General features: G+C 70.8%; 53 protein-coding genes (2 of these 53 only partly in view). 17 read left to right on the top strand and 36 right to left on the bottom strand.

Annotated elements, in window-relative coordinates; genetic code table 11:
* Positions 1-177, top strand: partial view of a MarR family winged helix-turn-helix transcriptional regulator gene (locus ACH4RC_RS13045; protein WP_398199077.1) — the 3' end only. Its footprint begins 300 nt before the window's first position; 177 of the gene's 477 nt are visible here — the last part of the coding sequence; the start codon falls outside the window, past its left edge; the stop codon is at positions 175-177.
* A 129-nt stretch (positions 178-306) separates the two neighbouring features.
* Here the strand turns inward: ACH4RC_RS13045 and ACH4RC_RS13040 are convergent, their stop codons facing one another.
* Together ACH4RC_RS13040 and ACH4RC_RS13035 are read right to left on the bottom strand one after the other, a co-directional pair.
* Positions 307-1,728 (bottom strand): ATP-binding protein, encoded by a 1,422-nt coding sequence (locus tag ACH4RC_RS13040; RefSeq protein WP_398199075.1) that lies wholly within the window; start codon positions 1,726-1,728, stop codon positions 307-309.
* A complete protein-coding gene (locus ACH4RC_RS13035; RefSeq protein ID WP_398199073.1) occupies positions 1,725-2,396 on the bottom strand; it encodes a response regulator transcription factor in 672 nt (223 codons plus the stop codon). Before ACH4RC_RS13035 ends, ACH4RC_RS13040 begins: the two co-directional genes overlap by 4 nt.
* A 146-nt stretch (positions 2,397-2,542) precedes the next feature.
* Here ACH4RC_RS13035 and ACH4RC_RS13030 point away from each other — a divergent pair, with 146 nt between their 5' ends.
* Positions 2,543-3,163: a PepSY domain-containing protein gene (locus ACH4RC_RS13030; protein ID WP_398199071.1), complete on the top strand. Its 621-nt coding sequence runs from the start codon at positions 2,543-2,545 to the stop codon at positions 3,161-3,163.
* On the opposite strand, the gene ACH4RC_RS13025 is transcribed toward ACH4RC_RS13030, so the two are convergent.
* The 3 genes from ACH4RC_RS13025 to ACH4RC_RS13015 form a co-directional block, all read right to left on the bottom strand.
* A complete protein-coding gene (locus ACH4RC_RS13025; protein WP_398199069.1) occupies positions 3,130-4,380 on the bottom strand; it encodes an MFS transporter in 1,251 nt (416 codons plus the stop codon). The genes ACH4RC_RS13030 and ACH4RC_RS13025 overlap by 34 nt on opposite strands.
* Positions 4,381-4,853: 473 nt before the next feature.
* Positions 4,854-5,810: a methylmalonyl Co-A mutase-associated GTPase MeaB gene (gene meaB, locus ACH4RC_RS13020; RefSeq protein WP_398199067.1), complete on the bottom strand. Its 957-nt coding sequence runs from the start codon at positions 5,808-5,810 to the stop codon at positions 4,854-4,856.
* Between the two features lie 45 nt (positions 5,811-5,855).
* Positions 5,856-7,058 (bottom strand): acetyl-CoA C-acetyltransferase, encoded by a 1,203-nt coding sequence (locus ACH4RC_RS13015; RefSeq protein ID WP_398199064.1) that lies wholly within the window; start codon positions 7,056-7,058, stop codon positions 5,856-5,858.
* 137 nt (positions 7,059-7,195) lie between these two features.
* On the opposite strand from ACH4RC_RS13015, the gene mce reads away from it, so the two are divergent.
* The 7 genes from mce (at position 7,196) to ACH4RC_RS12980 (ending at position 17,054) form a co-directional block, all read left to right on the top strand.
* Positions 7,196-7,636 carry a methylmalonyl-CoA epimerase gene (mce, locus tag ACH4RC_RS13010; protein ID WP_398199061.1) on the top strand — a complete coding sequence of 147 codons (441 nt, stop codon included), beginning with the start codon at positions 7,196-7,198 and terminating at the stop codon, positions 7,634-7,636.
* Positions 7,637-7,878: 242 nt separating this feature from the next.
* Positions 7,879-11,865, top strand: coding sequence for a polarized growth protein Scy (gene scy / locus ACH4RC_RS13005; protein WP_398199058.1), 3,987 nt, complete (start codon positions 7,879-7,881; stop codon positions 11,863-11,865).
* A 184-nt stretch (positions 11,866-12,049) separates the two neighbouring features.
* Positions 12,050-12,985 carry a cellulose-binding protein gene (locus ACH4RC_RS13000; RefSeq protein ID WP_398199056.1) on the top strand — a complete coding sequence of 312 codons (936 nt, stop codon included), beginning with the start codon at positions 12,050-12,052 and terminating at the stop codon, positions 12,983-12,985.
* A 124-nt stretch (positions 12,986-13,109) separates the two neighbouring features.
* Complete coding sequence (locus ACH4RC_RS12995; protein WP_398199053.1) at positions 13,110-14,054, top strand: ABC transporter ATP-binding protein; 945 nt, start codon at positions 13,110-13,112, stop codon at positions 14,052-14,054.
* 1 nt (position 14,055) lies between these two features.
* Positions 14,056-14,826: an ABC transporter permease subunit gene (locus ACH4RC_RS12990; protein ID WP_398199051.1), complete on the top strand. Its 771-nt coding sequence runs from the start codon at positions 14,056-14,058 to the stop codon at positions 14,824-14,826.
* 144 nt (positions 14,827-14,970) lie between these two features.
* On the top strand, positions 14,971-16,188 hold the full coding sequence (locus ACH4RC_RS12985; RefSeq protein ID WP_398199048.1) for an ABC transporter ATP-binding protein: 1,218 nt from the start codon (positions 14,971-14,973) through the stop codon (positions 16,186-16,188).
* On the top strand, positions 16,185-17,054 hold the full coding sequence (locus ACH4RC_RS12980) for an ABC transporter permease (RefSeq protein ID WP_398199045.1): 870 nt from the start codon (positions 16,185-16,187) through the stop codon (positions 17,052-17,054). Before ACH4RC_RS12985 ends, ACH4RC_RS12980 begins: the two co-directional genes overlap by 4 nt.
* 21 nt (positions 17,055-17,075) lie before the next feature.
* Here the strand turns inward: ACH4RC_RS12980 and ACH4RC_RS12975 are convergent, their stop codons facing one another.
* A complete protein-coding gene (locus ACH4RC_RS12975; protein WP_398199043.1) occupies positions 17,076-17,405 on the bottom strand; it encodes an ATP/GTP-binding protein in 330 nt (109 codons plus the stop codon).
* Between the two features lie 212 nt (positions 17,406-17,617).
* Between ACH4RC_RS12975 and ACH4RC_RS12970 the strand changes: the two genes are divergently transcribed.
* Complete coding sequence (locus tag ACH4RC_RS12970) at positions 17,618-18,652, top strand: LLM class flavin-dependent oxidoreductase (protein WP_398199040.1); 1,035 nt, start codon at positions 17,618-17,620, stop codon at positions 18,650-18,652.
* Positions 18,653-18,735: 83 nt separating this feature from the next.
* On the opposite strand, the gene ACH4RC_RS12965 is transcribed toward ACH4RC_RS12970, so the two are convergent.
* The gene (locus tag ACH4RC_RS12965; RefSeq protein ID WP_394430356.1) at positions 18,736-19,128 is read right to left on the bottom strand and encodes an SCO5389 family protein; all 393 of its coding nucleotides are present in this window, start codon (positions 19,126-19,128) and stop codon (positions 18,736-18,738) included.
* A 292-nt stretch (positions 19,129-19,420) separates the two neighbouring features.
* Here ACH4RC_RS12965 and nucS point away from each other — a divergent pair, with 292 nt between their 5' ends.
* On the top strand, positions 19,421-20,092 hold the full coding sequence (gene nucS, locus ACH4RC_RS12960) for an endonuclease NucS (RefSeq protein WP_398199037.1): 672 nt from the start codon (positions 19,421-19,423) through the stop codon (positions 20,090-20,092).
* 88 nt (positions 20,093-20,180) lie between these two features.
* On the opposite strand, the gene ACH4RC_RS12955 is transcribed toward nucS, so the two are convergent.
* The 4 genes from ACH4RC_RS12955 to ACH4RC_RS12940 form a co-directional block, all read right to left on the bottom strand.
* Entirely contained in the window at positions 20,181-22,703 is a 2,523-nt protein-coding gene (locus ACH4RC_RS12955) for an ATP-binding protein (RefSeq protein ID WP_398199035.1), read from the bottom strand.
* A gap of 252 nt (positions 22,704-22,955) precedes the next feature.
* Complete coding sequence (locus tag ACH4RC_RS12950) at positions 22,956-23,279, bottom strand: STAS domain-containing protein (protein ID WP_363195919.1); 324 nt, start codon at positions 23,277-23,279, stop codon at positions 22,956-22,958.
* 220 nt (positions 23,280-23,499) lie between these two features.
* A complete protein-coding gene (locus ACH4RC_RS12945) occupies positions 23,500-24,351 on the bottom strand; it encodes a 3-hydroxyacyl-CoA dehydrogenase family protein (RefSeq protein ID WP_398199033.1) in 852 nt (283 codons plus the stop codon).
* Positions 24,352-24,509: 158 nt separating this feature from the next.
* The gene (locus ACH4RC_RS12940) at positions 24,510-25,148 is read right to left on the bottom strand and encodes a TetR/AcrR family transcriptional regulator (protein WP_398199030.1); all 639 of its coding nucleotides are present in this window, start codon (positions 25,146-25,148) and stop codon (positions 24,510-24,512) included.
* A gap of 83 nt (positions 25,149-25,231) precedes the next feature.
* Between ACH4RC_RS12940 and ACH4RC_RS12935 the strand changes: the two genes are divergently transcribed.
* From ACH4RC_RS12935 to ACH4RC_RS12925, 3 genes are read left to right on the top strand one after another with little or no spacing between them, the layout of a single operon-like run.
* Positions 25,232-26,014 (top strand): ABC transporter ATP-binding protein, encoded by a 783-nt coding sequence (locus tag ACH4RC_RS12935; RefSeq protein ID WP_398199027.1) that lies wholly within the window; start codon positions 25,232-25,234, stop codon positions 26,012-26,014.
* Positions 26,015-26,019: 5 nt separating this feature from the next.
* Positions 26,020-26,775, top strand: coding sequence for an ABC transporter permease (locus tag ACH4RC_RS12930; RefSeq protein WP_398199025.1), 756 nt, complete (start codon positions 26,020-26,022; stop codon positions 26,773-26,775).
* A gap of 13 nt (positions 26,776-26,788) precedes the next feature.
* Positions 26,789-27,361 (top strand): cob(I)yrinic acid a,c-diamide adenosyltransferase, encoded by a 573-nt coding sequence (locus ACH4RC_RS12925; RefSeq protein WP_398199023.1) that lies wholly within the window; start codon positions 26,789-26,791, stop codon positions 27,359-27,361.
* On the opposite strand, the gene ACH4RC_RS12920 is transcribed toward ACH4RC_RS12925, so the two are convergent.
* Entirely contained in the window at positions 27,358-27,900 is a 543-nt protein-coding gene (locus ACH4RC_RS12920; RefSeq protein ID WP_398199022.1) for a hypothetical protein, read from the bottom strand. The genes ACH4RC_RS12925 and ACH4RC_RS12920 overlap by 4 nt on opposite strands.
* Before the next feature lie 162 nt (positions 27,901-28,062).
* Here ACH4RC_RS12920 and ACH4RC_RS12915 point away from each other — a divergent pair, with 162 nt between their 5' ends.
* The 3 genes from ACH4RC_RS12915 to ACH4RC_RS12905 all read left to right on the top strand — a co-directional run bounded on the left by ACH4RC_RS12915 (position 28,063) and on the right by ACH4RC_RS12905 (position 31,943).
* A complete protein-coding gene (locus tag ACH4RC_RS12915) occupies positions 28,063-29,256 on the top strand; it encodes a sensor histidine kinase (RefSeq protein ID WP_398199019.1) in 1,194 nt (397 codons plus the stop codon).
* Positions 29,253-29,897, top strand: coding sequence for a response regulator (locus ACH4RC_RS12910; protein ID WP_398199016.1), 645 nt, complete (start codon positions 29,253-29,255; stop codon positions 29,895-29,897). Before ACH4RC_RS12915 ends, ACH4RC_RS12910 begins: the two co-directional genes overlap by 4 nt.
* A gap of 183 nt (positions 29,898-30,080) precedes the next feature.
* Positions 30,081-31,943, top strand: coding sequence for a glycosyl hydrolase family 18 protein (locus ACH4RC_RS12905; RefSeq protein WP_398199013.1), 1,863 nt, complete (start codon positions 30,081-30,083; stop codon positions 31,941-31,943).
* Positions 31,944-32,036: 93 nt separating this feature from the next.
* Here ACH4RC_RS12905 and ACH4RC_RS12900 read toward each other — a convergent pair whose 3' ends face one another.
* The 24 genes from ACH4RC_RS12900 to lysA all read right to left on the bottom strand — a co-directional run.
* Complete coding sequence (locus ACH4RC_RS12900) at positions 32,037-32,492, bottom strand: DUF2550 domain-containing protein (RefSeq protein WP_324766348.1); 456 nt, start codon at positions 32,490-32,492, stop codon at positions 32,037-32,039.
* A gap of 149 nt (positions 32,493-32,641) precedes the next feature.
* On the bottom strand, positions 32,642-33,016 hold the full coding sequence (locus tag ACH4RC_RS12895) for a F0F1 ATP synthase subunit epsilon (protein WP_398199010.1): 375 nt from the start codon (positions 33,014-33,016) through the stop codon (positions 32,642-32,644).
* A 109-nt stretch (positions 33,017-33,125) separates the two neighbouring features.
* Positions 33,126-34,562 (bottom strand): F0F1 ATP synthase subunit beta, encoded by a 1,437-nt coding sequence (atpD, locus tag ACH4RC_RS12890; RefSeq protein WP_398199007.1) that lies wholly within the window; start codon positions 34,560-34,562, stop codon positions 33,126-33,128.
* Positions 34,562-35,482 carry a F0F1 ATP synthase subunit gamma gene (locus tag ACH4RC_RS12885; RefSeq protein ID WP_398199004.1) on the bottom strand — a complete coding sequence of 307 codons (921 nt, stop codon included), beginning with the start codon at positions 35,480-35,482 and terminating at the stop codon, positions 34,562-34,564. The genes atpD and ACH4RC_RS12885 overlap by 1 nt, the downstream gene beginning before the upstream one ends.
* Positions 35,483-35,502: 20 nt before the next feature.
* Positions 35,503-37,095, bottom strand: a complete 1,593-nt coding sequence (gene atpA, locus ACH4RC_RS12880) for a F0F1 ATP synthase subunit alpha (RefSeq protein ID WP_398199001.1) — start codon at positions 37,093-37,095, stop codon at positions 35,503-35,505.
* Between the two features lie 116 nt (positions 37,096-37,211).
* Positions 37,212-38,027, bottom strand: a complete 816-nt coding sequence (locus ACH4RC_RS12875) for a F0F1 ATP synthase subunit delta (protein ID WP_398199217.1) — start codon at positions 38,025-38,027, stop codon at positions 37,212-37,214.
* A gap of 2 nt (positions 38,028-38,029) precedes the next feature.
* The gene (locus ACH4RC_RS12870) at positions 38,030-38,584 is read right to left on the bottom strand and encodes a F0F1 ATP synthase subunit B (RefSeq protein ID WP_398198998.1); all 555 of its coding nucleotides are present in this window, start codon (positions 38,582-38,584) and stop codon (positions 38,030-38,032) included.
* A 43-nt stretch (positions 38,585-38,627) separates the two neighbouring features.
* The gene (gene atpE, locus ACH4RC_RS12865; protein WP_018521144.1) at positions 38,628-38,852 is read right to left on the bottom strand and encodes an ATP synthase F0 subunit C; all 225 of its coding nucleotides are present in this window, start codon (positions 38,850-38,852) and stop codon (positions 38,628-38,630) included.
* A 68-nt stretch (positions 38,853-38,920) separates the two neighbouring features.
* Positions 38,921-39,742: a F0F1 ATP synthase subunit A gene (gene atpB / locus ACH4RC_RS12860; protein ID WP_398198995.1), complete on the bottom strand. Its 822-nt coding sequence runs from the start codon at positions 39,740-39,742 to the stop codon at positions 38,921-38,923.
* A gap of 225 nt (positions 39,743-39,967) precedes the next feature.
* Positions 39,968-40,405 carry a hypothetical protein gene (locus ACH4RC_RS12855; protein ID WP_398198992.1) on the bottom strand — a complete coding sequence of 146 codons (438 nt, stop codon included), beginning with the start codon at positions 40,403-40,405 and terminating at the stop codon, positions 39,968-39,970.
* 402 nt (positions 40,406-40,807) lie between these two features.
* On the bottom strand, positions 40,808-41,149 hold the full coding sequence (locus ACH4RC_RS12850) for a hypothetical protein (RefSeq protein WP_398198989.1): 342 nt from the start codon (positions 41,147-41,149) through the stop codon (positions 40,808-40,810).
* A 151-nt stretch (positions 41,150-41,300) separates the two neighbouring features.
* Entirely contained in the window at positions 41,301-42,638 is a 1,338-nt protein-coding gene (locus ACH4RC_RS12845; RefSeq protein ID WP_398198987.1) for an MraY family glycosyltransferase, read from the bottom strand.
* A 158-nt stretch (positions 42,639-42,796) separates the two neighbouring features.
* The gene (glyA, locus tag ACH4RC_RS12840; RefSeq protein ID WP_398198985.1) at positions 42,797-44,041 is read right to left on the bottom strand and encodes a serine hydroxymethyltransferase; all 1,245 of its coding nucleotides are present in this window, start codon (positions 44,039-44,041) and stop codon (positions 42,797-42,799) included.
* A 261-nt stretch (positions 44,042-44,302) separates the two neighbouring features.
* On the bottom strand, positions 44,303-44,986 hold the full coding sequence (locus ACH4RC_RS12835; protein WP_398198982.1) for a protein-tyrosine-phosphatase: 684 nt from the start codon (positions 44,984-44,986) through the stop codon (positions 44,303-44,305).
* On the bottom strand, positions 44,983-45,630 hold the full coding sequence (locus ACH4RC_RS12830) for an L-threonylcarbamoyladenylate synthase (RefSeq protein WP_398198979.1): 648 nt from the start codon (positions 45,628-45,630) through the stop codon (positions 44,983-44,985). The genes ACH4RC_RS12835 and ACH4RC_RS12830 overlap by 4 nt, the downstream gene beginning before the upstream one ends.
* Positions 45,631-45,698: 68 nt before the next feature.
* Positions 45,699-46,544, bottom strand: coding sequence for a peptide chain release factor N(5)-glutamine methyltransferase (gene prmC, locus ACH4RC_RS12825; protein WP_398198977.1), 846 nt, complete (start codon positions 46,542-46,544; stop codon positions 45,699-45,701).
* A gap of 42 nt (positions 46,545-46,586) precedes the next feature.
* Complete coding sequence (gene prfA, locus ACH4RC_RS12820) at positions 46,587-47,663, bottom strand: peptide chain release factor 1 (RefSeq protein WP_398198974.1); 1,077 nt, start codon at positions 47,661-47,663, stop codon at positions 46,587-46,589.
* A 120-nt stretch (positions 47,664-47,783) separates the two neighbouring features.
* Positions 47,784-48,005, bottom strand: a complete 222-nt coding sequence (gene rpmE, locus ACH4RC_RS12815) for a 50S ribosomal protein L31 (RefSeq protein ID WP_081219441.1) — start codon at positions 48,003-48,005, stop codon at positions 47,784-47,786.
* A 188-nt stretch (positions 48,006-48,193) separates the two neighbouring features.
* Entirely contained in the window at positions 48,194-49,294 is a 1,101-nt protein-coding gene (locus ACH4RC_RS12810) for an LCP family protein (protein ID WP_398198971.1), read from the bottom strand.
* A 348-nt stretch (positions 49,295-49,642) separates the two neighbouring features.
* On the bottom strand, positions 49,643-51,745 hold the full coding sequence (gene rho / locus ACH4RC_RS12805) for a transcription termination factor Rho (protein ID WP_398198969.1): 2,103 nt from the start codon (positions 51,743-51,745) through the stop codon (positions 49,643-49,645).
* A 403-nt stretch (positions 51,746-52,148) separates the two neighbouring features.
* On the bottom strand, positions 52,149-53,075 hold the full coding sequence (thrB, locus tag ACH4RC_RS12800; protein WP_398198967.1) for a homoserine kinase: 927 nt from the start codon (positions 53,073-53,075) through the stop codon (positions 52,149-52,151).
* A 388-nt stretch (positions 53,076-53,463) separates the two neighbouring features.
* On the bottom strand, positions 53,464-54,522 hold the full coding sequence (gene thrC / locus ACH4RC_RS12795) for a threonine synthase (protein WP_398199215.1): 1,059 nt from the start codon (positions 54,520-54,522) through the stop codon (positions 53,464-53,466).
* A 14-nt stretch (positions 54,523-54,536) separates the two neighbouring features.
* Complete coding sequence (locus tag ACH4RC_RS12790) at positions 54,537-55,829, bottom strand: homoserine dehydrogenase (RefSeq protein ID WP_398198964.1); 1,293 nt, start codon at positions 55,827-55,829, stop codon at positions 54,537-54,539.
* A 113-nt stretch (positions 55,830-55,942) separates the two neighbouring features.
* Positions 55,943-56,234: the 3' end of a diaminopimelate decarboxylase gene (gene lysA, locus ACH4RC_RS12785; protein WP_398198961.1), read on the bottom strand. It continues 1,100 nt past the right edge of the window; only the last 292 of its 1,392 coding nucleotides appear in the window; the start codon falls outside the window, past its right edge; the stop codon is at positions 55,943-55,945.

The raw sequence follows: 56,234 nt of genomic DNA, 5'->3' as shown, positions 1-56,234 counted from the left end.
CTCTACACCGTGCTCACCGACTTCGGCCTGGAGACCATGCAGAAGGTCGCCCCGCACCATGTGGCGTCCGTGCGGCAGCACTTCGTCGATCTCGTCCCGGCGGAGGACCTGGCCAACCTCAACAAGGCGCTGGCACCCATCGCCGACCATCTGCGTTCGCAGCGCGGCAAACCGTGACAGCTGCGAATTGTGTGAGGTACGGAGGGCCGCCGACTTCCCCCGTGCCTCACCTTTTCCGAACAGTTTTCCCCAGCTGATCCACCGAGCAGTTCGCTGAGTAGTTCACCCAGTAGTTCACCGAGTAGTTCACCAGCGTTGCGAAGCCAGCCCGAGTTCGAACAGGGCTCCGCCGTCCGGCGCGGTGCGCACCGTCAGCGTGCCTTCGTGCCGCTCTGCCACGTCCCGGGCGATGGCGAGGCCCAGACCGGCCCCGCCGCCGTCCCGGGACCGCGCGTCGTCGAGCCGTACGAACCGCTCGAAGATCCGCTCCCGCTCGTCCGCCGGTACGCCGTCCCCGTCGTCCGCGACGCCCAGGACCGCGCGGCCCCGCTCGACGGCGAGCGTGACCCGCACGCCGGTACGGGCGTGCCGCTGCGCGTTGTCGACCAGATTGCCGAGCACCCGCGCCAGCTGGCTCCGTGAGCCGCTCACCCGCGCACTCCCCCGGGCCTCCACGGTCACCGGGTGCCGGTCGCCGGTCCGCTGGGACAGCTCCTCGCGGACCAGCGCGGCGAGATCGACCTCGGCCGCCCCCGGCTTCTCCCCCGCGTCGAGACGGGCGAGCAGCAGCAGATCGGCGGCCAGCTCCTGCAGCCGTACGGTGTCCTCGACGGCGCCCGGCACATCGAGCAGCTCCGGGTGGGCCGCGCCCACTTCGAGCTGGGTGCGCAGGCTCGCGATCGGGCTGCGCAGCTCGTGCGAGGCGTCCGCGACGAACCGGCGCTGCCGCTCGACGGAGCCCTCAAGCGCGGCGAGCGTCTCGTTCGTGGTCCGCGCGAGGCGGGCCACCTCGTCGTGCGTGCCCGGCTCGGGCACGCGGCGCGCCAGGTCCCGGGAGGCGGTGACGGCGGCCATCTCCGCGCGGATCGCCTCGACCGGCCGCAGCGCGCGCCGGGTCACCAGCCAGGTGACGCCGCCGACGACCACGAGCAGTGCCGGGAAGCCGATCAGCATCGCGGTCAGGGCCGTGGAGACCGCGCCCTGCTCGGCGGAGAGCGGGGCGCCCGCGTAGACGGTCAGTTCGCCGTGGGCGGTGTCGTCGACGGTGACCTCGGCGAACCGGTAGTCGGCGCTGTCGCCGTCGACGGTGGCACTGCCGCCGCTGTACTCGGTGGAGTCGGAGACCTTGCCGGGGCCGGTGCTGTCGTCGCCGCCCGGGTCGTCGTCGCTGTCGCCGGCCGCCTTCGCGGGGACGGGCTTCACCGCGCGCGTGCCGGTGCCGCTGACCCGTTCCAGGTCCTCGGAGGCGGCCACGAGGCGCCCGTCGTCGTCGACGACCTGGACGGGCCGGTCCTCGTCGTCCAGGTCGAGGGCGTCGGGCGCGGTGCCGGTGGCCAGGGCCGTGGCCACGCGGCGCGCGCCCGAGTCGGCGGTGCTGTCCGCCTGCCCGGTGAGGTTGGTGCGCAGGGCGAGCAGCACTGCGGCGCCCGCCGCGACCAGGGCGATCGCGACGACGAGGGTGGCGGCGAGCGCGGCACGCGCGCGTACGGAGCCGAACGCGCGCCTCACCGGGGCACCTCGAGGCGGTAGCCGGCGCCGCGCACCGTGCGGATGAAGGAGGCGCCGAGTTTGCGGCGCAAGGCGCTGATGTAGACCTCGACGATGTTCGGGTCGCCGTCGTAGGCGAAGTCCCAGACGTGCTCCAGGATGTCGGCCTTGGAGACGACCTCCCCCGCGCGCGTGACGAGCTGTTCCAGGACGGAGAACTCCTTGGCGGTGAGCGGGACCTCCCCCTCCTCGCCGTGGGTGACGCGGCGCGCGGCGGTGTCCACCGCGTACGGGCCGACGGTGTGCACGGGCGAGGCGCTGCCCGCGCTGCCGCGCCGCCGCAGCAGCGCCTTCACGCGGGCGACGAGGACCACGTACGAGAAGGGCTTGGTCAGGTAGTCGTCGGCGCCCGTGTCGAGCCCCTCGGCCTCGTCGTACTCGCCGTCCTTCGCGGTGAGCATGAGGATCGGCACGTCGTCGCCCGCGGCGCGCAGGGCGGCGCAGACGCGGTAGCCGTTCATGCCCGGCAGCATGATGTCGAGGATCACCAGGTCGTACGTTCCCTCGCTCGCCCGGTGCAGGCCCTCCGGGCCGTCGTGGACCACGTCGACGGCGTAGCCCTCGGCGGTGAGCCCCTTGGCGAGCGACAGGGCGAGCCGCTTTTCGTCCTCCACGATCAGCAAGCGCATGGCTGCAAGGGTGGCAGGCCGAACCTGAAGAAATCTTCAGGGTGCTTCAGCGGGGCTTCAGGATCGCTCCGGCAGGTTGGTTCCCAACGCACGAACAAGACCCGCGGGACCACGTCCCGACCGTCTCCGCGAAAAGGGAGAACCTCATGAAGCGCCGTACGACCGTCATCTCCGCCATCGCCGTCGTCGCCCTGCTCGGCGGAGGTGCCGCCACGGCGGTGGCCGTCGCCGACGACGGTGGCTCGTCGGGCCCGAAGTCGAGCGTGCGCGTCAAGGACGACGGCGTCGGCGACGCCCAGGAGAACGCCGACGAGGCGCGGGGCGCCAAGGTCAGGGCCGAGGACGCGATCGCCGCCGCCCTGAAGCACACCCCCGGCACCGCGACCGGCGCCGACCTCGACTCCGACGACGGCCGCCTGGTCTGGGAGGTCGACATCATCGGCTCCGGCAGCACGTGGCACGACATCGACGTCGACCCCGGTACGGGGAAGGTGCTCGGCTCGCACACCGAGAAGGACGACGACGGGGACGCGGCGCGGATCGCCTCCGCGGTGCGGGGCGCCTCCACCTCAGCCGAGGACGCGGCTCGCGCCGCCGCGTCCAAGGCGACGGTGACCTCGGTCGATGCCGATGACGACGGCTCGGTCAAGGGCTGGGAGGTCGAGACGACGTCGGCGAACGGGAAGCAGCAGGACTGGCGGGTCGACCTCCGGTCGGGTGCGGTGACGGTGGATCACTCGGCGGACGACGAGGGCGACGACGACTGAGGCCGGACGGCCGGAGTGCGGGTCACGGGGCTCTGCCCCGCGCCCCGCTCCTCGATCGCCGGAGGGGCTTGAACGACCCCGAACAGGCCCGCCAGCAAGGGGGCCGCTGCCGCCACCAGGAAGCAGACGGGCAGCGGGGCGTGGCCCACCAGGAGGCCGACACCCGCCGTGCCGCCCGAACTGCCCGCGTTCACCGCCGTGTTGACCCAGGCGCCCGCCTGGGTCCGCAGGGCCGGGTCCACCACCTCGTCCGCGAGGAGGTACGCGGTCGTCAGGGCGGGCGCGACGAAGAGGCCGACGCAGGCCGCCGCCCCGGCGAGGGCGAGCAGGCCGGGGGCGAGGGCCGCGGCGCCGAGAGCCGCCGCGAGGCCGAACGCCAGCAGGGTCAGCCGGGTGCGGGCGGGGCGCCGCCAGTCGACGGCGCCGTTGACGAGCCCGCCGACCGCGCTGCCCGCCGACAGCGCGGCGAGGACCCAGGCCGCCGCGTCGGCCCGCCCGCGGTCCTCGGCGAAGGCGAGCACCAGCAGATCGGCCGCGCCGAGCGCGATGCCGACGCCGAGGGTCACGAGCACGGGGCGCTTGATCCGCCCCACGACGCGGGCCCGCTTCCGACGCTCCCCGTCCGCCGGAACGACCGCTCCCACCATGGGCGACGCGACGAACGCCAGGGTCCCCACAATGACCAGCCCGGCGCTCAGGGCGACGCCGAACGCGGGGGGTGCGAACAGCACGAGCACGCCCACGATCAGCGGCCCGGACACGAAAAGGAGCTCCTCGGCGACCCCGTCGAGGCTGTAGGCCCGCTGCAGAAGGCGCCGGTCGGGCAGGAGCTGGGACCACACCGTCCGCATCGCCGGGCCGAGCGGCGGCGTCGCGGCTCCCGCGCACAGGGCGAGGGCGACGAGCAGCGCGCCTGGCGCCCCGGGCCGCCAGGTCACGGCGGCGAGCACCGCGAGCAGCGCCGCGTAGCCGAGGGCCATCGGGGTCAGCGCGCGGCGCGGCCCGTACCGGTCGATGTACCGGGCGCGCAGCGGTGACAGGAAGACACTGGCGGCGCCGAACACCGCCATGACGGTGCCCGCGACGGCGTACGAGCCGGTGGCGGCCTTGGCCGCGAGCATCAGGGAGAGGGAGACGGTCCCGTACGAAAGACGCCCGATCAGGGCGGCGCCGAACGTGCGCAGGGCGTACGGGGTCCGCAGAACAGCGGCGTACATGATGGATTTCCTCCGGGCATGCGTGAGAACTCAACGGGGCGTCGACGCACCGGAGTTCTATGCACGGAGGAAGGTCATGCGGCCAAGCTAGCAGAGGCCCCACGCGCCGCAGAAGAGCCCCGAGGGACCCGGTGGGTGTACGGGGACACAGGTACCGGCGGAGCCCTCGCCCAGCAGGGAGGGGCACAGTGGCCGCCAGGAGCCTCAGGAGAGGCACGGAGGCACCCGGGACCAGGGCCGCCGGTGAGGCCCTCGCCCGGCTCGGGGCCGCGGTTGCCGGTCGGAAAGGGGCGCGGCGGCTGCCCGGAGAGGTCAGGCCCCGGTCGGAGAGACGCGCGGCACGGGCCCGCAGGGGTCAAACCCCGGCCAGGCCCCGGTCACGCCCCGGCCGGGAAGGCGTGCGGCGCGGGCCCGCAGGGGTCAAACCCCGGCCAGACCCCGGCCGGGAAGACGCGCGGCGCGCGCCCGCAGGGTCAAACCCCGGTCAGGCCCTCGACCAGTTCGTCCGCCGCGCGGTACGGGTCGAGTTCGCCGGTCACGATCCGTTCGGCCAGGGCGCCGAGTCTGCGGTCGCCGGACAGGTCGCCGATGCGTGCGCGCAGGGCTGTGACCGCGATCGTCTCGACCTCGCGGGCGGCGCGCGCCGCCCGGCGCTCGGCCAGGACGCCGCGCTCCTCCATCCAGGCGCGGTGCTTCTCCAGCGCCTCGACGACCTCGTCGACGCCCTCGCCGCGCGCCGCGACGGTCTTCACGATCGGGGGGCGCCAGTCACCGGCGGCGCGGGCCTCGCCGAGGCCGAGCATGTGGTTCAGCTCGCGGGCGGTGGCGTCTGCGCCGTCACGGTCGGCCTTGTTGACCACGTAGACGTCGCCGATCTCCAGGATTCCGGCCTTGGCCGCCTGGATGCCGTCACCCATGCCGGGGGCGAGGAGCACGACGCTCGTATCGGCCTGCGCGGCGATCTCGACCTCGGACTGGCCGACGCCGACGGTCTCCACCAGGACGACGTCGCAGCCGGCCGCGTCCAGGACGCGGATCGCCTGCGGGGCGGCCCACGCGAGGCCGCCGAGGTGGCCGCGCGTGGCCATCGAGCGGATGTAGACGCCCGGGTCGGAGGCGTGCTCGGACATCCGCACCCGGTCGCCGAGGAGCGCGCCGCCGCTGAACGGCGAGGACGGGTCGACGGCGAGCACGCCGACCCGCTTGCCGGCCCGCCGGTACGCGCTGACCAGCGCCGACGTGGACGTGGACTTGCCGACGCCGGGCGATCCGGTGAGCCCGACCACGTACGCGTTCCCGGTGAGCGGCGCGAGCGCGGCCATGACCTCACGGAGTTGCGAGGACGCCCCCTCCACCAGGGAGATCAGCCGGGCCACGGCGCGCGGCCTGCCTTCTCTCGCCTGGGCGACCAGCGTGGGGACGTCCTGCATCACAGCTCCGTTCACTCGCACTCGTACGGACGGTAGCGGCCTCGGTTACGCCTTCGGTACCCGGACCACCAGCGCGTCACCCTGACCGCCGCCGCCGCACAGGGCCGCCGCGCCGACGCCGCCGCCGCGCCGCTTCAGCTCCAGGGCGAGGTGGAGCACGATGCGGGCGCCGGACATGCCGATGGGGTGGCCGAGGGCGATCGCGCCGCCGTTGACGTTGACCTTGTCCGAGGAGACGCCGAGGTCCTTCATGGACTGGACGGCGACGGCCGCGAACGCCTCGTTGATCTCGATGAGGTCGAGATCGGAGACTTCCAGGCCCTCCTTCTTGAGGGCGTGGACGATCGCGTTGGACGGCTGGGACTGGAGCGAGTTGTCCGGGCCCGCGACATTGCCGTGCGCGCCGATCTCGGCGATCCACTCCAGGCCGAGTTCGATCGCCTTGGTCCTGCTCATGACGACGACAGCGGCGGCGCCGTCGGAGATCTGCGAGGACGTGCCCGCGGTGATCGTGCCGTCCTTGGCGAAGGCGGGGCGCAGCTTGCCGAGGGTCTCCGTGGTGGTCTCGCCGCGGATGCCCTCGTCCTTGCTGAAGAGGACCGGCTCGCCCTTGCGCTGCGGGATCTCGACGGGTGTGATCTCGGCCTCGAAGACGCCGTTCTTCTGCGCGGCGGCGGCGCGCTGGTGGGAGAGCGCGGCGATCTCGTCCTGCTCGGGGCGGGCGATGCCGAGGCGGGTGTTGTGCTTCTCCGTCGAGGCGCCCATGGGGATGTTCTCGAAGGAGTCCGTCAGCCCGTCGTGCGCCATGGCGTCGAGCATCTCGACGGCGCCGTACTTGTAGCCCTCGCGGGACTTGGGCAGCAGGTGCGGCGCGTTGGTCATGGACTCCTGGCCGCCGGCGACGACGATGTCGAACTCGCCGGCGCGGATGAGCTGGTCGGCGAGGGCGATCGCGTCGAGGCCCGAGAGGCAGACCTTGTTGATCGTGAGCGCCGGGACGTTCATCGGGATGCCCGCCTTGACGGCGGCCTGGCGCGCCGGGATCTGCCCCGTCCCGGCCTGCAGCACCTGTCCCATGATCACGTACTGCACCTGGTCGCCACCGATCCCCGCACGGTCGAGGGCGGCCTTGATCGCGAATCCTCCGAGATCGGCTCCGGAGAAGGACTTGAGGGAGCCGAGGAGGCGGCCCATGGGAGTCCGCGCTCCCGCGACGATCACTGAGGTGGTACCGGTCGTTCCAGTCATGAGGCACGGCCCCTTGGGGATGAGAAGTGAACGAGGGTTTACTCGAATGTACTGAGCGGTACGCCGCACGTCATCGCCGGACAAGTGTGATCGCGCGCACGTTGCGTAATCGCCGCGGATCGCGCTGCACTTACCACATGCTGACGCGAATCGACCACATCGGGATCGCCTGTCACGACCTCGACGCGACCGTCGAGTTCTACAAGGCCACGTACGGCTTCGAGGTGTTCCACACCGAGGTCAACGAGGAGCAGGGCGTGCGCGAGGCCATGCTCAAGATCAACGAGACGAGCGACGGGGGCGCCTCCTACCTCCAGTTGCTCGAACCCACGCGCGAGGACTCCGCGGTGGGCAAATGGCTGGCCAAGAATGGTGAGGGGGTGCACCACATCGCCTTCGGCACGGCGGACGTCGACGCGGACGCCGCGGACATCAAGGGCAAGGGCGTACGCGTGCTGTACGACGAGCCGCGCCGCGGGTCGATGGGGTCGCGCATCACGTTCCTGCACCCCAAGGACTGCCACGGTGTGCTCACCGAACTCGTCACCGCGGCGCCGCAGGAGAAGACGGAGCACTGACCTCCGCATACTTGGGCCGGTAGGGTTGGGGGGCGGCTGTCGCGTGCAAGCGGGACGACGGGGCAGCCGTGGGCCGGGGTCCGGGTATCGGGGGACGAGGGTCGGAAGTGTCGGGCTGCGCACAGGCAAGCCCGGGGCGCCGCCGTTCTCGATCTGACACCATTCCCCGGTGAGCCCCGTTCGGCGGATGGACGGAGCTCGTCAGGCAGTACTTGCGACCAGGGGACGGATGGGACCGCGCAGTGCGGGGCTACGAGAGCCAGGACGGCCACAAGCCGGCTGAGACCGACCATCTCTCGCGGTTCGAGGCCGAGATGGACCGGCTGAAGACCGAGCGGGAGAAGGCCGTCCAGCACGCCGAGGACCTGGGCTACCAGGTGGAGGTGTTGCGCGCCAAGCTGCACGAGGCGCGGCGCAGCCTCGCGATGCGGCCGTCCTACGACGGAGCGGACCTCGGCTACCAGGCCGAGCAGCTGCTCCGCAATGCCCAGATCCAGGCCGAGCAGCTGCGCGCGGACGCCGAGCGCGAGCTGCGGGAGGCCCGCGCGCAGACGCAGCGCATCCTCCAGGAGCACGCCGAGCAGCAGTCGCGGCTCCAGGCGGAGCTGCACTCCGAGGCGGTCAACCGGCGCCAGCAGCTCGACCAGGAGCTGGCGGAGCGCCGCCGCACGGTCGAGAACCACGTCAACGAGAACGTGCAGTGGGCCGAGCAGCTGCGCGCCCGCACCGAGCAACAGGCCCGCCGCCTCCTCGACGAGTCGCGCTCCGAGGCCGACCAGACCCTTGCCGCCGCCCGCGCGGAGGCCGAGCGGGTCGCCGCCGAGGCCCGCAGGCGCCTGACCGACGAGGCGGAGAACGCGAGCGCCCAGGCGCAGGCGCTGCTCGCCCGCGCCCGCCAGGACGCCGAGCGGCTCCTCAACGCGGCGTCGGCGCAGGCCCAGGAGGCCACCGACCACGCCGAGCAGCTGCGCTCCACGACGACCGCCGAGTCGGACACCGCCCGGCGCCGGGCGAGCGAGCTGAGCCGCGCCGCCGAGCAGCGCATCAGCGAGGCCGACACGGCGCTGCGCGAGGCCCGCGCCGAGGCCGACAAGGTGCTGACCGAGGCCAAGGAGACGGCGGCCAAGCAGCTGTCGAGCGCCGAGTCGACCAATGAGCAGCGCACCCGTACGGCCAAGGAACAGGTGGCCCGGCTCGTCGCGGAGGCCACCAAAGAGGCCGAGGCCACCAAGGCGGAGGCCGAGCAGCTGGTCGCCACCGCGCGCGCGGACGCCGAGACGCTGATCGCGGAGGCCAAGGAGAAGGCCCGTACGGCCACGGCCGAGGAGACCGCGGGCGAGCTGGCGAAGGCCGCGCGGACCGCCGAGGACGTGCTCAACAAGGCGTCCGACGAAGCGAAGTCGACGACGAAGGCCGCCGCCGAGGAGGCCGAGCGGATCCGCGCCGAGGCCGAGGCCGAGGCGGACCGCCTGCGCGCCGAGGCGCACGACATCGCCGAGCAGCTCAAGGGCACGGCGAAGGACGACACCAAGGAGTACCGCGCCAAGACGGTCGAGCTGCAGGAGGAGGCGCGGCGGCTGCGCGGCGAGGCCGAGCAGCTGCGCGCCGAGGCCGTCGAGGAGGGCGAGCGGATCCGGGCGGAGGCCCGCCGCGAGGCCGTCCAGCAGATCGAGGAGTCCGCCAAGACGGCCGAGGAGCTCCTCGCCAAGGCGCGGGGCGACGGTGACGAGCTGCGCACGGCGGCGGCCGCCGAGAGCGAGCGGGTGCGCGCCGAGGCGATCGAGCGGGCCACCTCACTGCGCAAGCAGGCCGAGGAGACCCTTGAGCGCACGCGCGCGGAGGCGGAGCGCTTCCGCACCGAGGCCGAGGAGCAGGCGGAGGCCACCAAGGCCGAGGCCGAGCGCGCCGCGCAGGAGCTGAAGGACGAGGCCGAGCGCGCCATAAGCGCCCGGCAGGACGAGGCGGCCACCGAGCTGACCCGGCTCCACACGGAGGCCGAGGAGCGCCTCACCGCGGCCGAGACGGCGCTCAGCGACGCCCGCACGGAGGCCGAGCGGCTCCGCAAGGAGGCGGCCGACGAGAGCGAGCGGCTCAGGACGGAAGCCGCCGAGCGCGTACGGACGCTGCAGGCGCAGGCCGAGACCGAGGCCGAGCGGCTGCGCACCGAGGCGGCGACGGACGCCGCGACGGCCCGCTCCGAGGCGGAGAACGTGGCGGTGCGGCTGCGCTCCGACGCCGCGACCGAGGCCGAGCACCTCAAGACGGAGGCGCAGGAGTCCGCCGACCGCATCCGCTCCGAGGCGCAGAACGCGGCGGAGCGGATCGCCGCCGAGGCCGCCGAGACGCTGGCCGCCGCGCAGGAGGAGGCCGCCCGCAGGCGCCGCGAGGCCGAGGAGACGCTCGGCAGCGCGCGCGAGGAGGCCGAACAGGAGCGCGAGCGGGCCCGCGAGCAGAGCGAGGAGCTGCTCGCGGTGGCGCGGGCGCGCGTCGAGGAGGCGCAGGCCGAGGCGGCCCGGCTCGTCGAGGAGGCGGACACCAGGGCGACCGAGATGGTGGCCGCCGCCGAACAGACCGCGCAGCAGGTCCGCGACTCCGTGGCCGGGCTCCAGGAGCAGGCCCAGGAGGAGATCACAGGGCTGCGCTCGGCCGCCGAGCACGCCGCGGAGCGCACGAAGCAGGAGGCGCAGGAGGAGGCGGACCGGGTCCGCGCCGACGCGTACGCGGAGCGCGAGCGCGCCACCGAGGACGCCACCCGGGTCCGCACGGAGGCGAACGCCGAGGCGGAGGCGGCGAAGACCCTCGCCGAGCGCACCGTCTCGGAGGCGATCGCCGAGTCCGAGCGGCTGCGTACGGAGGCGTCCGAGCACGCCCAGCGGGTCCGCACCGAGGTCTCCGACCTGCGTGCGGCCGCCGACCAGGACGCGTCCCGTACGCGCGCGGAGGCCCGTGAGGACGCGAACCGGATCAGGTCCGACGCCGCCACGCAGGCCGACACCCTGATCACCGAGGCGACCTCCGAGGCCGAGCGCCTGACGGCGGAGACGAACGCGGAGGCGGAGCGCGTCCGCGCCGAGTCCACCGCGAAGGCCGAGGAGCTGGTGGCCGCCGCGTCCACCGAGGCGGAGCGGCTGCGCGCCGAATCGACGGCCGCCGCCGAGCAGTTGGCGAACGACACGCGTGCCGAGGCCGACCGGGTGCGCGCCGAGTCCGTCGCCCAGGCCGAGAAGCTGATCTCGGACGCGAGCGGTGACGCGGAGCGGCTGCGCGCCGAGGCCGCCGAGACGGTCGGCTCCGCACAGGCGCACGCGGAGCGGATCCGCAGCGACGCCGAGCGGGTCAAGGCGGACGCGGCGGCGGAGGCCGAGCGGCTGCGGACGGAGGCGCGCGAGGAGACCGAGCGCACCCTGGACGAGGCCCGCAAGGACGCCAACAAGCGGCGCACCGAGGCCGCGGAGCAGGTCGACAAGCTCATCACGGAGTCCGCCGCGGAGGCCGAGAAGCTGACGCGCGAAGCGCACGAGGCGGCGCAGAAGACGACGGCGGACGCCGAGGCGCAGGCCGACTCGATGGTCGGCGCGGCCCGCAAGGAGGCCGACCGCCTCGTCTCCGAGGGCACGGTCGAGGGCAACGCGCGCGTGGAGAAGGCCCGTACGGACGCCGACGAGCTGCTCGTCGGCGCCCGCCGGGACGCGACGCAGATCAGGCAGCGCGCCGAGGAGCTGCGCGACCGGATCACGGCCGAGATCGAGGAGCTGCACGAGCGCGCAAGGCGCGAGTCGGCGGAGGCGATGAAGAACGCGGGCGAGCGGTGCGACGCGCTGGTCAAGGCCGCGGAGGAGCAGCTGGCCGAGGCGCAGGCCAAGGCCAAGGAGCTGATGGCCGACGCCAATTCGGAGGCGAGCAAGGTCCGTATCGCGGCGGTGAGAAAGGCGGAGGGGCTGCTCAAGGAGGCCGAGCAGAAAAAGGCCGGGCTGTCGCGCGAGGCGGAAAAGATCAAGGCGGATGCGGAGGCCGAGTCCGCGGCCATGATCGAAAAGGGTCAGCGCGAGTTGGACGTCCTGGTCAGGCGCCGCAAGGACATCAATGCCGAGATTTCCCGTGTCCAGGACGTACTGGAGGCGTTGGAGACTTTCGAGACGTCGTCCGGCAGCGGGGGCAAGGACAGCGGCGTCAAGGCGGGCGCCGCTGCGGGCGCCACACGTTCGAGTGGCAAGGGGGGAGAGGGCTAGCCAGGAGCACAACTACCGTGCTTCGCACTGACCTTCGACCCTGTATCTGACAAGTACTTCCGGGGCCACGCCACTCAAAAGGAGTGTCATTCTCCAGATCAAACGGGCATATGCTCGATGACACGCCGCTACGACCCCTAGGATTCCCCCTATCACCTCACCGGTCTCATTCGACAGGAACCCCATGAGCGACACTTCCCCCTACGGCTTCGAGCTTGTGCGGCGTGGGTACGACCGCGCTCAGGTGGACGAACGAATCTCCAAGCTCGTCTCCGACCGTGACAGCGCTCTTGCTCGAATCACTGCTCTGGAAAAGCGCATCGAGGAACTCCACCTCGAGACACAGAACGCCCAGGCCCAGGTGAGCGACGCGGAGCCGTCGTACGCCGGGCTCGGCGCGCGCGTCGAGAAGATCCTCCGCCTCGCCGAGGAGGAGGCGAAGGACCTGCGCGAGGAGGCCCGCCGCGCTGCCGAGCAGCACCGCGAGCTGGCCGAGTCCGCGGCCCAGCAGGTGCGCAACGACGCCGAGTCGTTCGCCGCCGAGCGCAAGTCCAAGGCCGAGGACGAGGGCGTCCGGATCGTCGAGAAGGCCAAGGGCGAGGCCACCCAGCTCCGCTCCGACGCGCAGAAGGACGCGCAGCAGAAGCGTGAGGAGGCCGACGCCCTCTTCGAGGAGACCCGCGCCAAGGCCGCCCAGGCCGCCGCCGACTTCGAGACGAACCTGGCCAAGCGCCGCGAGCAGTCCGAGCGTGACCTGGCCTCGCGTCAGGCCAAGGCGGAGAAGCGCCTCGCGGAGATCGAGCACCGCGCCGAGCAGCTCCGGCTGGAGGCGGAGAAGCTGCGCACCGACGCCGAGCGCCGCGCCCGCCAGACGGTGGAGACCGCCCAGCGCCAGGCCGAGGACATCGTGGCCGACGCCAACGCCAAGGCGGACCGCATCCGCAGCGAATCGGAGCGCGAGCTCGCGGCGCTGACGAACCGTCGCGACTCGATCAACGCGCAGCTGACCAACGTCCGCGAGATGCTGGCCACGCTGACCGGGGCGGCGGTCGCTGCCGCGGGTGCGCCCGCCGATGACGAGCCCGTCTCTCGTGGTGTGCCTGCGCAGCAGTCCCGGTAGTTCGAGGTTGTGGGGCAGCTGCGGGTCCGTTGTGGCTGGGCGCGCAGTTCCCCGCGCCCCGCGTGATGAAGTCCCCTGCGCCGAAGAAGTGGCAGGGGGCTTTTTCGCGCCGTAGCGTTGCCGCATGATCGAGGTTGCGGGGCTCACCAAGCGGTACGGCGAGAAGACGGCCGTCGACGACCTGACGTTCTCTGTACGGCCCGGCATCGTGACCGGATTCCTGGGGCCGAACGGCGCGGGCAAGTCGACCACCATGCGCATGATGCTCGGCCTGGACAACCCGACCGCCGGCACGGTCCGTATCGACGGCAAGCGCTACGCCCAGCTGAAGGACCCGCTGCGGCACATCGGCGCGCTCCTGGACGCCAAGGCGATGCACGGCGGCCGCAGCGCCTACAACCACCTGCTGTGTCTGGCGCAGTCCAACGGAATCCCCCGCGGCCGGGTCGACGAGGTCCTGGACACGGTCGGCCTGACGGCAGTCGCCAAGAAGAAGTCCAAGGGGTTCTCGCTCGGCATGGGCCAGCGGCTCGGCATCGCGGGCGCGCTCCTCGGCGACCCGCGCATCCTGATGTTCGACGAGCCGGTCAACGGGCTGGACCCCGAGGGCATCCACTGGATCCGCACCCTCATGAAAGCCCTCGCCTCGGCGGGCCGTACGGTCTTCGTCTCCTCGCACCTGATGAGCGAGATGGCGCTCACCGCCGACCACCTCGTCGTCATCGGCCAGGGCCGGCTCCTCGCCGACACCACCATGGCGGACTTCATCCGGGAGAACTCACGCAGTTACGTACGGCTGCGCTCGCCCCAGCGCGAGCGGCTCCTCGACGTGCTGCACGAGGCAGGGATCACCGTCGTCGAGGCGGGCAGCGGCACGCTCGAGGTCGACGGGCACTCCGCCGAGGAGCTCGGCGAACTGGCCGCGGGCCACCAGCTCACCCTGCACGAACTGAGCCCCCAGCAGGCCTCGCTCGAAGAGGCGTTCATGCAGCTGACCGCCGAGTCGGTCGAGTACCACGCCCATTCGGGGCCCGCCCCGCGGTGGGGCGCCAACGAGAAGGGGGCCTGAGATGGCCGTGGCCCAGGTCCTCCGCTCCGAGTGGACGAAGATCAGGTCGGTGAACTCGACGGCCCTCACGCTCGGCCTCGCCGTCATCGTCTCCGTCGGTCTCGGCATGCTGATCAGCGCCCTGTCGAAGAACGAGTTCGACAACCTGTCCACCGAGGACAAGCTGACCTTCGACCCGACCTTCACCGCCTTCGCCGGTCTCACGCTCGGCCAGCTGGCCCTCGTGGTCTTCGGCGTCCTGGTGGTGGCGAGCGAGTACAGCACGGGCATGATCCGCACCTCGCTCGCGGCGGTCCCGCGGCGCGGCACGTTCCTGTTCTCCAAGATCGCGGTCGCCGCGCTGCTCGCGCTCGTCGTCGCGCTGGTCACCAGCTTCGCCGCGTTCTTCCTCGGCCAGGCGATGCTCGGCGACCACAGCACGGACCTCGGCTCCCCGAACGTGCTGCGCGCGGTCATCGGCGCCGCCCTCTACATGACGCTGATGGCGGTGTTCGCCATGGGCGTCGCCGCGATCCTGCGCTCCCCCATGCTGGCGCTCGGCATCCTCATGCCGTTCCTCTTCCTGGTCTCCCCCATCCTCGGCAACGTCTCCGCGACGAAGAAGGTCGCCCAGTACTTCCCCGACCAGGCCGGCTCGAAGATCATGCAGGTGGTGACAGCGCCGAACGACGACGCCCCGTACGGGCCCTGGGGCGGGCTCGTCATCCTGGTGGTGTGGGTCGTGGTGGCCTTGCTGGTCGGATACGCGCTGCTGAAGAAGCGCGACGCGTAGCGCCCCGGGAGCCACCCGCAGGGCCACCGGACCCTTTACTCACTCTTGGCCGGAACCGTCAGCGCCCGGATATCCTCCTAACCCTTACGGGGGCGTGTGCCCCGACGTCCTGAACCTTTCAGAACCTTCCGATGGGTGCGGAGAATGATCGAGGCAGTCGGCCTGACGAAGCGCTACGGCGCCAAGACAGCCGTGTACAACCTTTCCTTCCAGGTGCGGCCGGGGACCGTCACCGGCTTCCTCGGACCCAACGGTTCGGGCAAGTCGACGACGATGCGCATGATCCTCGGCCTCGACCGGCCGACCACTGGTCACGTGACGATCGGCGGCTACCCGTACAACAAACTGCCGAACGCTCCGCGGCAGGTCGGCGCCCTGCTCGACGCCAAGGCCATGCACGGCGGCCGGGCCGCCCGCAGCCACCTGCTGTGCCTGGCCCAGCTGGCGGGCATCCCGGCCCGCCGCGTCGACGAGGTGCTCGGCGTCGTGGGCCTCCAGGACGTCGCCAAGCGGCGCTCGAAGGGTTTCTCGCTCGGCATGGGCCAGCGGCTCGGCATCGCCGCCGCCCTCCTCGGCGACCCCCAGGTCCTCCTCTTCGACGAGCCGGTCAACGGCCTGGACCCCGAGGGCATCCTCTGGGTGCGGAACCTGATGAAGACGCTCGCCGCCGAGGGCCGCACCGTCTTCGTCTCCTCGCACCTGATGAGCGAGATGGCGCTGACTGCGGAGCACCTCATCGTCATCGGACGCGGCCAGCTGCTCGCCGACATGAGCGTCAGGGACTTCATCTCGCACAACTCGGCCGACTTCGCCCGGGTCCGCACGCCCGACGCCGAGCCGCAGCAGCGCGAGAAGCTGAGCGCCGCGCTGACCGAGGCGGGCGGTCAGGTGCTGCCCGAGCAGGACGGCGCGCTGCGTGTCATGGGCCTGCCGCTGCCGCGTATCAGCGACCTCGCCCACGGCGCGGACGTACGCCTGTGGGAGCTCTCCCCGCACCAGGCGTCCCTGGAGGAGGCGTACATGCGGATGACGCAGGGTGCCGTCGACTACCGCTCCACCGACGACCAGCTGGCGGGCTTCCAGGAGCCGCTGCCGCCGGGCGCGCTGCCGCCCCAGCCCGTGCCGGTCGCCGGGCAGGGGCAGCCCGGCTGGTACGCCCCGCCGCCGCCCCAGGCTCAGCCGCAGCAGGCGCCGGTCGCCAACCCGTACGCCGCGCCCACGCCGGCGCCCGCGGCCGTCCCCGCGCCCGCGCCCGCGGCCACCCCTGCACCCGCGGCATCCCCCGCGCCCCCGGCCGCCCCCGCCCCCGCGCCGCAGCCGCCCGCCGCCGCTCCGACCATGGACAAGGACGACGCCCGATGAGCACGCCGCCCCCGCCCTACGCCGCCCCGCAGCAGCCCCCGGCGATGCCTGTCGGGCAGGCGCTCCCGGGCTCGTACACCTCTCCGATCCCCGTGCGCCGCGCGCACCTCGGGGACGCGCTCGCCTCGGAGTGGACGAAGATCCGCTCGGTGCGCTCCACGATGTGGACGCTGGGCGTGATGGTGCTGCTCATGGTCGGCATCGGCCTGGCCTCGGCGGCGATCGTCGCCTCGTCCGACACCTCGGAGATGCGCCCCGACGAGGTGCTCAGCCTCGGCTTCTTCGGCGTGCTCCTGAGCACCCTCTGCGTGATCACGCTCGGCGTCCTGACGATCGCGTCGGAGTACGGCACCGGCATGATCCGTACGACGATGACGGCCTGCTCCAGCCGCAGCCGGGTGCTCGCCGCCAAGGCGATCGTCTTCTTCGCGCTGGTCTTCGTGCTGACGACCGTGCTCGCGATCCTCGTCTCCGTGCTGCAGGTCGGCATCGTGGGCGTCGACTCGCCGAGCGGCTCGCAGTGGTTCAAGGCGACCGTCGGCGTCGGCCTGTTCGTCGGGCTGCTCGGTCTGGTGGGCCTGGCCGTCGGCACGCTCGTACGGCACTCGGCGGGCGCCATCACCATCATGATCGGCGTCGTGCTGCTGCCGCTGGTCCTGGCGATGTTCATGTTCTCGGACTCGCTGGCCGACCTTCAGCAGGCCCTGTTCGAGTACTCGATCCCGAGCCAGCTCGCGGTGCTCTACGACAACTCGGTGGCGGGCGGTTCCGGACCGTCCGGCTGGGACCCGCTGTGGATCATGGGTGTGATCGCGGTGGCGGCGCTCGGCGGCGCCTTCCTCACCCTCGACAACCGCGACGTGTAGTGCGCACGCGGTAAGGCGGTCTCAGTACCGCGGCGCGCTCCGGGACCGCTGCACCTTCGTGGTGCGGCGGTCCTTCGCGTTCCAGCACGCCTTGTGCCAGTGGCGCCGGTCGTCCACGCCGCCGTACTCCGGCCATGCCACGACGTGCGCGAGACGCGAGGGGATCTCCTGGTCGCAACCCGGGCAGCGGTACGTCTTGCCGGCCGCGCTCGCGCCCGCCACATGACGTACGCACCACTCCTCGCCCTGCCAGCTCTCGGTGGACTGGAACCCGCCGTAGCGCCGCCCCTCGTCCTCGGTGCCGCCTGCGGACGGCCCGCCGGCCTTCGGACGGTTGCGACGCGGGGACACGGCTCACCTCACGGGATGTGCGTACGGGGCGGAAATGCGCGTCCAGCGTACGCCGAGCGGGCCGGGGTACCCGCCCACCACCGTCCGGCCACCCTGTCAAGGTTCTGCGGAAAATCCGCAAATCTGCATGCGCAGCCGTGCCCTTGGCACTTGTCAGCCGTTATTGCCTTCAGGGGGAGTGCGGCGTCGGCGCCAAGAAAGGCAGGAAGGCGATGCGCGTAGGAACGTTTGTACTGGCAGCACAGTTCCCGGGGCAGGGGCAGGGGGAGGCGCTGCACCGCGCGGTGCGGTCGGCCGAGGTCGCCGAGGAGGCCGGCCTGGACTCGGTGTGGCTCGCCGAGCACCACTTCGTGCCGTACGGGACGTGCCCGTCGGCGATCACCCTCGCCGCGCTGCTGCTCGGCCGCACCCGCACCCTGCGCGTCGGCACGGCGGTGAGCGTCCTGCCGACGGCGCACCCGGTGGCCCTGGGCGAGCAGGCGGCCCTGCTGCACCTGACCTCCGGCGGGCGGTTCTCGCTCGGCGTCGGGCGCGGCGGGCCCTGGGTCGACCTGGAGGTCTTCGGCGCGGGCCTCGAGGCGTACGAGCTGGGGTTCCCCGACTCCCTCGATCTGCTGCTGCGCTGGCTGCGCGAGCCGCGGGTGGCGGGCGAGAGCGAACGATTCGCCTTCCGGGAGGTACCGGTCGTGCCGCGCCCGGCGGAGGCGATCGGCGGGACGGACCCGGCGGGCCCCGAGGTCGTCGTCGCGTGTACGTCGCCGAGGAGCGTGCGGCTCGCCGCCGAGCGGGGTCTGCCCATGCTCCTCGGCATGCACATCGGGGACGAGGAAAAGGCCGAGATGGTCGCCCTGTGGCGGCGCTGCGCGCTCGAGGCCGGACATCCGGTGGCCGGCGCAGTCACGGCACCTCACGTCTCCGCCGGGGTCGCCCAGGTCGGGGACGGCCGCGCGGAGGCCACGGAGGCGCTGCTCAAGGCGATGCCGGGCTGGCTGAAGCAGGGGCTCGACGCCCATGTGACGGTGGACGGGCGGGCGCGGTCGATGCGGGACCCGTTCGCCTACACGGAGCTGCTGTGCGGGCTGCACCCGGTCGGCACGCCGCAGTTGTGCGCGGACCGGCTCGCGGCCACGTCCGAGCGGACCGGTATCACGCGGTTCGCGCTCCTGGTCGAGGGCTCGGGTGATCTCGCGACGACGGAGGAGAACGTACGGCGCCTCGGGGCCGAGGTACTGCCCCAGCTCAGCTGAGCGGGGTGGCCCTGCCGCCCTGCCTGCCGTCCCGTACTGATGCACCTCCCGCGTACGGGACGGCAGGCATTCCGGTTCAGCCGTCAGCAGTCACGGAACTCGGGTGACTGGTTGAGCAGCTGGTTGCGGACCGAGGTGAAGCGGGCCAGCGTCCCGTCCACCGCCGGGTCCTGCGGGAAGACCGCGACCCGGTGGCAGTTCTGGAAAGCGAGCCGTACACCGAAGTGCCGCTGCAGCGCGCCGCGAATCGCGTCGCTCGCGAGCGCGCGCAGCAGCTGCCCACGTGCCTGCTCGTCCGGCGGCGGCGTCTGGTTGTCGGCGAACTCTCCGCCGTCGACCTTCAGCTGTGCCACCAGAGAGCTGACCATCTCCCACGCGTAGGGCAGGGAGGTCCGGACGCAGTCGACGAAATCCGCTTCGTCGACCTCGCCTCGCTCGGCCTGTTCCAACAGTGCCGGTGAGACGTCGAGCGACATGGGTTCTCCTCTCGCACCCCCGAGGAAGCGGGGGTTGACGGACAGACCAGGAGCCCACGGCACGACCCTCCGAACACACAGCGTGCACGCGCCGCGACCTCCTGCTTCTACGGTAGGCAACGTCTCCGGGCCGCAACAGGGCGTGCAGCGCCTGGTTCGCACACAACCGGCCAATAACGAACGGGTGGGTTCCGGATGATAAAGGGCGTCCATCGGGGCTCCCCCAGCCTTGTGGGGGCCATGAGGCGGGCGAATCGCGTGGACGGGGCGGCGTCGAGTAGCGTTGCCGACCATGCGTCTTGTCATCGCCCGCTGCTCCGTGGATTACGCGGGCAGGCTCACCGCCCATCTCCCTCTCGCCCCGCGCCTCATCCTCGTGAAGGCCGACGGCAGCGTCTCCATCCACGCGGACGACCGGGCCTACAAGCCCCTCAACTGGATGTCGCCCCCGTGCACCCTGAAGGAGGGGACCGGGGACGAGGCGGGCACCTGGACCGTCATCAACAAAGCGGGCGAGAAACTCATCATCACGATGGAGGAGATCCTGCACGACTCCTCCCACGAACTCGGCGTCGACCCGGGCCTCATCAAGGACGGCGTGGAAGCGCACCTCCAGGAGCTGCTCGCCGACCGTATCGAGACGCTCGGCGAGGGCTACACGCTGATCCGCCGCGAGTACATGACCGCGATCGGGCCCGTCGACATCCTGTGCCGGGACGGAGAGGGGCAGACCGTGGCGGTCGAGATCAAGCGGCGCGGGGAGATCGACGGCGTCGAGCAACTCACGCGCTATCTCGAGCTGTTGAACCGTGATCCGCATCTGGCGCCGGTGCGGGGGGTCTTTGCCGCCCAGGAGATCAAGCCGCAGGCCCGGGTCCTCGCGACCGACCGGGGTATCGGCTGCACCGTGCTGGACTACAACGCCATGCGGGGCATCGAGGACGACAAGCTCCGCTTGTTCTGACATACGAAGCCGCAGTCGCGTCTGCTCATGTACCGAGCAGACGCGGCTGCGGCTTTTCGGTGGCCGCTCGCGCAGCTCCCCGCGCCCCTTACGGGGCGCTGGATCCGGCCGCGCTCGACGTGAGGGGCGCCGAGTTGGTGGTCGTCCCCGGCGGCTCCGGCGGCGTGGTGGTCGGTCCGGGGTCCGGCTCGCTGGTCGACGGGTCCGGGTCCGGCTCGCTGGTCGTCGGGTCGGGGCTGCTCGGCGGCGGCGTCTTGCTCGGCGACTTGCTGGGGGACTTGCTCGGCGGCTTGCTGGGCGACGTCTCCGGGTCGTCCGGCGTGGCCGAAGCAGTCGGGCTGCTCGACGGCGCGTTCCGGGTCGCCGACGTCGTGGGTCCGGGGTCGTCCGCCGTGCCCGGGATGCCGTCCGCGCCCGGGTCGCTCGGGGTCGACGAAGCCGGGCCGCTGGTGGTGCCGCCCCCACGAGGGGCTTCGTCCGCGCCGAGGTCGCCGCTGTTCTCCCCCGCCGTCGCCGACGGGTTCGTACCGACCTTGTCGGACGGCGAGTCCTCGTTGCCGGATGTGGCGCCGAGCGTGACGACCGTGCCGAGGACCGCCACGAGGAGCGCGCCGGCCCCGGCGGCGACGAGGTTGCGCCGGGTACCGCCGACGATGGACCTACGGGTGGGAGCCTTGCCGCCGACGACCGTCGGGGCGGGTACGGGCGCGGGCACGGGCGGCACCTTGCGGGTGGCGACCGTGACCGGCTCGGGGACCGGCACCGGGAACGGGTACGCGGCCGGGACGCCGCCGGGCGGCGACGCCGACTCCTCGTACATCGCCTCCGGCACCTCCTCGCCCGCGGCGGTGCGCCCGCCGGGCAGGACGCCGCCGGAGCGGTCCGCGACGAGCGCGAGGGCGCGGCGGCCCGCGATGGTGCCCCGCTTGTCGGCGAGGGCGCCGCGCAGGCCGATGGATGCCTCGAGTTCGGCGCGGGCCCGGTCGAGGTTGCCGCCGAGGAGGGCGAGGATGCCCAGCTCGTGGTGGAAGTAGGCCTCTTCGGGCACCTCGCCGGAGAGCCGGGACGCCTCCTGGCCCGAGCGCAGCGCGCGCTCCCAGGAGCTCCAGGCGAACCCGGCGGCGAACGCGGGCGCGGCGGCGCGCGCCAGCTCCACGGCGGGGCTGGCCTCGTCCTCGCCGGGCGGTGTCGTCCCCGGTACGAGGACGGAGAGCGCGGCGAGCACGGCGTCGGCCTCGGCGGCGACCCGCTCGGGGCCCACGGAGGGGTGCGCGGCCCACCAGGCGTAGTGCCGGGCGGCGGTGTGCGCGTACTCGGAGGTCTCCTCGCCGAAGCCGACGGCCTCCAGCTGCACCTGCACCCCGGACGCGAGGCGGTAGCGGCCGCCGACGGAGGTGACGAGGGCGCAGGAGACGAGTTCGGCGAGCGCCGCGTCGGCGTGGGTGTCGCCGACGAGCGCGGGCAGATGCGCCTGGTGCGGGACCTCGCCGCCGAGCGCGACGGCGAACCGCAGGGTGGCGCGGGCCGACGCGCTCATCCGGGAGGCGAGCAGGGCGGCGGGCGCGGCTCCGTCGGCGAGCGAGGGCAGCGGGACGTCGGGGCCGTCCTCGATGGCGTAGGAGGTGTCGAGGAGGGGCGGGTCGGCCGGGTCGGCGTCGGTGTCCTCGCCCAGGCCGAAGGCGTCGAAGCCGTCGGGGTCGGCGCGGAGCAGGTCGCGCTGGCGCAGCAGGGCTCCGGCCTGCGCGAACCGCAGGGGCAGGCCCTCGGACTCGAACCAGAGGTCGCCGGCCCACTGCGCCTCGTCGTCGGTGAGGACGCGGCCGACGGCGCGCTCCAGGAGCTCCAGGCCGGCGCCGCGGCTGAGTCCGCCGAGGAACACCTCTTCGACGAGGGAGTCGGCGGCGGGCGCGGCGACGTCGGGCGTCGTCGAGAGGAGGAAGGCGCACTCGGGCGTCGCTTCGAGGAGTTCGTCGAGCGCGGCGCCGCCGAACTCGAGGTCGTCGAGGACGACGACGGCGCCGATCTCGTGGACCAGTTCGAGCAGGAGGGCGCGGTCGGGGCGGTGCAGCTGCGCGTTGTACACGGCGGCGAAGAGGTCGTGCAGGAGGTCGGTCGCGGTGCGGCGGTGGCCGGAGAGACGGACGACGCCGTCGGGCGCGATGTCGGCGCAGTCCTCGGCGACCTGGTCGAGCAGCGCGGTGCGTCCGGCGCCCGAGGGACCGGTGAGCCGTACGGAGCGCCCGCGCGCGAGGAGGCGCACGAGACGCTCGCGCTCCTCCTGGCGCTCCAGGAGCGGGAGGCGGGGCAGCGCGGGGCCCGGCGGCAGCGGCGGGCGGGTGGCGCGCACGAGTTCGGCGCGCTCCGTGGCGTCGTACTTGACGGGCCGCGCGGGGCGCCTGGGCGGCGGGCAGATCTCGATCTCGCTGCCGTCGACGGGGTTGACGGTCAGGAGGTACTCGCCGGAGACGAGCTGCACGGTGCGGGCGAGCGCGGGCGACGGCTGGCCGAAGTCGGGCGTGAACTGGTCGCGCGGCGGGCGCCTGCCGCCTGCGGGCGTGTCGTCGCGCTGGTCCTGGCCGAAATTGTCCGGTCCGAGGTTGTTCGGGTCCATGGTCAAAGCCCCCCAAAAGCGTGGTGCGCCTTCTGCCCTCCCGGCCTGTGCACACTGCGCTGTCGCTTCTGGTCCGGTCCCGCGTGGCGGGTTCGTCATGACGCGGGCGACCGAACCCTAGACCTTCGCACAGTATCTACGAACACTCGGGGTCCCGCCCCGTCCGAGACGTCACAGTCTCGTGAGGATTGTGGGCGCTGCCCACAGGAACGGCGTATTCATCCCAGGGTCACACACCGGGACGGCCCCGGGTCACACCCGGGGCAGCGATTCGACGCCGATGCCGCCCTCGATGGCCAGGATCCGGTGCAGCCGGGTGGCGACGAGGAGGCGCTGCATCTGGGGCGGCACGCCGCGCAGCACGAGCCGGCGGCCGCAGCGCCCGGCGCGGCGGTGGGCGCCCATGATGACGCCGAGCCCGGTCGCGTCCCAGGAGTCCAGTTCGGACAGGTCGAGCACGAGGTCGCCGAGGCCGTCGTCGACGGCGGTGTGCAGGACCGTACGGGCGTCCGCCGCGCTGCGGACGTCGAGGCGGCCCCCGACGACCAGCTCGGCGTGGTCGCCCCTGATGTGCATATGCGCTCCCCGTGTGTGGCGGAAGTACTCCGGTACTCAGGTGGTCATGTGGCCCGGTACTCAGGTGAACAGGTGGTCCGGGTGGATCCGGTGATCCTGGTGATCCTGGTGATCTGGGTATGTCACAGCAACTGACGGGCTCGGTGAGCCGAAAGTTGCCGTCTGTAAGCGAACCGATACCGAATTCACCCCGACGGGTGACATGGCGTCAGGCGCCGCGTCAGGCGTGCTTGTAGAAGCCCTGCCCGCTCTTGCGTCCGATGTCACCGGCGTCAACCATCCGGCGCATCAGCTCGGGCGGCGCGAACTTCTCGTCCTGGGACTCGGTGTAGATGTTGCCGGTGGCGTGGAGCAGGATGTCGACGCCCGTCAGGTCGGCGGTGGCCAGCGGTCCCATGGCGTGGCCGAAGCCGAGCTTGCAGGCGGTGTCGATGTCCTCGGCGGTGGCGACGCCCGACTCGTACAGCTTGGCGGCCTCGACGACGAGGGCCGAGATGAGACGGGTGGTCACGAACCCGGCCACGTCGCGGTTGACGACGATGCAGGTCTTGCCGACGGACTCGGCGAACTCCCGTGTGGTGGCGAGGGTTTCGTCGCTGGTCTTGTGGCCCCGCACGAGTTCGCAGAGCTGCATCATCGGCACCGGCGAGAAGAAGTGCGCGCCGACGACGCGCTCGGGGTGGTCGGTGACCGCCGCGATCTTGGTGATCGGGATGGCGGAGGTGTTCGAGGCGAGCACGGTGTCCGGGCGCACGATCTTGTCGAGCGTACGGAAGATCTCGTGCTTGACCTCCAGCTTCTCGAAGACGGCCTCGACGACGATGTCGACGTCGGCGGCGGCGTCCAGGTCGGTGGTCGTGGTGATGCGGGCGAGCGCCTGCTCGGCGTCGTCGGCGGCGAGCTTGCCCTTGCCGACGAACTTGTCGTACGACGCCTTGATGGCGTCGGTGCCGCGGGTCAGGGCTTCGTCGGTGACGTCGCGCAGGACGACGTCCCAGCCCGCCTGGGCGGAGACCTGAGCGATGCCGGACCCCATGAGACCGGCTCCGATGACGGCGAGCTTCCCTGCCACGTGCGCTTCCCCTAACCACGTTGTCACGAACCGCGCGACCACTTCTCACGTTGCTCTTTTGCGGACCCTAGCGTCCGTGAGGGGCCGTGTGACCGCTTAGAGATGCGCGTCACGTCTCGAATGACGGACATCACACCGGTGCGGGGCGCCCGGCGCCATCAGGCGTCGCGGACGGCGTAGTTGAGCACCTTCTCGCTCAGGAGTTCCTCGATGTCGTCCATGACGTCCAGCATCTCCCGCGAGGCGGCGGCGGGGGTGGACCCGTCGAGCATGCGCCGGCCGATGGCCGCCATGACGGTCGAGTGCACCCAGCCGATCTGACCGGCGATCAGGTCGGGCAGCGGATCGTCGTCGCCCGCGCCGGTCTCCTCGCGCAGCGTCGCGGCCAGGTTGTCGTGGACCTCCTGCTGGATGGCCCACAGGCGGGAGCGCAGGGCGGGGGCGGCGTGCACGACGCGCATGAAGGCGCTGTAGCCGTCCATGAGCCCGACGCGCGGCGAGACGGCCTCGATCTCCTCGCGCAGCTCGCGCAGGACGGCGGCGGCCGCCGACTCACCCGGTGCGCGGCCGCGCACCCAGCGGGACATCCGGTCGACGACGCCCTTGGAGCGGTCGAGGAACAGGTCCTCCTTGGCCGGGAAGTAGTTGTAGACGGTGTTCACGGAGACGTCCGCAGCGGCCGCGATCTCCGCGACGGTCACCGCGTCGAAGCCGCGCTCCACGAAGAGCCCGGTGGCGACGTCGGAGATGTACTGCCTGGTCTGCCGCTTCTTCCGCTCTCTGAGCCCCTCTGCCATGCCGTCGATCGTAGCGATTGGCTGGGCCCTCTGAAATTTTGGGGACATTGCAAAATTTCAGTGACTCTGTTTTTCTGGGACGCATGGCAGTCATCAGCGCGTCCGGCCTCGCCCGGACCTTCCAGACCAAGCGCGGCCCGGTGGAGGCCGTCCGCGGGATCGACCTGCGCGTCGCTCCCGGCGAGATCCTCGGCTTCCTCGGCCCGAACGGCGCGGGCAAGACCACCACCCTGCGGATGCTCACGACCCTGCTCGCGCCGACCGGGGGCGCGGCGACCGTCGCGGGCTGCGACCTGGCGACCGACCCGGCCGGTGTGCGGCGCGCGGTCGGTTACGTGGCCCAGTCCGGCGGCGTCGACCCGACCATCTCCGTACGGGAGGAGCTGGTCACCCAGGGCCGCCTGTACCGGCTGACGAAGGATCAGGCGCGGCGGCGCGCGGACGAATTGGCGGCGGACCTCGGCCTCACCGCTCTGATGGACCGCAGGACCGCCGCGCTCTCCGGCGGCCAGCGGCGCCGCCTCGACATCGCGATGGGCCTCACGCACCGCCCCCTGGTGCTCTTCCTCGACGAGCCGACGACCGGGCTCGACCCGGGCAGCCGCGCCGACCTGTGGGACCTGGTGCGCCGGCTGCGCGCCGAGCACGGCACGACCGTCTTCCTCACCACGCACTACCTCGACGAGGCGGACGCGCTCGCCGACCGGATCGTCGTCGTCGACAAGGGCGTGGTCGCCGCCGAGGGCACGCCGAGCGCGCTGAAGCTCACGTACGGCGGCTCGATCGACGCGACGCTCCAGGACACGTTCCTGGCGATCACCGGGCGCGGCCCCGCGCCCGCGGACACGACCCCGGTGGCGGTGTGAGCGCGATGAACACCCTGGCTTCGGACACGTTCCTGATCTTCGGGCGGTACGCCCGGCAGACCCTCTCCTCCCGCTTCCAGATGCTCTTCGGCGTCCTCATGCCGCTGCTCTACCTGTTGTTCTTCGGGCCGCTCCTGACCGGTCTGCCGCTCAGCCGGGACGCCGACTCGTGGCAGGTCCTCGTGCCCGGACTGCTGCTCCAGCTCGGCCTGTTCGGCGCCGCGTTCTGCGGGTTCGCGGTCATCCTGGAGAAGAACTCCGGCATCGTGGAGCGGATGCGCGTGACCCCGGTCAGCAGGCTCGCGCTGCTGCTCGGCCGGGTCCTGCGGGACACGCTGCTCTTCCTGGCCCAGGCGGTGCTGCTCGTGCTCGCCGCGTTCGCGATGGGCCTGCGGGCGCCGCTCGCCGGCATCCTGATCGGCTTCGGCTTCACGGCGCTCCTGACTGTCTCGCTCGCGTCGCTCTCGTACGCGCTCGCCGCGAAGGTCACCAAGCCGCAGGAGTTCGGGCCGGTCGTCAACGCGGTGACGATGCCCTCAATGCTCCTGTCCGGGCTGATGCTGCCGATGGCGCTCGCGCCCGGCTGGCTGAACGCCCTCTCGCACGTCATGCCGGTGCGCTACCTGGTGGACGCGGTGCGGGACGCGTACGTCGGCCACTACGCGACGGCGCACATGCTGTACGGGACCGTGGCCGCGCTCGCCTTCGCCGCGCTCTCGGTGACAGTCGGCACACGCGCCTTCTGCCGGTCCGGGAGCTGATTACGCTGGCCGGATGGTCAATCTGACGCGCATCTACACCCGTACCGGAGACAAGGGCACCACCGCCCTCGGCGACATGAGCCGCACCGCCAAGACCGATCCGCGGATCTCGGCGTACGCGGACGCCAACGAGGCCAACGCCGTGCTCGGCACCGCCATCGCACTCGGCGGCCTCGACGAGGAGGTCGTCAAGGTCCTCACCCGCGTCCAGAACGACCTCTTCGACGTCGGCGCCGACCTGTCGACTCCGGTCGTCGAGAACCCCGAGTACCCGCCCCTGCGCGTCGAGCAGTTCTACATCGACAAGCTGGAGGCGGACTGCGACCGCTTCAACGCCGAACTGGAGAAGCTCCGCTCCTTCATCCTGCCCGGCGGCACGCCCGGCGCGGCCCTCCTCCACCAGGCGTGCACGGTGGTGCGCCGCGCCGAGCGCTCCACGTGGGCGGCGTTCGAAGCCCACGGCGAGACCATGAACCCCCTGACGGCCACTTACCTCAACCGCCTCTCCGACCTCCTGTTCATCCTGGCGAGGATCGCGAACAAGGAGGTCGGCGACGTGCTGTGGGTGCCGGGCGGTGAGCGTTAGGCCGTGCCCGCCGGCGCCTTCTTCGGGAACACCGTGTAGCTCACCGCGATGATCACGTTGATGGCGATCACAAACAGCATCTTCTGCTGCCAGGCTTCGAGGGAACTGGTCGAGCCGTCCTCGCCCACGTACCAGATCGCGCCCTGCAGCAGACCCATCGCGATCAGCGCGGCCAGCGTCCACAGGGCGGCGACGCGCCACTCGTGCAGGGCGCGGGCCGTGCCGTACTTCGGGGCCGACGGGGGCGGGCCGCCCGCGAAGCGGTGGGCGACGCGGACGTCGACCCACTTGACCGTGTAATGGCCGAGGGCGATGGAGTAGCCGATGTAGACGGCGGCGAGGCCGTGCTTCCAGTCGGGCTCGGCGCCGTTCCTCAGGTCGATGGCCGTGACGACGAGCAGGAGCACCTCGAGGAGCGGCTCGCACAACAGCACGGCGACGCTCGTGCGCGGCATCCTCGCCCAGTAGCGCAGCGCGAGACCGGCGGCCAGCAGCACCCAGAAGCCGGCCTCGCAGATGATGATCAGCGTGACGATCACGGCGAACTCCTCTCGTCCTCCTTCAAGGCTCGCCGCGCCCCGGCCCGTGATCGTCGTCGCCAGTGACGAACTGCGACTGCATCCTTCGATGTAGCGAGAGGCCGCTCCGCTTCGTCCCGGCGCCCCATGCCGGCCGCGCGCCGTACGTGTTGGATAGAGGTCATGCACCTGCCGCAGCCCCGCCCGCACCGCGACGACGTCCGTATCGCCGTGGTGGGGCTGCTCGGCGGTCTCGCGCTGTGGGGCATCGGGCTCGGGATGAACGCGGGGCGGCTGCTGCACGGCTCGTGGCTGCTGATCCCGCTCGTCCTGATGTCCGCTCTCGAGCTGCTGCGCCGGATCCGGCCGCGGTTCGCCGTCGTCGCGGGCACGCTCGTCCTGGTCGCGGACCAGTTCACCCAGGGCAGCCTGGCGACGGTCCTCATGTTCACGGACCTGATGTACGCGGCGGCGCTCTACGGCACCCCGACCATGGCCCGCCGCCTGCCCGTCTCCACCGGCCTGGTCACCGTGGCCGCCACGCTCGGCTTCCTGGCCTGGTGGCGCGAGCCGGAGGCGGTCCTGGTGGGCGTGGCGACCGGCCTCGTCGCGTTCGGGCCCGCCGCCACCGGCGTACTCGTCCGCAACCACCGCGACCGCGCCGCCGAGGAGCGGCTGCGCGCCGAGCAGACCGCGCTGCTCGCCGAGATGGACCGGGCGCAGGCGGTCGTGGCGGAGCGCGCGCGGATGGCCCGCGAGCTGCACGACATGGTGGCGAACCACCTCTCGGCCATCGCCATCCACTCCACGGCCGCGCTCTCCATCGACGAGCCCGCCACCACCCGCACCGCCCTGGAGACGATCCGCGAGAACAGCGTCGACGGACTGGCCGAGATGCGCCGCCTCATCGGCATCCTGCGGGACTCCAGCGGCGACACCGAACCCGCCGCCGCGCCCACCCTGGACGGACTCGGCGCCCTGGTCGAGCAGGCCCGTACGAACGGGCTCGACGTCGCCCTCACCCTGACCGGCTCGACCGGAGGACTGCCCGCCCCCGTCGAGCTCGCCGCCTACCGCATCGTCCAGGAGTCCCTCACCAACGCGCTCAAGCACGCCTCGACGGGCCAGGTCACGGCCGTCGTCGAACGCCGGGGCGACGAGCGGGTCGAGGTGTGCGTGAGCAGCCCGTACGGGGACCGGGACGGGCCGCGCGCACCCGGTTCCGGCGCAGGGCTCGTGGGCATGCGCGAACGCACGGCACTGCTCGGCGGCGCCTTCGAGGCGGGCCCGGAGGGAAGCCCCGACGGGGGCGAAGTCTGGCGGGTGAGGGCCGTGCTGCCGCTGGAGAACCCCGCCCACGGAGGAGAGTCCGCGTGATCCGAGTACTCGTCGCCGAGGACCAGACGGCCGTACGCGCCGGGCTCGTCCTCATCCTGAACAGCGCCCCCGACATCGAGGTCGTCGGCGAGGCGGCGGACGGCGAGGAGGCCGTGGGCAGGGCCCGCGAACTCCGCCCCGACCTGGTGCTCATGGACGTGCAGATGCCGCGCCTCGACGGTGTCTCGGCCACGCGCGCGGTGGTCGGCGAGGGGCTCGCGGACGTCCTCGTCCTGACCACGTTCGACCACGACGAGTACGTCTTCGGCGCGCTGCGCGCGGGCGCGGCCGGGTTCCTGCTGAAGAACACCGACGCGAAGGACCTGATCGAGGGCGTGCGGACCGTGGCGCGCGGCGAAGGGCTGATCGCGCCGGCCGTGACCCGCCGCCTCATCACGGAGTTCGCTGTGGGCACCGCGCGCGCCGAGCCGCCCGCCGCTCCCCCGGAGCTGGAGACGCTGACGCGGCGCGAGCGCGAGGTACTCGGGCGGCTCGGCGAAGGGCTCTCCAACGCGGAGATCGCGGCCCGTCTCGACATGGCGGAGGCCACCGTGAAGACGCACGTCAGCCGCCTGCTGGGAAAGCTGGGGCTACGCAGCCGGGTGCAAGCGGCGGTGCTCGCGCAGGAGTTGGGTCTGTAGAGGTTTACGTGCTGCTCAGCAGGTTGGCCGAAAGCTGTAATTGGTTTAGACCTTGACCGCTGGTCCAGACCTTTCTATTCTCGCCGCACTGCGGTGAGCACACCCCCCACTTCCGGTGCTCACGGGCGTCGCAGGGTTCCGTCCCCCGTCATAGCGAACCCAGGAACACCCGAGGAGCCAGTAATGCGCTCAAGTGACGTACCCCGACGAAGACTTCGGCACCGCACCACCGCGGCCCTGACCACCCTGCTGCTGCCCGCGGCGGCGCTGGTCGCACTGGCCACCCCGTCCCAGGCCGCCGCCGAGGCGAGCGCGGTCACCGCCACGTTCGCCAAGACCCAGGACTGGGGCAGCGGCTTCGAGGGCAAGTGGACCATCAAGAACTCCGGCACCGCGAGCATCAGCTCGTGGACCGTGGAGTGGGACTACCCGTCCGGCACGAAGGTGACCTCGGCGTGGGACGCCACCGTCACCAACTCCGCCAACCACTGGACGGCCAAGAACCTCTCCTGGAACGGCACCCTCGCCCCGGGCGCCTCCGTCTCCTTCGGCTTCAACGGCTCCGGGAGCGGCGCCCCCACCGGGTGCAAGCTCAACGGCGGCTCCTGTGACGGCGGCGACGTGCCCGGCGACGCGGCACCCTCCGCGCCCGGCACCCCGACCGCCTCCTCCATCACCGACACCTCGGCCAAGCTCTCCTGGTCGGCCGCGACCGACGACAAGGGCGTCAAGAACTACGACGTCCTGCGCGACGGCGCCAAGGTCGCCACGGTGACCGGCACCACCTACACCGACAGCGGCCTCACCGCGGGAACCGACTACTCGTACACGGTCCAGGCGCGCGACACCGCCGACCAGACGGGCCCGGTCTCCGGCTCCGTGAAGGTCCACACCACTGGCGGCGGCACCGACCCGGGCAACCCCGGCACCGGTGACAAGGTCAAGCTCGGGTACTTCACCGACTGGGGCGTCTACGGCCGCCAGTACTACCCGAAGAACCTGGAGACCTCCGGCTCGGCCGCGAAGGTCACGCACATCAACTACGCCTTCGGCAACGTCCAGGGCGGCAAGTGCACCATGGGCGACGCCTACGCCGACACGGACATGGCCTACACCGCGGCCAACTCCGTCTCCGGCCAGGCCGACACCTGGGACCAGCCGCTGCGCGGCGCCTTCAACCAGCTCCGCCAGCTGAAGGCCAAGCACCCGAACCTCAAGATCCTGTGGTCCTTCGGCGGCTGGACCTGGTCCGGCGGCTTCGGTGAGGCGGCGAAGAACCCGGCCGCGTTCGCCGAGTCCTGCTACAACCTCGTCGAGGACCCGCGCTGGGCCGACGTCTTCGACGGCATCGACATCGACTGGGAGTACCCGAACGCCTGCGGCCTGACCTGTGACACCTCCGGGCCCGCCGCGCTGAAGGGGCTCACCTCGGCCCTGCGCGCCAAGTTCGGCACGAAGAACCTGGTCACCGCCGCGATCACCGCCGACGGCTCGGCCGGCGGCAAGATCGAGAAGACCGACTACGCGGGCGCGGCCCAGTCCCTCGACTGGTACAACGTCATGACCTACGACTTCTTCGGCGCCTGGGAGGCCAAGGGTCCGACGGCCCCGCACTCCCCGCTGACCTCGTACTCGGGCATCCCGCAGCAGGGCTTCACCTCCGCGGACGCCATCGCCAAGCTGAAGGCGCAGGGCACCCCCGCGTCCAAGCTGCTGCTCGGCATCGGCTTCTACGGGCGCGGCTGGACCGGCGTCACGCAGAAGGAGCCGGGCGGCACCGCGACCGGTCCGGCGGCGGGCACGTACGAGCAGGGCATCGAGGACTACAAGGTCCTCAAGACCAAGTGCCCGTCGAACGGCACGATCGCCGGTACGGCGTACGCGCACTGCGGCTCCGACTGGTGGTCGTACGACACGCCCGCGACGATCAACTCGAAGATGAGCTGGGCCAAGACGCAGGGTCTGGGCGGCGCGTTCTTCTGGGAGTTCTCCGGTGACACGTCCAACGGTGAACTGGTCAGCGCGATCGACTCCGGCCTGAAGTAGTTCCGCCGGGGTTCACAAAGACTGAAGCCGGGCTGGTGGGAACGCCCCCCACCAGCCCGGCTTCTTCCATGTCGAGAAGTGGCTGCGCCACGTCTACGCCACGTTCACCCGCTGGCCGGGCGGTGCTGCTTCCAGCCATGCCAGGAAACCGGTCAGCGCGTCCTCGCTCATCGCCAGTTCGAGCCGGGTTCCCCGGTGCGTACAGGCGAGAACGATCGCGTCCGAGAGGAGCGCCAGCTCCTCCTCGCCCTCCGGGGCGCGACGCCCGGTGACCTCGATGGCCGCGCGCTCGAGGATCCGCTTGGGCCGGGGCGCGTACGAGAAGACGCGGAACCACTCGATCCGGTCACCGTTGTAGCGGGCGATGCCGTACCCCCAGCCCTTGCCGGAGGTGTCCTCGGCATCAGGACCGGGCGCGTCCCATCGCAGGGAGCAGTCGAACGTGCCGCCCGAGCGCTGGATCAGCCGGCGCCGCAGTCCGAAGACAAAGAGCCCCAGCAGTACGAGTACGACGACCGCGACTACGCACAGCACGAGAACGAGGACCATCTGCACCGACCTCCTCGCTTCTCGACAGATCCAAACGCCAGATAACGGAACAGCAAAAACAGGTGTAGATGCCCTCAGCCGCGACCCGGTCCGGAGAGCGTATCTCCGGTCCGGGCCGCGGCTGAGTCGCGTCTACGGGTGCGCTGGGATCAGCGCGCCGCCACCGCACGCAGTCGGACGTCCGCGCGACGCTCGGCGGAGGCATCACCCTCCGCCTTCGCGCGCTCGAGCTCCCGCTCCGCACGCTGGACATCGATCTCGTCCGACAGCTCGGCGATCTCGGCCAGCAGCGACAGCTTGTTGTCCGCGAACGAGAGGAAACCGCCGTGGACAGCCGCCACGACCGTTCCGCCCTCGCTCGTACGGATGGTCACCGGGCCCGACTCCAGCACACCGAGCAGCGGCTGGTGACCGGGCATGACGCCGATGTCGCCGGACGTGGTACGCGCGACGACCAGGGTGGCCTCGCCGGACCAGACACTGCGGTCCGCGGCGACGAGCTCGACGTGCAGCTCAGCAGCCAAGGTGGGCTCCTCGGGTCACCACCCGGCGTTGCTGCCGGGTGTTGGGTCAAAGTCTAGTGGGCATTGCGGGAGGGCCGGGAACGGACCCGGCCCTCCTGCGTGCTCGGGGTCAGGAGACGCCGAGGTTCTTGGCGTTGGCCTTGAGGTCCTCGATGCCACCGCAGAGGAAGAACGCCTGCTCCGGGAAGTGGTCGTACTCACCGTCGATGATCGCGTTGAAGGCCGCGATCGACTCCTCCAGCGGGACGTCCGACCCGTCGACGCCGGTGAACTGCTTGGCGACGTGGGTGTTCTGGGACAGGAAGCGCTCCACGCGACGGGCGCGGTGGACAGTGAGCTTGTCCTCCTCGCCCAGCTCGTCGATACCGAGGATCGCGATGATGTCCTGGAGGTCCTTGTACTTCTGCAGCACCGTCTTGACACGCATGGCGGTGTTGTAGTGGTCCGCCGCGATGTACCGCGGGTCCAGGATGCGGGACGTGGAGTCCAGCGGGTCCACGGCCGGGTAGATGCCCTTCTCCGAGATCGGACGGGAGAGCACCGTCGTCGCGTCGAGGTGGGCGAACGTGGTGGCCGGGGCCGGGTCGGTCAGGTCGTCCGCGGGCACGTAGATGGCCTGCATGGACGTGATCGAGTGGCCACGGGTCGACGTGATGCGCTCCTGGAGGAGACCCATCTCGTCGGCCAGGTTCGGCTGGTAACCCACGGCGGACGGCATGCGGCCGAGCAGCGTGGAGACCTCGGAACCGGCCTGCGTGAAGCGGAAGATGTTGTCGATGAAGAACAGCACGTCCTGCTTCTGCACATCGCGGAAGTACTCCGCCATGGTCAGACCCGCGAGGGCCACGCGCAGACGGGTGCCCGGCGGCTCGTCCATCTGACCGAAGACCAGCGCGGTCTTGTCGATGACGCCCGAGTCGGCCATCTCCTCGATGAGGTCGTTGCCCTCACGGGTGCGCTCACCGACACCGGCGAACACGGAGACACCGTCGTGGTTGTTGGCGACGCGGTAGATCATCTCCTGGATGAGCACCGTCTTGCCGACGCCGGCACCACCGAACAGGCCGATCTTTCCACCCTTGACGTACGGGGTGAGAAGGTCGATGACCTTGACGCCGGTCTCGAACATCTCGGTCTTCGACTCGAGCTCGTCGAAGTTCGGCGCCTTGCGGTGGATGCCCCAGCGCTCACCGGTGTACTGCTCGTCGACGTTCAGGACCTCGCCGAGGGTGTTGAACACCTTGCCCTTGGTGAAGTCGCCGACGGGCACCGTGATGGAGGCACCGGTGTCCGTCACCGTGGCCTGGCGGACCAGGCCGTCGGTGGGCTGCATCGAGATGGCGCGGACCAGGCCGTCACCGAGGTGCTGGGCGACCTCGAGCGTCAGGGTCTTCTTCTCGCCGTCCTTGGCCGGGTCGGCCACCTCGACGTGAAGCGCGTTGTAGATGTCCGGCATCGCGTCGACGGGGAACTCCACGTCGACGACCGGGCCGATGACCCGGGCGACGCGGCCCGTGGCCGTCGCGGTCTCAACAGTGGTCGTCATTACTTGTCACTCCCCGCGTTCGCGTCGGCCAGTGCGCTGGCGCCACCGACGATCTCGCTGATTTCCTGGGTGATTTCGGCCTGGCGGGCCGCGTTGGCAAGTCGGGAGAGCGTGTTGATCAGGTCTCCCGCGTTGTCGGTCGCCGACTTCATCGCGCGCCGCGTGGCGGCGTGCTTGGAGGCAGCCGACTGAAGCATCGCGTTGTAGATACGGCTCTCGACGTAGCGCGGCAGGAGGGCGTCGAGGACGTCCTCCGCCGACGGCTCGAAGTCGTACAGCGGGAGGATCTCGTCGCCCTTCGACGCGTTCTCCTGCGCCACCTCCTCGAGGCTGAGCGGCAGCAGGCGGCTGTCGACCGCCGTCTGCGTCATCATCGAGACGAACTCGGTGTAGACGATGTGGAGTTCATCCACGCCGCCCTCGGCCGTGTCCTTCTCGATGGCCTCGATCAGCGGGCCCGCCACCGTCTTGGCGTCCGCGTACGTGGGCTCGTCGGTGAAGCCCGACCACGACTCCGCGACCTTGCGCTCGCGGAAGTTGTAGTGGGCCAGACCGCGGCGGCCGACGATGTACGTGTCGACCTCCTTGCCCTCGGCCCGGAGCCGCTCCGTCAGCTGCTCCGCGGCCTTGATCGCGTTGGAGTTGAAGGCGCCGGCCAGACCGCGGTCGCTCGTGAGGAGCAGGACCGCGGCGCGGCTCGGCGTCTCCGCCTCCGTCGTCAGCGGGTGCTTGGTGTTCGAACCAGTGCCGACCGCCGTGACCGCGCGCGTGAGCTCGGTCGCGTACGGCGTGGAGGCCACCACCTTGCGCTGCGCCTTGACGACGCGCGAGGCGGCGATCATCTCCATCGCCTTGGTGATCTTCTTGGTCGCTGTGACGGATCGGATGCGACGCTTGTAGACCCGGAGCTGGGCTCCCATGAGTCAGGTCCCTTCCGTCGTCACTTGCCGGCGGCGGCCGGAGCGTCCTCGCCGAGAAGCTTCCCGTCCGAGGTCTCGAACTGCTTCTTGAACTCCGCGATCGCGTCGTCGATGGCCTGGATCGTGTCGTCCGACATCTTGGCGCCCTCCTTGATGGAGGTCATGAGGCCCTGCTCCTTGCGGTGCAGGTACTCGTGGAGCTCGCTCTCGAAGCGGCGGATGTCGCCGACCGGGACCTCGTCCATCTTGCCGTTGGTGCCGGCCCAGATGGAGACGACCTGGTCCTCGGTGGCCATCGGCTGGTACTGAGCCTGCTTCAGCAGCTCGACCAGGCGCTGACCGCGCTCCAGCTGGGACTTCGACGCGGCGTCCAGGTCGGAACCGAAGGCGGCGAACGCCTCCAGCTCGCGGTACTGGGCGAGGTCGAGACGGAGACGGCCCGACACCTGGCGCATGGCCTTGTGCTGAGCGGAGCCACCGACGCGGGAGACCGAGATACCGACGTTCAGGGCCGGCCGCTGACCGGCGTTGAACAGGTCCGACTCCAGGAAGCACTGGCCGTCGGTGATGGAGATGACGTTGGTCGGGATGAACGCGGAGACGTCGTTGGCCTTCGTCTCGACGATCGGCAGACCCGTCATCGAACCGGCGCCCAGGTCGTCCGAGAGCTTCGCGCAGCGCTCAAGGAGACGGGAGTGCAGGTAGAAGACGTCACCGGGGTAGGCCTCGCGCCCCGGCGGGCGGCGGAGCAGCAGGGACACGGCGCGGTAGGCGTCGGCCTGCTTCGAGAGGTCGTCGAAGATGATGAGGACGTGCTTGCCCTCGTACATCCACTGCTGGCCGATGGCCGAACCGGTGTACGGCGCCAGGTACTTGAAGCCGGCCGGGTCGGACGCCGGGGCGGCGACGATGGTCGTGTACTCGAGCGCGCCGGCCTCTTCGAGGGCACCGCGCACGGAGGCGATGGTGGAGCCCTTCTGACCGATGGCGACGTAGACGCAGCGGACCTGCTTCTTCGGGTCGCCGGTGCGCCAGTTGTCACGCTGGTTGATGATCGTGTCGACGGCCAGGGCGGTCTTGCCGGTCTGGCGGTCACCGATGACCAGCTGACGCTGGCCACGGCCGATCGGGGTCATCGCGTCGACGGCCTTGTAGCCGGTCTCCATCGGCTCGTGCACCGACTTGCGCTGCATGACCGTGGGGGCCTGCAGCTCGAGGGCGCGGCGGCCGGACGTCTCGATGTCGCCGAGGCCGTCGATCGGGTTGCCGAGCGGGTCGACGACGCGACCCAGGTAGCCCTCGCCGACGGCGACGGAGAGCACCTCGCCGGTGCGGTGCACCGGCTGGCCCTCCTCGATGCCGCTGAACTCGCCGAGGACGACAGCGCCGATCTCGCGCTCCTCGAGGTTGAGGGCGAGACCCAGGGTGCCGTCCTCGAACTTCAGCAGCTCGTTGGCCATGGCCGAGGGGAGACCCTCCACCTTGGCAATGCCGTCGCCGGCCACGGTGACCGTACCGACCTCCTCGCGCGAGGCCGCGTCCGGCTTGTACGCCTGGACAAAGTTCTCCAGCGCGTCCCGGATCTCCTCCGGCCGGATCGTGAGCTCCGCCATCTGGGTTCCCTGCTCTCCTTGTTGGGCCCGAAGTGTTCTTGGGGGGTCTGGGGTCAGCCCCCAGGAATCCTCTGCACGGCCCAACTAGGGCCGTAGGTAGTACGTGGTGAGGAAGGTCAGCCGGCCATACGGCGGCTGGCCTCCTCGATGCGGTCCGCGATGGAGCCGTTGATGACCTCGTCGCCCACCTGCACCTTGATCCCGCCGAGGACCGTGGGGTCCACGTCCAGGTTCAGGTGCATCTGGCGGCCGTAGAGCTTCGCCAGGGACTGGCCCAGGCGCTGCTTCTGCTGGTCGCTCAGCGGGACCGCCGTGGTGACGACGGCCACCATGCGCTCCCGGCGCTCGGCGGCGAGCTTGGAGAGGGACTCGAGTCCCGCTTCCAGGCTACGTCCCCGGGGCACGGTCACAAGACGCTCGACGAGACGCTCGGTGGCGGGCCTGGCCCGGCCGCCGAGCAGCTCCTTGACGAGTGCGCCGCGGGCGGCGACAGACGCGGTGCGGTCGGTGAGCGCGGAGCGGAGCGCGGTGTTGGAGCCGACGATCCGTTCGAACCGGAACAGCTCGTCCTCGACGTCGTCGAGGTCACCGCTCTTCTGCGCCGCGGTCAGGTCCGCGGTGTTCGCCAGCTCCTCGAGGGAGTCGACCAGGTCACGCGAGGACGACCACCGGGAGCGGACCAGGCCGGCCACCAGGTCGACGGCCTCGCCGCTGACCTGACCGCCGAGCAGACGGCCCGCAAGCTCGGCCTTGGCGTCGCCGGCCTGCGACGGGTCGGTGAGGACCCGGCGCAGCGACACCTCGCGGTCGAGCAGCGCGGTGACCGCGGCCAGGTCGCCGGCGAGCACCGAGACGTCGACCGACGTGGAGTCGGTCAGCGCGTCCAGGCGCTCACGCGCGGCGACGAGGGCCTCGCGGCTCGCTCCGTGCACGGTCATCGAGCAGCCTCTGCCTTCGTCGCGGCGTCGTCGAGCCCGTCGAGGAAGCGGTCGATCGTGCGCGACTGCCGGGCGTGGTCCTCGAGGGACTCGCCGACGAGCTTGCCGGCCAGGTCGGTGGCCAGCTGGCCGACGTCCTGGCGCAGCGCCTGAGCGGCGGCCTTGCGGTCGGCCTCGATCTGCGCGTGACCGGCGGCGATGATCTCCTCACGCTGCCGCTGGCCTTCCGCGCGCATCTCGGCGATGAGCGTGGCGCCCTGCTCCTGCGCCTCCTGGCGCAGTCGCGCGGCCTCGTGCCGGGCCTCGGCGAGCTGAGCCTTGTACTGCTCGAGCACGCTCTGGGCTTCGGTCTGAGCGGCCTCGGCCTTCTCGATACCGCCTTCGATGGCCTCGCGGCGCTCTTCCAGAACCTTGTTGATGTTCGGGAGGAGCTTCTTGGCGAGGAAGCCGAAGACGATGACGAAGGCGATCAGGCCGATGACAAGCTCAGGGATCGGCGGGACGAGCGGGTTTTCCGCCTCTTCCGCCGCGAGCTGAACCAGGGGGTTCACATCAGTGCCTTTCGTCTAATCGGGCTGGTCGTCCGGGTTCGTCCTAGTAGACGAACGGCATGACCAGACCGATGAGGGCGAGCGCCTCACAGAAGGCGAAGCCGAGGATCTGGTTGGCGCGGATCAGGCCGGCAGCCTCGGGCTGACGGGCCAGGGCCTGGGTGCCGTTACCGAAGATGATGCCGACGCCGACGCCGGGGCCGATGGCGGCGAGACCATAACCGACGGAGCCGAGGTCACCGGTGACAGCAGCGAGGGTCTGGGACATGCCAGTTCTTCCTTCTCTTTACGGACCGGTGGGGGTTGGCCACCGGACGACAGGGGTGAAGAGCGTGCTCAGTGGTGCTCGGCGAGCGCGCCCTGGAGGTAAGTGGCCGTCAGCAGGACGAAGACGTATGCCTGCACGGCCTGGATGAAGAGCTCGAAGGCGGTCATCACGATGACCATGACGAACGAGACGCCGGCGTAGGCGATCCCGATGCCGTTCAGCATGTACCAGCTGGCGATCGTGAAGAGCAGCAGCAGGGTGTGACCGGCGAACATGTTCGCGAACAGTCGGACGGCGTGCGTGAACGGACGGACCAGCAGGTTCGAGAACAGCTCGATGAACGCGGCGAGGTACGCGACCGGGCCGAGCGTCTTGTCGAAACCAGTGAAGTTCTTGAACGCGCCGACGAAGCCGTGCCGCTTGAACGTCAGGCTGACCCACGTGATGTACACGATTGCGGCCAGCACCGCCGGGTAGGAGATGATCGATGTCACCGGGAACTGGGCGACCGGAACGATCGACCAGAGATTCATCATCCAGACGAAGAAGAACAGCGAGACGATGAGCGGCACATACTTGTCGCCCTCGCGCTTGCCCATCGTCTCGTAGACGACACCGCGCCGGATGAAGTCGTAACCGGCCTCGGCAACCATCTGCAGCTTGCCGGGCACGAGCTTCGGCTTGGCGAAAGCGGCCCAGAAGAAGCCGACGATGATGATCGAGCCGAGCAGCGCCAGCAGCATCGTCTTGTTGAAGTACACGTTGCTGTCCGCGTCGCCCCAGAGGGGCTCGAACAGGAACGAGTGCAGGCCGGGAGCCGGGAAGCCACACCCATCAAAAAGGTGGCAGTCGGTCTCGAAGGCGAGCACCTGCGTCGGGTCAGCACTCACCGCGGGCTCCTTCAGCGTGGCGCATAGGTACGGCAACCTCGTTGTGTCGGCGCGGCGCGCAGCCGCGGTTCGGCACGGGACTGGTGGTTCGGATGTGGGGGCGGCGGTCAGGCATCGAGCCTCGCGCTACAGCAGGCGTCAGCTCAGTTGCCCGCGCCCGCGATGCCGCAGTTGGCACCGGACGATAGCAGGGTCGTGCACCCCCACTTATCCCGCCCCTACGCTTCACGACTTCGGCCCCGTCTTCTCGGGCTTCTCGCCCTTCTGGGAGTCGGGCTCGACGTAAAGGATCTTGGCCTTCATGTGGGCGCGCGTCTGTGCGCCGATCCACGCGAGGGTCGAGACGACGAGGGCGATCGCGAAAGCCCTCGGGTTGAACAGCGTCGTGTCCTTGAAGAGGGCCATGAAGACGACCATCAGCAGCAACTGGGCCGCGTAGAGCATCAGGCCCATCATCTGGAACAGGTGCGGAAGAGATTTGGCGGTGCGCTCGAGGACGAAGAGTCCGAGCCCCATGAAGACGATCGCCACCAGCGTTCCGACGAGCGCGCCGAGGGCCCCCTTGCCGCCCGCGACCACGGCGCTGACCACGATGGTGATCACGCCGACGGCAGCCGTGGGTACGGCGGTTTTCAGAAGGGTCCGTGCGTCGTTGGACGGCATGGCGGCAGCTCCGCTTATTGATGGGGGCAGGGTGTCGTCATGGACGAGCGTAGTCCGGGGCCGAGAGAGAGATTCGGGCCAAGGGACCGTCGCACTGCGGTCTTTCGGCTCTATCCCCGGGTTTCGTGAACGGTATCACAAACTATTTGATGCGGTCTTTACCTAGGACGTGTGCCAACCGTCACACGTGAGAGGGATCCTGCGCGTCTGTGCGCCCGTAACGCTGACTCATCCTGTATTGGACGGTTTTGAGCGCCGAAATCGGACGCCTGCCGTCTGAACGATCATCGACAGTCGCCAACTGAACCCCCGCCCGGCAGCCCCACGTTGACGCCCCCGGGGTCCGTGCGGAACCCGGGGGCGTCAGCCTTGCCGTTCAGTCGACCTTCACGCCGAACGCGCTCAGCAGGTCACGACCTTGTCCCAGTCGGCCCAGGGCTGCGTGGACGAGAGCAGGGCCGTCTTGTCCTTCTTCACGGCCGTGCAGGACGAGTCGTAGCCGTACTTGAAGATGCCCTTGAGCTTCTTCGTGCCGGCGCACTTGTTGGTCACCTTGAAGGTCTTGTAGCCCTCGTCCTGACGGGTCTTCTTGACCTTGACGCAGCTGGGGACGGCACCCTGGGCGCTGACGGCCCCGGCAGTGACGGTCTGCGCCTGGGGAGCGGCCACGGCCGCGGTCCCCATCACCCCCAGCGAACCGCTGAACGCCACGACAGCAACGCCGAGCACAGCAAACTTACGCATGGATCATCCTCTGCTCATGAATGAGTGAGGAGGGCGCCACCCTGGTCAGGAGTGGCGCGTTCCCCCTATGACGTGAACATTCCTAACACAGGAAGATCACGCAGGGCACCCGGTTTTTCTCACAGAGCGACGGCTGGACCCTGGCTCGCCCTCAACTGAAGCTCTTGTCCTTACTGCGGTCCGTGAAGCGCGATCGCGCACTGATCGCCGTCGCCCCGTTGACGCCTGCGGGGACCGGGGCGCGGTCCTGATCGTCGGCTGGCGCGCCAGACGCCTCGGACGACTCGGACGACTCAGGGGCCCCGCTCACGGCCGTACGGCGCCGGTAGCGCGGCGGTACCACCCGCTGGGCCCAGCGCGGCACGCGCGGGGTGAAGCGCGGCAGGAGGAGGAGGATCAGGCCGACGAAGCTCAGGGCGACGATGGTCAGGACGACCCACATTCCGGATGCGGAGTGGACGGAGTAGGCGACCGCGCCGAAGGCGATGAGCGCCGACCAGAAGTACATGATCAGGACCGCGCGGCTGTGGGAGTGGCCGATCTCCAACAGGCGGTGGTGGAGGTGGCCGCGGTCGGCGGCGAACGGCGACTGCCCGTTCCAGGTGCGGCGCACGATCGCGAGGACGAGGTCCGCGAACGGGATCGCGATGATCGTCAGCGGCATGACCAGCGGGATGAAGACCGGGAGCATCGCGTGCGTGGTGTCACGCGTGGAGCCGCCGAGGTTCAGCTTCAGGGCGTCCGGGTCGATCTGGCCCGTCATGGAGATGGCGCCCGCGGCCAGGACGAGGCCGATGAGCATCGAGCCCGAGTCGCCCATGAAGATGCGCGCAGGGTGCATGTTGTGCGGCAGGAAGCCGAGGCACATGCCGATCAGGATCGCCGCGAAGAGCGTGGCGGGGGCGGCGGCCTCGATTCCGTAGCCATACCAGATGCGGTAGGCGTAGAGGAAGAACGCCGTCGCCGCGATGCAGACCATGCCCGCCGCGAGCCCGTCGAGGCCGTCGACGAAGTTCACCGCGTTGATGGTGATCACCACCAGGGCGACCGTCAGGAGCGTGCCCTGCCACTGCGTCAGGCCGACCGTGCCGACGCCCGGGATCGGCAGCCACAAGATCGTCAGGCCCTGCATGACCATGACGCCGGCGGCGATCATCTGGCCGCCGAGCTTGATCAGCGCGTCGATCTCGAACTTGTCGTCCAGGACGCCGATCAGCCAGATCAGCGCGGCGCCGGAGAGCAGGGCCCGCGGCTCGTTGGACGAGTCGAAGACCTTGTCCAGGTTGGTCAGGTGGTCGGCGACCAGAAGACCCGCGCACAGGCCGAAGAACATGGCGATACCGCCGAGCCGCGGCGTGGGCTCCCGGTGCACGTCTCGTGCCCGGATCTCCGGCATCGCGCCGGCCACGATCGCGAACTTCCGCACCGGGCCTGTGAGCAGATAGGTCACCGCGGCCGTGATGCAGAGCGTCAGCAGGTATTCACGCACGGGCTTCCCCACAGGTATCGCTGGCCATCTCAGCCCCACACCCTAGTCTCGCGTGGTTGGTGGTGGGGACTTCCGGGTAGCGAAGATGGTTGCACGAGTGACCGAGCGGTGACGCCACGGTGGCCGGTCACGGACGGTTTCCGTCTCCGGCCCGGCCGTCATCGGCGCGGGTACGGGGGGAAGACCGCCGTCAGTTCACGGATCTCGCGCCGCACCGCGCCCGGGTCGAGGTCGCCGCTCACGACGCCCGCGAGAAGCACCGCGATCCGTGCCGTCTCCGCCTCCCCCATCCCCTGCGTGGTCAGCGCCGCCGTGCCCAGGCGCAGCCCGCGGCCGTCCCCGTGCGGCAGGGCGCAGGTGTCGAGGACCATCCCGGCGGAGGCCAGTCGGCCGCGGGCCGTCTGGCCCAGTACGCCCAGCGGTGCCGCGTCCAGCGTCACGAGGTGGGTGTCCGTGCCCCCGGTGGTCACGGTGAAGCCCTGCGCCGCCAGCGCCCCGGCCAGCGCCTTCGCGTTGGCGACGACCTGATGCGCGTACGCGGTGAAGGCCGGCGTCGCCGCCTCGCCGAACGCGACGGCCTTCGCGGCGATCGTGTGCATCTGCGCGCCGCTCTGCGTGAACGGGAAGACGGCCCGGTCCACCCGGTCCGCGAGGTCGGCGCGGCACAGCAGCATGCCGCCGCGCGGGCCCCGCAGCACCTTGTGCGTGGTCGCGCAGACGATGTCGGCGTACGGGACCGGGTTCGGGGCCGCTCCCCCGGCGACGAGCCCGATGGGGTGCGCGGCGTCGGCGACGAGGCTCGCGCCCACGTCGTCGGCGATGGCGCGGAAGGCCGCGTAGTCGATGTGCCGTGGATAGGAGATCGAGCCGCACACGATGGCCTTGGGGCGGTGGGCGCGGGCCGTGTGGTGGACCCGGTCGTAGTCGATGAGGCCGCTCTCGGGGTCGACCCCGTACGGCACGAAGTCGAACCAGCGGCCCGAGAAGTTGGCCGGTGAGCCGTGTGTGAGGTGGCCGCCGGACGGGAGGCCCATGGCGAGGACGGTGTCGCCCGGGCGCAGCAGGACCGCGTACGCGGCGAGGACGGCGGAGGAGCCGGAATGTGCCTGCACGTTGGCGTGCTCGGCGCCGAACAGAGCCTTCGCGCGTTCGATCGCGAGGCGTTCGGCGACGTCGACGAGTTCGCAGCCGCCGTGGTGGCGGGCGCCGGGGTAGCCCTCCGCGTACTTGTTGGCCAGGGGGGAGCCCAGCGCTTCGAGGACCGCGGGGGAGACGAAGTTCTCGGCGGCGATCAGCTGGAGGGAGTCTGCCTGGCGGGTCGCTTCGGCCGCGATCACTTCGGCTAGTTCGGGGTCCTGACGCGTTAGCTCCGCCAGGGGTGCGGGATCAGTTGTGACCGGCATCGTCGGCTCCGGGCCTGCGTATGGGAGGGGTGCTTCCCAATGTAGGTCCGGAGGGCTCGGGGCGCCTGGGCGCACCGTCACGGGGCTCCGCCCCGGACCCCGCTCCTCAATCGCCGGAGGGGCTGGATTTGGGGGCTCGGGGCGCCTGGGCTCAGTCCCACGGGGCTCCGCCCCGGACCCCGCTCCTCAATCGCCGGAGGGGCTGGATTGGGCCGGAGGGGCTTGATTGGGCCGACGGGGCTTGATTAAGCCGGGCAGGGGCTAGCGGTGAGCCGTGCTCGGTTTGCCTGTCAGCGCCGCCACCACCGGGTCAAGCGCCTCGCTGATCTCCCCGCCCACCGACCGGAAGAACGGCAGTGGCGCGCCGTACGGGTCGTACACCTCGTCCGCCTCGACGCTGGGGGCGAGGAGCCAGCCGCGCAGGGCCGCCGCCGCGCGGACCAGGGAGCGGGCGCGTTCGACGACGCCGCCCGCCTTGGTGTCGAGCGGGTCGGGGAGGGTGGCCGGGTCTATGGCCCGGACGAGGCGGGTGAACTCCTTCAGCGTGAAGGTGCGCAGGCCCGCGCTGTGGCCCATGGAGATGACCTGGGCGCGGTGGTCACGGGTCGCCGTGAGGACGAGGTCGGCTCTTATGACGTGGTCGTCGAGGAGTTCGCGGCCGACGAAGCCGGAGGCGTCCGCGCCGAAGTCGGCCAGGACCTGTTCGGCGTTGGCCTCCATCGGGGCGCCTTCGTGGCCCCAGGTGCCGGCGCTCTCCACGATGAGGCCGCCGGCCAGCGGGTCGCCGAGGCGGTCCGCGAGGGCGTGCCGGGTCAGCCGCTCGGTGATCGGGGAGCGGCACACGTTGCCGGTGCTGACGTGGAGGATGCGGAAGGAGTCGCCGGGAAGCGCGAGCGGCGCTCCGTAGTCGGTGCCTATGCCACGCCCCGTCTCAGGGGCTGTCAATTCGCCACCTCGAGGTCGGGTACGACCTTGCGCAGCTCGTCGGCGGTGAGCGCGCCGGCCCGCAGCAGCACCGGGACCTTGCCGGTGACGTCGACGATCGAGGAGGGGACGATGCCCGGGGTGGGGCCGCCGTCGAGGTAGACGGAGACGGAGTCGCCGAGCATCTCCTGGGCGGCGTCGCAGTCCTCGGGGGCGCGGTGCCCTGTCAGGTTGGCGGAGGACACCGCCATCGGGCCGACCTCCGTGAGGAGCTCGATGGCCACCGGGTGCAGCGGCATACGGACGGCTACGGTGCCGCGCGTCTCGCCCAGGTCCCACTGGAGGGACGGCTGGTGCTTGGCGACGATCGTCAGGGCGCCCGGCCAGAACGCGTCGACCAGCTCCCAGGCCATCTCGGAGAAGTCCGTGACGAGGCCGTGCAGCGTGTTCGGGGAGCCGATCAGGACGGGGCTCGGCATGTTGCGGCCGCGGCCCTTGGCCTCCAGGAGGTCGCCGACCGCCTCGGCGGTGAACGCGTCGGCCCCGATCCCGTAGACGGTGTCGGTGGGCAGCACGACGAGCTCGCCGCGGCGGACGGCGGACGCGGCTTCGCGCAGACCGGTCGCGCGGTCGGTCGCGTCATTGGTGTCGTAACGCCGTGCCATTTAGCGGGCCTCCTGCTCGAATGCCTGTACTGCGGGTCTTGCCGCCCGTACGGAAGGGTGGTCGGTGGTCACGGCATCGCCTTGCGGGCGGTCGCGAACCTCGGCCGGTTGTTCAGGTCGGGGTGGTCGGCGGCGTCCGCCCAGCCCCGCTCCTCGGTGAAGATCCACGGCACCAGGCCGCCCTGGGTGTCGGCGTGCTCGATGACGACGACGCCGCCGGGGCGCAGGAGCCGGTGGGCGGTGCGTTCGATGCCCCGGATCAGGTCGAGGCCGTCCTCGCCGGAGAACAGCGCCATGTCCGGGTCGTAGTCGCGGGCCTCGGGAGCCACGTACTCCCACTCGGTGAGCGGGATGTACGGCGGGTTGGAGACGACGAGGTCGACCTGGCCGTCGAGGTCGGGGAAGGCCGTCAGAGCGTCTCCCTGGCGGAGGTCGACCCTGGACCCCTCGACGTTCTTGCGCGTCCACCGCAGGGCGTCCTCGGACAGCTCCACGGCGTGCACGCGCGAGCGCGGGACCTCCTGGGCGAGCGCGAGCGCGATGGCGCCGGAGCCGGTGCACAGGTCGACGATGAGCGGTTCGACGACGTCCATCGCCCGTACGGCGTCTATGGCCCACCCGACGACCGACTCGGTCTCGGGGCGCGGCACGAAGACGCCGGGTCCGACCTGGAGCTCCAGGTAGCGGAAGTAGGCGCGGCCGGTGATGTGCTGGAGCGGCTCGCGCGCCTCGCGACGCGCGGTCGCCTCCCAGTAGCGGGCGTCGAAGTCGGCATCCTTGACGGTGTGCAGCTCGCCCCGCTTCACGCCGTGCACGAAGGCGGCGAGCTCCTCCGCGTCGTTGCGCGGCGAGGGCACGCCGGCGTCGGCCAGCCGCCGGGTGGCCTGGGCCACTTCCGCGAGCAGCAGGTTCACGCTGGTCCTCCGAGCTGTACGGGGAGCTGTACGGGGTTCGAGTTACGCGGCGGCGAGCTTCGCGGCGGAGTCCGCGTCGACGCACGCCTGGATCACGGCGTCGAGGTCACCGTCGAGCACCTGGTCCAGGTTGTACGCCTTGAAGCCGACGCGGTGGTCCGAGATGCGGTTCTCCGGATAGTTGTACGTCCGGATCTTCTCGGAGCGGTCGACGGTGCGGACCTGGCTGCGGCGGGCGTCCGCGGCCTCCTTCTCCGCTTCCTCCTGCGCGGCCGCGAGCAGCCTGGAGCGCAGGATACGCATGGCCTGCTCCTTGTTCTGCAGCTGGCTCTTCTCGTTCTGGCAGGAGGCGACGACTCCGGTGGGGAGGTGCGTGATGCGCACGGCGGAGTCGGTGGTGTTGACGGACTGGCCGCCGGGCCCGGAGGAGCGGTAGACGTCGATACGGAGATCGTTCATGTTGATCTCGACGTCGACCTCCTCGGCCTCGGGCGTGACCAGGACACCGGCCGCGGAGGTGTGGATGCGGCCCTGGGACTCGGTCGCCGGGACGCGCTGCACGCGGTGCACGCCGCCCTCGTACTTCAGGCGGGCCCAGACGCCCTGGCCGGGCTCGGTCGCGCCGTTGCCGCCCTTGGTCTTCACGGCGACCTGGACGTCCTTGTAGCCGCCCAGCTCGGACTCGGTGGCGTCGATGATCTCGGTCTTCCAGCCGACGCGCTCGGCGTAGCGCAGGTACATGCGCAGCAGGTCACCTGCGAACAGGGCGGACTCGTCACCGCCGGCGCCGGCCTTGACCTCGAGGATGACGTCCTTGTCGTCGGACGGGTCGCGGGGCACCAGGAGAAGCCGCAGCTTCTCGGTGATCTCCTCGCGCTGCTTCTCCAGCTCCTTGACCTCGGCCGCGAAGTCCGGGTCGTCGGCGCTCAGCTCGCGCGCGGTCTCGATGTCGTCGCCGGTCTGCTTCCAGGAGCGGTACGTCGCGACGATCGGGGTGAGCTCTGCGTAGCGCTTGTTCAGCTTGCGCGCGTTGGCCTGGTCGGCGTGGACCGACGGGTCCGCGAGCTTCTTCTCCAGATCGGCGTGCTCGCCGATGAGGTCCTCGACGGCCTCGAACATCTCCGGCTCCTGCGTGTACGGGGTGGCTGTGTCGTTGGGGACACAAGGGGGGCTGCACCGCAAAGCGCCGGTCCCGGTGCCCCTGCGAACAGGGCACCGGAGACCGGCGCTGAAGCCTCGCTACTTGTTGGCAGCGGCAGCCTTGCCGAAGCGGGCCTCGAAGCGGGCCACACGGCCACCGGTGTCGAGGATCTTCTGCTTGCCCGTGTAGAACGGGTGGCACTCGGAGCAGACCTCGGCACGGATGGTGCCGGAGTCGATGGTGCTGCGAGTGGTGAACGACGCGCCACAGGTGCAGCTGACCTGGGTCTCGACGTACTCGGGGTGAATGTCGCGCTTCAAGGGTGTCTCCTAGGTTCGGGAGGGCGCCGGGTCGCTGACGCGGATTGCGGGAGCGTGAACCGGAGCCGACGTACCAGTCTGCCAGGACTGTTCGTATCTCCCAAAACGGGGGTGGGCCCGAATCTATTCCGGCTGCTCCTCAGCGACTCCTCGGCGGCTCGTCGGCGGCTCGTCGGCGGCTCGTCGGGTCAGGAGACGACGCCGTCCGCCGCGCCCTTGGCCGTGCCCTCGACCGCCGCCTTCGGGACCGCCCTGTCGGCCTCCAGGGCCTTCCATACCTGGTCGGCCTTGGTCTGGTCGACCAGGACGCGGTTGGCGTCGGCGGTGTCGTACTGGACCGGCAGCGTCACCATGTTCATGTCGTCGGAGCCGATGCCCTTGAGGCCGCCCGCGAACGAGGTGAGGTCCTTCACGGAGGCCAGGTCCGAGTCGGTGGTCACGGACTTCGTGGCGGTGTTCGCGAGGTCGTAGAGCTTCTTGGGGTTGCCGAAGACGCCCAGGTGCCCCAGCTGGTCCATCAGCGCCTTCATGAACGCCTGCTGGAGCTGGATGCGGCCCAGGTCGCTGCCGTCGCCGACCCCGTGCCGGGTCCGGACGAGGCCGAGCGCCTGCTCGCCGGTGAGCTGGTGGGTGCCCGCGTCGAGTTCGAGGTGGCTGTCGGGGTCGTCGATCGCCTTGCTCGTGGTGACCTTCACGCCGCCGAGGTCGTCGATCAGCTGCTCGAAGCCGCTGAAGTCGACCTCGACGTAGTGGTCCATGCGGATTCCGCTGATCGACTCGACGGTCTTGACGGCGCAGGCCGCGCCGCCGGTCGAGTAGGCGGAGTTGAACATGGCGTTGCTCTGCGCCGGGTGCTCGGTGCCGTCCTTGTCGGTGCAGGACGGCCGCTCTATGAGGGTGTCGCGGGGTATGGAGACGATGCTCGCCTTCTTGTGCCCCTTGTAGACATGGACGACCATCGCGGTGTCCGAGCGCGCGCTGCCGTCGTCGGTGCCGCCGCCGGCCTTCTGGTTCTTGCCCGCCCGGCTGTCGGAGCCGAGGACCAGGATGTCCTCGGAGCCGTTGTCGACGTTCTCGGGCCGGTCGGTGCCGAGCGCCTGGTTGATGTCGACGCTCTTGATGTTGCCGTTGAGGTGGAGGTACAGGTAGCCGAAGCCGGTGCCGCCGAGGACGACGACACCCGCGGCGCTCCACGCCACGACGCGCAGCGCCCTGGATCGGCCGGAGCGCGGTTTGCGGCGGCGGCCCTTGGCGCGACGGCGCCCGGGCTTGCTGTCACTGTCCGGCATGTGCTCCTCGCTCGCTTCGTCTGCTTCTCGCCCGCTTCACTCTTCACTCTTCACTCGGTGTGACGGCGGACCGCCATGAAGGGTTGCACAGCGTTCTGTGCCCGCAGCGGGTCGCGAGAGCCACGCAGAGTGACAACGGCTGCCTGTACCACCGCTCTCACCAGCACATTCATCGTCGTACGGCGCATGCTTCACGAGGGCCACGCATCCTTATGCCTGTGGTGAAGGTCTCCGGCGCGCGGGAGAACGCACGGGTCGCAGGCGGAAAAAGGGCTGGGCCCCGTCGCGTTCTGCGACGGGGCCCAGCCCTTGCGGTTCTGCGGTTCCGCGGTTCCGCGGTGAAGAACGTCAGTCGTTGCCGTTGCCAGGCGCCGGCGTCGTCTTCTGGATCTGGAGCAGGAACTCCGCGTTCGACTTCGTCTGCTTCATCTTGTCGAGGAGCAGCTCGATCGCCTGCTGCTGGTCGAGCGCGTGCAGCACACGGCGCAGCTTCCAGGTGATCGCGAGCTCGTCGCTGCCGAGCAGGATCTCTTCCTTACGGGTACCGGACGCGTCGACGTCCACCGCGGGGAAGATGCGCTTGTCGGCGAGCTTGCGGTCGAGCTTGAGCTCGGCGTTGCCGGTGCCCTTGAACTCCTCGAAGATCACCTCGTCCATGCGCGAGCCGGTGTCCACGAGCGCGGTGGCGAGGATGGTCAGCGAGCCGCCGTCCTCGATGTTGCGCGCGGCACCGAAGAAGCGCTTCGGCGGGTACAGGGCGGTCGAGTCGACACCACCGGACAGGATGCGGCCGGAGGCCGGGGCGGCGAGGTTGTACGCGCGGCCCAGACGGGTGATCGAGTCGAGCAGCACGACGACGTCGTGGCCCAGCTCCACCAGACGCTTGGCGCGCTCGATGGCGAGCTCGGCGACCGTGGTGTGGTCCTCGGCGGGGCGGTCGAAGGTCGAGGAGATGACCTCGCCCTTGACCGACCGCTGCATGTCGGTGACCTCTTCCGGACGCTCGTCGACCAGGACGACCATCAGGTGGCACTCGGGGTTGTTGTGCGTGATCGCGTTGGCGATCGCCTGCATGATCATGGTCTTGCCGGTCTTCGGCGGGGCCACGATCAGACCGCGCTGGCCCTTACCGATGGGCGCGACGAGGTCGATGATGCGGGTCGTGAGCACCCCCGGGTCGGTCTCCAGACGGAGCCGGTCCTGCGGGTACAGCGGGGTGAGCTTGTTGAACTCGGGGCGCCCGCGGCCGGACTCGGCCGCCATGCCGTTCGCCGAGTCCAGGCGCACCAGCGCGTTGAACTTCTCGCGGCGCTCGCCGTCCTTGGGCTGACGCACGGCACCGGTGACGTGGTCACCCTTGCGCAGGCCGTTCTTGCGGACCTGGGCGAGGGAGACGTAGACGTCGTTGGGGCCGGGGAGGTAGCCCGACGTACGGATGAAGGCGTAGTTGTCGAGGATGTCGAGGATGCCCGCGACGGGGATCAGGACGTCGTCGTCGGAGACCTGCGGCTCGTTGCCGAAGCCCTGCTCGTCGCGGCCGCGGCGCCCACGGCGGTCGCGGTAGCGGCCACGGCGGCCGCGACGGCCGCCGCCGTCGTCGTCGTAGCCGTCGTCCTGCGGGCCGTTGTTGCGGTCGCGGTCCTGGCGGCCGCCGCCCTGCTGCTGGCGGTCCTTGTTGCCCTGGCCGCCCTGGCCGCCCTGGTCGTCGCCCTTGCCGCGGCGGTCGCGGTCGCGGCCACCCCGGTCGCCGCGGTCGCCCCGGTCATTGCGGTCGCCACGGTCACGGCGGTCGCGCCGGTCACGACGGTTGTCGTTGCCGCCGTCCTGGCCGCCGTCGTTCCGGTTGTCGGCGCCGTCCTGCTTGTCGGCCTTGTCGGCCTTGTCGGTGCGCTGCTCGGTCTTCGTCGTGGCCTCTGCCGTGACGGTCTCCGGGCTGCCCGCGTCGGCGGTGGCGCGGCGACGGCGGCGCTCACCGGCCGGCTGCTCGTCCCCGGCGCCCTGGCCCGGGATGTCGATCTGCTGCTGGCCGGCGGCCTTCTTCGCCTTGGCCGCGCTGTCGGGGGCCTCGGCCTTCTCCGCCTTGGCGTCCGCCTTGGCCTGCACGGCGTCGGCCGCGGGCTCCTCGCCGGTACGGGCCTTCGAGGTGGCCCGGCGCTTCGGCTTGGTCTCGGCGGTGTCGGCGCTCTTCGCGGGGGCACCGCCTCCCGCCTGCGCCTCCTTGATGACCTCGATCAGCTGGCTCTTGCGCATCCGCGCGGTGCCCCTGATGCCGAGGCCCGATGCGACCTGCTGCAACTCGGCCAGCACCATGCCGTCGAGGCCGGTACCGCGGCGCCGCCGGGAGCCCGAAGCACCGGTGGCAGGCGCAGCGGATCCATCCCCTGCGGATGCGGCGGGCGCGGCAGCGGAGCTGTCGGCAGTCACGCCCATCAGATCGGTGGTGTCGCTCACGAAGGGTCCTTCCCTGGAGCGGACGTCGGCCTTCTGGCTCGGCGACCGGTCGTGCTGTCCGGCGGTGGTCCTGCAGTTACGGACCGTGCCGGGGCGGTTGTCCGCCGATGAGGCGGAAGAATTCATTGGTGACGGCGATTCGCGATTTCCGCGGGTGCACTTGATTTCTGTGTCACGCGGTTCGGTCACACCGGTTCCGGAGCATGCTCGCCGTCGTTCAGCACCGCGTCCTGGCATAGAAAAACGCTGTGCGGAATTGCTGGGGAGGCTCCCGGAAGAATGGCTGTCCCGGACGGGGACACACAGCACCGCGCCATGGTGAGGTCGGGTGCAGACTTGAGGTTAACACTACCGGATCCAACAAACATTCCCCCTCTCGAAATCCGGCAACCGTACGTATTGATCAGTCGGGTGAGGAACCGAGCGGCAGTACGCTCGCCCCGCCCGCGTCGAGAGCCAGGCGATTGGCCGCCCACCCCTCTCCGGCGAGCCGGGCGACCTTGTCGGCCGCACCGTCCTCCACCAGGGCGATGACCGTCGGTCCCGCCCCGGAAATCATCGCGGGAACACCGTCGGCCCGCAGCCGCTCGACGAGCGCGGCGCTCTCGGGCATGGCCGGAGCCCGGTATTCCTGGTGCAGCCGGTCCTCGGTGGCCGGGAGCAGCAGCTCGGGGCGGCGGGTCAGCGCCTCTACGAGGAGGGCGGCCCGGCCCGCGTTGGCCGCCGCGTCCACATGGGGGACGGTGCGCGGAAGGAGGCCGCGCGCCATCTCGGTCAGGACCGGCTTGCCGGGCACGAAGACGACCGGCACGACCGAGGGCGCGGCGTCGAGGCGGATCGCGCGGCCCGCCCCCGACTCCGTCCAGGCGATGGTGAAGCCGCCGAGCAGGCAGGGCGCCACATTGTCGGGGTGGCCCTCGATCTCGGTGGCGAGTTCGAGCAGCGCCGCGTCGTCGAGACGGGCGTCGCCGCCTATCGTCACGGCGCGCGCGGCGACGACCGCGGCGACGATGGCGGCGGAGGAGGAGCCGAGGCCGCGGCCGTGCGGGATGCGGTTCGCACAGACGATCTCGAGGCCGCGCGGCTGCCCGCCGAGCAGGTCGAAGGCGGTGCGCAGGGACCGTACGAGAAGGTGCGACTCGTCGCGCGGCAGGGTCTCGGAACCCTCGCCCGCGATGTCGATGTTCAGCCCGGAGTCGGCGACCCTGACGACGACGTCGTCATAGAGCCCCAGCGCCAGGCCGAGGCTGTCGAAGCCGGGGCCGAGGTTGGCGCTGGTTGCGGGGGTGCGCACCCTGACGGCGGCGGCGCGGAACGCGGGACCGGCCATCGCTCGATGACTCTCCTTGAGCTGCGGGATGTTTCGAGAACTTCCGAGACTTCCGATGTCTTGTGCTGCGTAACGGCTCCACCCGGGCCGCTGACGACGGAACCGCGGCGGAACTTCGTCGGGGAACGACGGAACGGCGGCGGCACCGCGGCATATGCGGCGGGCGGGTTCGGTACAGCCTATCGAAGGAAGGTTCAGTGGCGACATAGGGCGCACGGGAGGCGCACGATCCGTGTCGTGAGCCCCCCTGTGCACCCCCTGTACGGACCGAGTACGCACCCGTGCGAATCCTGTAGGAAAACGCCCAGTTGACGGCGTATCAGCGTCGGTGCGCGGCGTGTCGGCGGCACCGTGGCGGCGGCGCGTCGGTCTATGGCGGCCGGACGGCTCAGGCGAGGCCGAGCCGCGACGCCGCCGCGACCGCGTCGACCGGCACGGTGACCGGCTGCGGCGCGCCGGAGACGGCCCAGTCGGGGTCCTTCAGGCCGTTGCCGGTGACCGTGCAGACGATCTTCTGCCCCGGGTCGACCTTGCCCTGCTCGGCGGCCTTCAGCAGACCGGCGACGGACGCGGCGGACGCCGGCTCGACGAAGACACCCTCCTGGGACGCCAACAGCTTGTAGGCGCGCAGGATCTCACGGTCCGTCACCTCGTCGATGAAGCCGCCGGACTCGTCGCGCGCGGCGAGCGCGTAGTTCCAGGAGGCCGGGTTCCCGATGCGAATCGCAGTAGCGATCGTCGAGGGGTCCTTCACGATCTCGCCGCGCACGATGGGCGCGGAACCGGAAGCCTGGAACCCCCACATGCGCGGGGTACGCGTCGACACCGAGTCGGCGGCGTACTCCTTGTAGCCCTTCCAGTAGGCGGTGATGTTGCCCGCGTTGCCGACCGGGAGGACGTGGATGTCGGGCGCGTCGCCGAGCGCGTCGACGATCTCGAACGAGGCGGTCTTCTGCCCCTCGATACGGAACGGGTTGACGGAGTTGACCAGCGCGACCGGGTAGTTCTCCGAGAGGCTCCGCGCCAGGTTCAGGCAGTCGTCGAAGTTGCCGTCGACCTGGAGGATCTTCGACCCGTAGACGAGCGCCTGGCCCATCTTGCCGAGCGCGATCTTGCCCTGGGGCACGAGCACGGCGCAGACCATGCCGGCGCGCACGGCGTAGGCCGCGGCAGAGGCGGAGGTGTTGCCGGTGGAAGCGCAGATGACGGCCTGCGCGCCCTCCTCCTTGGCCTTCGTGATGGCCATGGTCATGCCGCGGTCCTTGAAGGAACCGGTCGGGTTGGCGCCCTCCACCTTCAGGTGGACCTCACACCCCGTGCGCTCGGAGAGGACCTGCGCCGGCACGAGCGGCGTGCCGCCCTCGCGCAGCGACACGACCGGCGTGGTGCCGGTCACCGGGAGCCGGTCCCGGTACTCCTCGATGATGCCGCGCCACTGGTGGGTCATTCCGGTCATCGCTGCTACTCCCCTTCAACACGCATGATGCTGGCGACACCGCGCACGGTGTCGAGCTGACGCAGCGCGTCCACGGTCCCGGTGAGGGCCGCGTCCGCCGCGCGGTGGGTGACGACGACGAGAGAGGCCTCGCCGTCCTTCCCCGACTGCCGCACGGTGTCGATGGAGACCCCGTGCTCGGCGAAGACCGTCGCCACCTGCGCGAGAACACCGGGCTTGTCGGCCACGTCGAGGCTGATGTGGTACCGCGTCACGGAGTCGCCCATGGGTGAGACGGGCAGTTGCGTGTACGCGGAGTCGCCGGGTCCCGTCGCGCCGTTGAGGCGGTTGCGGCAGACGGCGACAAGGTCGCCGAGAACGGCGGACGCGGTCGGCGAGCCGCCGGCACCGGGTCCGTAGAACATCAGTTGCCCGGCGGCCTCGGCCTCGACGAACACGGCGTTGTAGGCGCCGCGAACGGAGGCGAGAGGGTGGTCGAGCGGAATCATCGCGGGATGCACGCGAGCGGTGACGGAACCCCCGTCGGCAGCCCGCTCACAGATGGCGAGCAACTTGATGGTGCACCCCATCTCCTTCGCGGAAGCGAAGTCGGCGGCGGTGACCTCGGTCATGCCCTCGCGGTAGACATCGTCGAGACGCACGCGCGTATGGAAAGCGATACCGGCGAGGATGGCAGCCTTGGCGGCGGCGTCGAACCCTTCGACATCGGCGGTCGGGTCGGCTTCCGCGTACCCGAGGGCGGTGGCCTCGTCGAGGGCCTCCTGGTACCCGGCGCCGGTGGTGTCCATGGCGTCGAGGATGAAGTTGGTCGTCCCGTTCACGATGCCGAGTACGCGGTTGACCTTGTCACCCGCGAGCGACTCGCGCAGCGGTCGGATCAGCGGAATGGCTCCGGCGACCGCGGCTTCGTAATACAGGTCGCGCCCGTGCTCGACGGCGGCCGCGTGCAGGGCCGCGCCGTCCTGGGCGAGCAGCGCCTTGTTGGCCGAGACGACGGAGGCGCCGTGCTCGAAGGCGGTGGTGATGAGGGTGCGCGCGGGCTCGATCCCTCCGATGACTTCGACGACGACGTCGATGTCGCCCCGTTTGACGAGGGCGGTGGCATCGGTGGTGACGAGCGCCGGGTCGATCCCCTCGCGCACCTTGGAGGGGCGCCGCACGGCGACCCCCGCGAGTTCGACCGGGGCACCGATCCGGGCGGCGAGGTCGGCGGCGTGCGTCGTCATGATGCGCGCCACCTCTGAGCCGACTACCCCACAGCCCAGCAGCGCCACCTTCAGCGGACGCGTACGCATCATCCGACCTCGTTTCCCTACGACATTCGTGTACGGCATTTTCGTACGGTGGATCCAGTCTCACCCACCGGACCGGGGTTTCTGCCCCCGGTCCGCATGGCGAGACGCTTATTTCATCATCCGACGTCGAGACGCAGGAGATCTTCCTCCGTCTCACGGCGGACGATCACCCGGGCCCCGCCGTCGCGCACGGCGACGACCGGCGGGCGAAGCGCGTGGTTGTAGTTGCTGGCCATGGAGCGGCAGTACGCGCCGGTGGCCGGAACGGCGATGAGATCGCCGGGCGCGATGTCGGCCGGCAGGAACGCGTCCTTCACGACGATGTCACCGCTCTCACAGTGCTTGCCGACGACGCGGACCAGCATCGGCTCGGCGTCGGAGCGCCGGGAGACGAGCGCGACGGTGTAC

The sequence above is a fragment of the Streptomyces sp. NPDC016845 genome, assembly GCF_044332585.1.
Classification (GTDB): Bacteria; Actinomycetota; Actinomycetes; order Streptomycetales; family Streptomycetaceae; genus Streptomyces.
Note: the sequence above shows the minus strand (reverse complement) of the source record. Positions and strands in the feature narration are given on the sequence as shown.

Excerpts from the sequence above, each read along its gene's own strand:
- ACH4RC_RS13015 (WP_398199064.1), bottom strand. The coding sequence starts at position 7,058 with ATGACTGGAACGACCGGTACCACCTCAGTGATCGTCGCGGGAGCGCGG.
- ACH4RC_RS12990 (WP_398199051.1), top strand. The coding sequence starts at position 14,056 with ATGGCCGTGGCCCAGGTCCTCCGCTCCGAGTGGACGAAGATCAGGTCG.
- ACH4RC_RS12985 (WP_398199048.1), top strand. The coding sequence starts at position 14,971 with ATGATCGAGGCAGTCGGCCTGACGAAGCGCTACGGCGCCAAGACAGCC.
- ACH4RC_RS12915 (WP_398199019.1), top strand. The coding sequence starts at position 28,063 with ATGCACCTGCCGCAGCCCCGCCCGCACCGCGACGACGTCCGTATCGCC.
- ACH4RC_RS12885 (WP_398199004.1), bottom strand. The coding sequence starts at position 35,482 with ATGGGAGCCCAGCTCCGGGTCTACAAGCGTCGCATCCGATCCGTCACA.
- ACH4RC_RS13025 (WP_398199069.1), bottom strand. The coding sequence starts at position 4,380 with ATGTACGCCGCTGTTCTGCGGACCCCGTACGCCCTGCGCACGTTCGGC.
- ACH4RC_RS12900 (WP_324766348.1), bottom strand. The coding sequence starts at position 32,492 with ATGGTCCTCGTTCTCGTGCTGTGCGTAGTCGCGGTCGTCGTACTCGTA.
- ACH4RC_RS12965 (WP_394430356.1), bottom strand. The coding sequence starts at position 19,128 with ATGTCGCTCGACGTCTCACCGGCACTGTTGGAACAGGCCGAGCGAGGC.
- ACH4RC_RS12980 (WP_398199045.1), top strand. The coding sequence starts at position 16,185 with ATGAGCACGCCGCCCCCGCCCTACGCCGCCCCGCAGCAGCCCCCGGCG.
- ACH4RC_RS12810 (WP_398198971.1), bottom strand. The coding sequence starts at position 49,294 with ATGCCGGACAGTGACAGCAAGCCCGGGCGCCGTCGCGCCAAGGGCCGC.
- atpA (WP_398199001.1), bottom strand. The coding sequence starts at position 37,095 with ATGGCGGAGCTCACGATCCGGCCGGAGGAGATCCGGGACGCGCTGGAG.
- prfA (WP_398198974.1), bottom strand. The coding sequence starts at position 47,663 with ATGTTCGAGGCCGTCGAGGACCTCATCGGCGAGCACGCCGATCTGGAG.
- ACH4RC_RS13030 (WP_398199071.1), top strand. The coding sequence starts at position 2,543 with ATGAAGCGCCGTACGACCGTCATCTCCGCCATCGCCGTCGTCGCCCTG.
- ACH4RC_RS12935 (WP_398199027.1), top strand. The coding sequence starts at position 25,232 with ATGGCAGTCATCAGCGCGTCCGGCCTCGCCCGGACCTTCCAGACCAAG.
- mce (WP_398199061.1), top strand. The coding sequence starts at position 7,196 with ATGCTGACGCGAATCGACCACATCGGGATCGCCTGTCACGACCTCGAC.
- ACH4RC_RS12905 (WP_398199013.1), top strand. The coding sequence starts at position 30,081 with ATGCGCTCAAGTGACGTACCCCGACGAAGACTTCGGCACCGCACCACC.
- ACH4RC_RS12970 (WP_398199040.1), top strand. The coding sequence starts at position 17,618 with ATGCGCGTAGGAACGTTTGTACTGGCAGCACAGTTCCCGGGGCAGGGG.
- ACH4RC_RS13035 (WP_398199073.1), bottom strand. The coding sequence starts at position 2,396 with ATGCGCTTGCTGATCGTGGAGGACGAAAAGCGGCTCGCCCTGTCGCTC.
- atpD (WP_398199007.1), bottom strand. The coding sequence starts at position 34,562 with ATGACGACCACTGTTGAGACCGCGACGGCCACGGGCCGCGTCGCCCGG.
- ACH4RC_RS12850 (WP_398198989.1), bottom strand. The coding sequence starts at position 41,149 with ATGCGTAAGTTTGCTGTGCTCGGCGTTGCTGTCGTGGCGTTCAGCGGT.
- ACH4RC_RS13000 (WP_398199056.1), top strand. The coding sequence starts at position 12,050 with ATGAGCGACACTTCCCCCTACGGCTTCGAGCTTGTGCGGCGTGGGTAC.
- atpE (WP_018521144.1), bottom strand. The coding sequence starts at position 38,852 with ATGTCCCAGACCCTCGCTGCTGTCACCGGTGACCTCGGCTCCGTCGGT.
- ACH4RC_RS12930 (WP_398199025.1), top strand. The coding sequence starts at position 26,020 with ATGAACACCCTGGCTTCGGACACGTTCCTGATCTTCGGGCGGTACGCC.
- ACH4RC_RS12955 (WP_398199035.1), bottom strand. The coding sequence starts at position 22,703 with ATGGACCCGAACAACCTCGGACCGGACAATTTCGGCCAGGACCAGCGC.
- ACH4RC_RS12940 (WP_398199030.1), bottom strand. The coding sequence starts at position 25,148 with ATGGCAGAGGGGCTCAGAGAGCGGAAGAAGCGGCAGACCAGGCAGTAC.
- meaB (WP_398199067.1), bottom strand. The coding sequence starts at position 5,810 with ATGCAGGACGTCCCCACGCTGGTCGCCCAGGCGAGAGAAGGCAGGCCG.
- ACH4RC_RS12925 (WP_398199023.1), top strand. The coding sequence starts at position 26,789 with ATGGTCAATCTGACGCGCATCTACACCCGTACCGGAGACAAGGGCACC.
- nucS (WP_398199037.1), top strand. The coding sequence starts at position 19,421 with ATGCGTCTTGTCATCGCCCGCTGCTCCGTGGATTACGCGGGCAGGCTC.
- ACH4RC_RS12995 (WP_398199053.1), top strand. The coding sequence starts at position 13,110 with ATGATCGAGGTTGCGGGGCTCACCAAGCGGTACGGCGAGAAGACGGCC.
- thrC (WP_398199215.1), bottom strand. The coding sequence starts at position 54,522 with ATGACCCACCAGTGGCGCGGCATCATCGAGGAGTACCGGGACCGGCTC.
- ACH4RC_RS12855 (WP_398198992.1), bottom strand. The coding sequence starts at position 40,405 with ATGCCGTCCAACGACGCACGGACCCTTCTGAAAACCGCCGTACCCACG.
- ACH4RC_RS12950 (WP_363195919.1), bottom strand. The coding sequence starts at position 23,279 with ATGCACATCAGGGGCGACCACGCCGAGCTGGTCGTCGGGGGCCGCCTC.
- glyA (WP_398198985.1), bottom strand. The coding sequence starts at position 44,041 with ATGCCGGTCACAACTGATCCCGCACCCCTGGCGGAGCTAACGCGTCAG.
- ACH4RC_RS12830 (WP_398198979.1), bottom strand. The coding sequence starts at position 45,630 with ATGGCACGGCGTTACGACACCAATGACGCGACCGACCGCGCGACCGGT.
- thrB (WP_398198967.1), bottom strand. The coding sequence starts at position 53,075 with ATGGCCGGTCCCGCGTTCCGCGCCGCCGCCGTCAGGGTGCGCACCCCC.
- ACH4RC_RS12790 (WP_398198964.1), bottom strand. The coding sequence starts at position 55,829 with ATGATGCGTACGCGTCCGCTGAAGGTGGCGCTGCTGGGCTGTGGGGTA.